General features: G+C 67.3%; 45 protein-coding genes (1 of these 45 running past the window's edge). 22 read left to right on the forward strand and 23 right to left on the reverse strand.

Features of this window, described 5'->3' with window-relative positions:
* Nucleotides 1-46: 46 nt before the first annotated feature.
* From BM436_RS05235 to BM436_RS05245, 3 genes are all read right to left on the reverse strand, one after another.
* Nucleotides 47-1,504, reverse strand: a complete 1,458-nt coding sequence (locus BM436_RS05235) for an oligosaccharide flippase family protein (RefSeq protein ID WP_093554232.1) — start codon at nt 1,502-1,504, stop codon at nt 47-49.
* Between the two features lie 36 nt (nt 1,505-1,540).
* The gene (locus BM436_RS05240; protein WP_143132974.1) at nt 1,541-2,458 is read right to left on the reverse strand and encodes a glycosyltransferase family protein; all 918 of its coding nucleotides are present in this window, start codon (nt 2,456-2,458) and stop codon (nt 1,541-1,543) included.
* 190 nt (nt 2,459-2,648) lie between these two features.
* Nucleotides 2,649-5,501 carry a DUF4214 domain-containing protein gene (locus BM436_RS05245; RefSeq protein ID WP_143132975.1) on the reverse strand — a complete coding sequence of 951 codons (2,853 nt, stop codon included), beginning with the start codon at nt 5,499-5,501 and terminating at the stop codon, nt 2,649-2,651.
* A 254-nt stretch (nt 5,502-5,755) separates the two neighbouring features.
* On the opposite strand from BM436_RS05245, the gene BM436_RS05250 reads away from it, so the two are divergent.
* The 5 genes from BM436_RS05250 to BM436_RS05270 all read left to right on the forward strand — a co-directional run bounded on the left by BM436_RS05250 (nt 5,756) and on the right by BM436_RS05270 (nt 13,940).
* On the forward strand, nt 5,756-7,765 hold the full coding sequence (locus tag BM436_RS05250) for an acyltransferase family protein (protein ID WP_093554238.1): 2,010 nt from the start codon (nt 5,756-5,758) through the stop codon (nt 7,763-7,765).
* 160 nt (nt 7,766-7,925) lie between these two features.
* Nucleotides 7,926-8,936: a polysaccharide deacetylase family protein gene (locus tag BM436_RS05255; RefSeq protein WP_093554240.1), complete on the forward strand. Its 1,011-nt coding sequence runs from the start codon at nt 7,926-7,928 to the stop codon at nt 8,934-8,936.
* A 106-nt stretch (nt 8,937-9,042) separates the two neighbouring features.
* Nucleotides 9,043-11,091: an XrtA/PEP-CTERM system histidine kinase PrsK gene (gene prsK, locus BM436_RS05260; RefSeq protein ID WP_093554242.1), complete on the forward strand. Its 2,049-nt coding sequence runs from the start codon at nt 9,043-9,045 to the stop codon at nt 11,089-11,091.
* A gap of 39 nt (nt 11,092-11,130) precedes the next feature.
* Nucleotides 11,131-12,489, forward strand: coding sequence for a PEP-CTERM-box response regulator transcription factor (gene prsR / locus BM436_RS05265; protein WP_093554244.1), 1,359 nt, complete (start codon nt 11,131-11,133; stop codon nt 12,487-12,489).
* Nucleotides 12,489-13,940 carry a right-handed parallel beta-helix repeat-containing protein gene (locus BM436_RS05270; RefSeq protein WP_093554246.1) on the forward strand — a complete coding sequence of 484 codons (1,452 nt, stop codon included), beginning with the start codon at nt 12,489-12,491 and terminating at the stop codon, nt 13,938-13,940. Before prsR ends, BM436_RS05270 begins: the two co-directional genes overlap by 1 nt.
* A 111-nt stretch (nt 13,941-14,051) precedes the next feature.
* On the opposite strand, the gene BM436_RS05275 is transcribed toward BM436_RS05270, so the two are convergent.
* The 4 genes from BM436_RS05275 to BM436_RS05290 are packed head-to-tail and all read right to left on the reverse strand — an operon-like array spanning nt 14,052 to nt 18,891.
* On the reverse strand, nt 14,052-15,275 hold the full coding sequence (locus tag BM436_RS05275) for a DegT/DnrJ/EryC1/StrS family aminotransferase (protein WP_093554248.1): 1,224 nt from the start codon (nt 15,273-15,275) through the stop codon (nt 14,052-14,054).
* A gap of 1 nt (nt 15,276) precedes the next feature.
* The gene (locus BM436_RS05280) at nt 15,277-16,566 is read right to left on the reverse strand and encodes a putative O-glycosylation ligase, exosortase A system-associated (protein WP_093554250.1); all 1,290 of its coding nucleotides are present in this window, start codon (nt 16,564-16,566) and stop codon (nt 15,277-15,279) included.
* Nucleotides 16,559-17,716 (reverse strand): glycosyltransferase family 4 protein, encoded by a 1,158-nt coding sequence (locus BM436_RS05285; RefSeq protein ID WP_093554252.1) that lies wholly within the window; start codon nt 17,714-17,716, stop codon nt 16,559-16,561. Before BM436_RS05285 ends, BM436_RS05280 begins: the two co-directional genes overlap by 8 nt.
* Nucleotides 17,713-18,891 carry a glycosyltransferase family 4 protein gene (locus BM436_RS05290; RefSeq protein WP_093554254.1) on the reverse strand — a complete coding sequence of 393 codons (1,179 nt, stop codon included), beginning with the start codon at nt 18,889-18,891 and terminating at the stop codon, nt 17,713-17,715. Before BM436_RS05290 ends, BM436_RS05285 begins: the two co-directional genes overlap by 4 nt.
* A gap of 309 nt (nt 18,892-19,200) precedes the next feature.
* Between BM436_RS05290 and BM436_RS05295 the strand changes: the two genes are divergently transcribed.
* The 5 genes from BM436_RS05295 to BM436_RS05315 all read left to right on the forward strand — a co-directional run bounded on the left by BM436_RS05295 (nt 19,201) and on the right by BM436_RS05315 (nt 25,437).
* On the forward strand, nt 19,201-20,568 hold the full coding sequence (locus tag BM436_RS05295) for a UDP-glucose dehydrogenase family protein (RefSeq protein WP_093554256.1): 1,368 nt from the start codon (nt 19,201-19,203) through the stop codon (nt 20,566-20,568).
* Nucleotides 20,565-21,560 (forward strand): NAD-dependent epimerase/dehydratase family protein, encoded by a 996-nt coding sequence (locus BM436_RS05300; RefSeq protein WP_093554258.1) that lies wholly within the window; start codon nt 20,565-20,567, stop codon nt 21,558-21,560. Before BM436_RS05295 ends, BM436_RS05300 begins: the two co-directional genes overlap by 4 nt.
* An 18-nt stretch (nt 21,561-21,578) precedes the next feature.
* Nucleotides 21,579-22,463 carry a hypothetical protein gene (locus BM436_RS05305; RefSeq protein ID WP_093554260.1) on the forward strand — a complete coding sequence of 295 codons (885 nt, stop codon included), beginning with the start codon at nt 21,579-21,581 and terminating at the stop codon, nt 22,461-22,463.
* Nucleotides 22,464-22,520: 57 nt separating this feature from the next.
* Nucleotides 22,521-24,002: a UbiA family prenyltransferase gene (locus BM436_RS05310; protein ID WP_093554262.1), complete on the forward strand. Its 1,482-nt coding sequence runs from the start codon at nt 22,521-22,523 to the stop codon at nt 24,000-24,002.
* A gap of 70 nt (nt 24,003-24,072) precedes the next feature.
* The gene (locus BM436_RS05315; RefSeq protein ID WP_093554264.1) at nt 24,073-25,437 is read left to right on the forward strand and encodes a DUF6080 domain-containing protein; all 1,365 of its coding nucleotides are present in this window, start codon (nt 24,073-24,075) and stop codon (nt 25,435-25,437) included.
* A gap of 78 nt (nt 25,438-25,515) precedes the next feature.
* On the opposite strand, the gene BM436_RS05320 is transcribed toward BM436_RS05315, so the two are convergent.
* The 11 genes from BM436_RS05320 to BM436_RS05370 are packed head-to-tail and all read right to left on the reverse strand — an operon-like array spanning nt 25,516 to nt 39,604.
* Nucleotides 25,516-26,577, reverse strand: coding sequence for an acyltransferase family protein (locus BM436_RS05320; protein WP_093554266.1), 1,062 nt, complete (start codon nt 26,575-26,577; stop codon nt 25,516-25,518).
* 42 nt (nt 26,578-26,619) lie between these two features.
* Nucleotides 26,620-28,515, reverse strand: coding sequence for an XrtA/PEP-CTERM system amidotransferase (locus tag BM436_RS05325; protein WP_093554268.1), 1,896 nt, complete (start codon nt 28,513-28,515; stop codon nt 26,620-26,622).
* Nucleotides 28,516-28,541: 26 nt separating this feature from the next.
* Nucleotides 28,542-29,714 (reverse strand): TIGR03088 family PEP-CTERM/XrtA system glycosyltransferase, encoded by a 1,173-nt coding sequence (locus BM436_RS05330; RefSeq protein WP_093554270.1) that lies wholly within the window; start codon nt 29,712-29,714, stop codon nt 28,542-28,544.
* 11 nt (nt 29,715-29,725) lie between these two features.
* Complete coding sequence (xrtA, locus tag BM436_RS05335) at nt 29,726-31,324, reverse strand: exosortase A (protein WP_093554272.1); 1,599 nt, start codon at nt 31,322-31,324, stop codon at nt 29,726-29,728.
* Complete coding sequence (locus tag BM436_RS05340) at nt 31,315-32,514, reverse strand: TIGR03087 family PEP-CTERM/XrtA system glycosyltransferase (RefSeq protein ID WP_229489091.1); 1,200 nt, start codon at nt 32,512-32,514, stop codon at nt 31,315-31,317. The genes xrtA and BM436_RS05340 overlap by 10 nt, the downstream gene beginning before the upstream one ends.
* Nucleotides 32,515-32,529: 15 nt before the next feature.
* Nucleotides 32,530-33,627 carry a FemAB family XrtA/PEP-CTERM system-associated protein gene (locus tag BM436_RS05345; RefSeq protein WP_093554276.1) on the reverse strand — a complete coding sequence of 366 codons (1,098 nt, stop codon included), beginning with the start codon at nt 33,625-33,627 and terminating at the stop codon, nt 32,530-32,532.
* Complete coding sequence (locus tag BM436_RS05350; protein WP_093554278.1) at nt 33,624-34,466, reverse strand: XrtA system polysaccharide deacetylase; 843 nt, start codon at nt 34,464-34,466, stop codon at nt 33,624-33,626. The genes BM436_RS05345 and BM436_RS05350 overlap by 4 nt, the downstream gene beginning before the upstream one ends.
* A gap of 23 nt (nt 34,467-34,489) precedes the next feature.
* The gene (locus tag BM436_RS05355; RefSeq protein ID WP_093554280.1) at nt 34,490-35,503 is read right to left on the reverse strand and encodes an XrtA/PEP-CTERM system-associated ATPase; all 1,014 of its coding nucleotides are present in this window, start codon (nt 35,501-35,503) and stop codon (nt 34,490-34,492) included.
* A gap of 10 nt (nt 35,504-35,513) precedes the next feature.
* Nucleotides 35,514-37,112, reverse strand: coding sequence for a TIGR03016 family PEP-CTERM system-associated outer membrane protein (locus tag BM436_RS05360; protein ID WP_093554282.1), 1,599 nt, complete (start codon nt 37,110-37,112; stop codon nt 35,514-35,516).
* Nucleotides 37,093-38,049: an XrtA-associated tyrosine autokinase gene (locus BM436_RS05365; protein ID WP_093554284.1), complete on the reverse strand. Its 957-nt coding sequence runs from the start codon at nt 38,047-38,049 to the stop codon at nt 37,093-37,095. Before BM436_RS05365 ends, BM436_RS05360 begins: the two co-directional genes overlap by 20 nt.
* A 19-nt stretch (nt 38,050-38,068) precedes the next feature.
* Entirely contained in the window at nt 38,069-39,604 is a 1,536-nt protein-coding gene (locus tag BM436_RS05370; RefSeq protein ID WP_093554286.1) for an XrtA system polysaccharide chain length determinant, read from the reverse strand.
* Nucleotides 39,605-39,913: 309 nt separating this feature from the next.
* On the opposite strand from BM436_RS05370, the gene BM436_RS05375 reads away from it, so the two are divergent.
* The 9 genes from BM436_RS05375 to BM436_RS37500 all read left to right on the forward strand — a co-directional run bounded on the left by BM436_RS05375 (nt 39,914) and on the right by BM436_RS37500 (nt 48,047).
* The gene (locus tag BM436_RS05375) at nt 39,914-40,681 is read left to right on the forward strand and encodes a S1 family peptidase (RefSeq protein ID WP_093554288.1); all 768 of its coding nucleotides are present in this window, start codon (nt 39,914-39,916) and stop codon (nt 40,679-40,681) included.
* A 106-nt stretch (nt 40,682-40,787) separates the two neighbouring features.
* Nucleotides 40,788-41,378: an XrtA/PEP-CTERM system exopolysaccharide export protein gene (locus BM436_RS05380; protein WP_371859622.1), complete on the forward strand. Its 591-nt coding sequence runs from the start codon at nt 40,788-40,790 to the stop codon at nt 41,376-41,378.
* Between the two features lie 243 nt (nt 41,379-41,621).
* Nucleotides 41,622-42,236: a hypothetical protein gene (locus BM436_RS35955; RefSeq protein WP_143132976.1), complete on the forward strand. Its 615-nt coding sequence runs from the start codon at nt 41,622-41,624 to the stop codon at nt 42,234-42,236.
* Nucleotides 42,237-42,251: 15 nt separating this feature from the next.
* Entirely contained in the window at nt 42,252-42,518 is a 267-nt protein-coding gene (locus BM436_RS05385) for an HPr-rel-A system PqqD family peptide chaperone (RefSeq protein ID WP_093554292.1), read from the forward strand.
* A complete protein-coding gene (locus BM436_RS05390; protein WP_093554294.1) occupies nt 42,512-43,426 on the forward strand; it encodes an HprK-related kinase A in 915 nt (304 codons plus the stop codon). Before BM436_RS05385 ends, BM436_RS05390 begins: the two co-directional genes overlap by 7 nt.
* The gene (locus BM436_RS05395) at nt 43,423-44,541 is read left to right on the forward strand and encodes a nucleotidyltransferase domain-containing protein (RefSeq protein ID WP_093554296.1); all 1,119 of its coding nucleotides are present in this window, start codon (nt 43,423-43,425) and stop codon (nt 44,539-44,541) included. The genes BM436_RS05390 and BM436_RS05395 overlap by 4 nt, the downstream gene beginning before the upstream one ends.
* Nucleotides 44,542-44,593: 52 nt before the next feature.
* Nucleotides 44,594-45,493 (forward strand): lytic transglycosylase domain-containing protein, encoded by a 900-nt coding sequence (locus tag BM436_RS05400; RefSeq protein WP_093554298.1) that lies wholly within the window; start codon nt 44,594-44,596, stop codon nt 45,491-45,493.
* Nucleotides 45,490-47,103 carry an FAD-binding oxidoreductase gene (locus BM436_RS05405; protein ID WP_093554300.1) on the forward strand — a complete coding sequence of 538 codons (1,614 nt, stop codon included), beginning with the start codon at nt 45,490-45,492 and terminating at the stop codon, nt 47,101-47,103. Before BM436_RS05400 ends, BM436_RS05405 begins: the two co-directional genes overlap by 4 nt.
* 182 nt (nt 47,104-47,285) lie before the next feature.
* Nucleotides 47,286-48,047 carry a PEP-CTERM sorting domain-containing protein gene (locus BM436_RS37500; RefSeq protein ID WP_229489103.1) on the forward strand — a complete coding sequence of 254 codons (762 nt, stop codon included), beginning with the start codon at nt 47,286-47,288 and terminating at the stop codon, nt 48,045-48,047.
* 95 nt (nt 48,048-48,142) lie between these two features.
* Here the strand turns inward: BM436_RS37500 and BM436_RS05415 are convergent, their stop codons facing one another.
* The 5 genes from BM436_RS05415 to BM436_RS05435 form a co-directional block, all read right to left on the reverse strand.
* Nucleotides 48,143-48,757 carry an N-acyl amino acid synthase FeeM domain-containing protein gene (locus BM436_RS05415; protein WP_229489106.1) on the reverse strand — a complete coding sequence of 205 codons (615 nt, stop codon included), beginning with the start codon at nt 48,755-48,757 and terminating at the stop codon, nt 48,143-48,145.
* 136 nt (nt 48,758-48,893) lie between these two features.
* On the reverse strand, nt 48,894-49,658 hold the full coding sequence (locus tag BM436_RS05420; RefSeq protein WP_229489108.1) for an N-acyl amino acid synthase FeeM domain-containing protein: 765 nt from the start codon (nt 49,656-49,658) through the stop codon (nt 48,894-48,896).
* Between the two features lie 107 nt (nt 49,659-49,765).
* Nucleotides 49,766-52,537 (reverse strand): XrtA/PEP-CTERM system TPR-repeat protein PrsT, encoded by a 2,772-nt coding sequence (prsT, locus tag BM436_RS05425; RefSeq protein ID WP_093554302.1) that lies wholly within the window; start codon nt 52,535-52,537, stop codon nt 49,766-49,768.
* A 120-nt stretch (nt 52,538-52,657) separates the two neighbouring features.
* Nucleotides 52,658-53,920: a pyridoxal-dependent decarboxylase, exosortase A system-associated gene (locus tag BM436_RS05430; protein ID WP_093554304.1), complete on the reverse strand. Its 1,263-nt coding sequence runs from the start codon at nt 53,918-53,920 to the stop codon at nt 52,658-52,660.
* Nucleotides 53,917-55,503, reverse strand: coding sequence for an acyl-CoA ligase (AMP-forming), exosortase A system-associated (locus BM436_RS05435; protein WP_093554306.1), 1,587 nt, complete (start codon nt 55,501-55,503; stop codon nt 53,917-53,919). Before BM436_RS05435 ends, BM436_RS05430 begins: the two co-directional genes overlap by 4 nt.
* 112 nt (nt 55,504-55,615) lie before the next feature.
* Between BM436_RS05435 and BM436_RS05440 the strand changes: the two genes are divergently transcribed.
* The 3 genes in view from BM436_RS05440 to BM436_RS05450 are tightly spaced (at most 2 nt apart) and all read left to right on the forward strand, a layout consistent with a single transcriptional unit that may run on beyond the window.
* Complete coding sequence (locus BM436_RS05440) at nt 55,616-56,629, forward strand: GNAT family N-acetyltransferase (protein WP_093554308.1); 1,014 nt, start codon at nt 55,616-55,618, stop codon at nt 56,627-56,629.
* A gap of 2 nt (nt 56,630-56,631) precedes the next feature.
* Nucleotides 56,632-56,880, forward strand: a complete 249-nt coding sequence (locus tag BM436_RS05445) for an acyl carrier protein (protein WP_093554310.1) — start codon at nt 56,632-56,634, stop codon at nt 56,878-56,880.
* Nucleotides 56,877-57,671, forward strand: partial view of a hydrolase 2, exosortase A system-associated gene (locus BM436_RS05450; protein ID WP_093554312.1) — the 5' portion only. 81 nt of this gene lie beyond the right edge of the window; the window shows 795 of its 876 coding nt (coding positions 1-795); it begins with the start codon at nt 56,877-56,879; the stop codon falls past the right edge of the window. The genes BM436_RS05445 and BM436_RS05450 overlap by 4 nt, the downstream gene beginning before the upstream one ends.

Here is a 57,671-nt window from a genome sequence, read left to right on the forward strand (position 1 = left end):
GAACCCGTGCCTGGCCTGACCGGCACGCGTACTTGGCGCAAGGCGACTACTTATGCGTTTTTTTTTGCAACCTGGCTTGGATTGCATATCCCAGTCGATGCACCTCGGGCAGGATGGGGTGGGTAGTCAGGCGCAACGCGGCATACCATACGAGCATAATTGGCAAAGCCATGATGCATAGTTGCGCCGCAGCGGGCACGCTGTCTGGCAATACCAGTATGGCCACTTCAGCCGTCGCGACGCAGGCCAGAGTGACGATGGCGCTTGGTGAGACCGCCCGCGCCAGGGCGGCGGTTTCGAGCTTGAAATGGCGCGATTGCTGAACTGCCATCATGGGGGCCGTCGCCATGGTCGCCAGACAGATCGTCCAGGCAAACGTGTCCAGTCGACCGTCGAACAATAGCGCACCAAAGGCGATTCTTGAGAGTAAGGTAATCATCACGGGTACCGCACCGAGATATGGCCGGCCGATCGCTGTCAGCGCCATCGGCGTAAAGTGAAACAGCATACCGATCATCCCGGCAAGAGCTAATGGGAGGATGGCTGGCACTGAGTCAAGCCAGGCGTGGCCGTATAGTGCGAGTGTGATTTCGCGGCCTAGCGCAGCTGTGAGTGCCAACGCCGGCCAACCTATCCCGGTAAGCAGCGAGATTGCGTGACTCAGCATCGGTGCCAAAGGTTCGCCCCGGTGATGAGCTTGGGAAAGATAAGAGACGGAGCCGTAGCTGACGGTGCCGCCGGCGACATATGCGAAGATCGCCACGGTTGAATTCGCGCGGCTAAGTAGTCCCACGGCATGGGCACTGCCTAGTTTGCCCAGCAAAAGGTCCGGCACTGCATTGTTCAGGGCAATAGTGCAGTTGGATACCAGACTCCCGAGCCCGAACCGTGCCACGCCACTCCAGTGCTGGAACGCGGGCAGCCACGGTAAGCCCTTGGGCCGCAGCGGAATGTACATCAACGCGCATGCGACAATGTTGATCAGATTCGCCCAAGCCAAGCTCATGCTGCCCAGGCCCAGTTTAGCGAGCCCCACGCAGCTGATACAAAAACTGACGGTGCCCACTGTGTTGATGAGCGCTTGTTTGTCCGCAGCCAACTCCCGTGTCAGGAGCGCATTGCCGATCGCGCCAAACGGGATCAGCAGGAAACCGGCGGCGAAAACGTGCATCACTGGCGCCATTTGAGGTTCGCTGAACCATCGGCTAATGTAACCGCTTGCCCCAAACAGCAGGGCTGCAAGCAGCCACGACGTAGCCAATGCGACGCCGAAGGCAGACCTGATTTTATCGGGAGTTAGATCCGGTTCGCGCTGAATATAGGAACCAACCCCGAAATCGCGAAAGATGTGCGCAATGTTGACCAGCACGACCGTCATCGAAAACACGCCGATTTCGCTTGGGCTAAGGATGCGAGCCACTAAAACGCTTGTGATGAATTTGAGCAGCGCGGCGCCGGATGAGGAACAAAAAGTAATGAACAGCGAACGCCGCAAACTAGCCATGGTGACGCACCTTGGGCGCGGCCGATTGCGGCCGCATCAGGTCGGTCTCAACTGGTCGATCGCGTGCGCGGTCACCGTCGCGTACTTGCTGTTGGTGAAGCGCATCGAGCCGATGAAGTGATAGAAGGCCGTAATGTCGCTTGCCTTGTCCGGGGTGCCGAATTTTGGAAACGGCAACGCCGCGGTGCCACGCGCGTTGGCCGCCAAGTAATTCGACGTCACTTGCTCGGTACCCCAGCGTGTCCAATCCTTTCCCAGCTTGCTTGTCATGCGGCGCGAAAAATCGAGCATATTTTCCCTGAGGGTGGCGGTCGGCGGAAAGCCCGTGAAGCCCGAGCAGCCACGCACATAGCGGGTATTTTCGGGTAGGCCGACATTGATCATTTCGGTTTCCGACATGCTCTGGATATGAGCGTTCGGCCCCAACCAAGGCAATGCGCGGGCACGTGTCTCGCCCAAAGAGCTCAGGGGCGTGCTAACGGCTTCCCCCAGGACAAAGCCCGCAAGCCGATGCACCGCCTCGCGCACTTCGGGAATCGGCTGGATGGTGACCGTGTCCGCGTCTAACTGAATCACATAGTCGTCCTGAGCGTAACCGGTTATGGCAAACAGTCTTTCCCAGGTTCCTCCGCGAGGGATATCCGGGTGCGTGAATTCGTCCGCGCGCCGCAATTCCAAGTGCGGCACATGCCGCATCAAAATTGCACGGTCCTGCTCATCGATTGACGGATCGCACACCACCACTATGCGGGCGGGATTCAAAAAGTGGGTAAAGGACTTGACCGCAACTAGATATGACATCACGTCGCGCTTTTGCACCATGGAAAGCAGGATAAATGGTTCGACGCCTTTTTCCATAGGGCGCGTGGTCAGGATTCGTGCTGCGCCACGCATGTAGTGCCAGCGAAAATAGTCCCGCTTTAAACGTTGAATGGCGGAATGAATTAGTGACATCGAGATAGCTCCCTTTCTGGCTTGACCACGCGTCGCGCAGATCGCGCGACGGGTGATGTGAACCAGTATTATAAGTTGACAGCTCGCACAAATATTGCAATTTGGGCAGAATTATTGCGGGCCGCCCGGAGCGGTGACTTCGACCAGTGCGGCGCCCCCATCCCGTCGCGGCGCTGGTCATGCTAGCATCCTATCGGGGAAGGATCGCGAATTGGGGCCCGGTGCTATAGTCCGGTTTGACTGATCGGTTGGCGAAAATCGTCCATGCCGCACGCGCATTTGGAATGCCGCTCGACGCGGCAACCGCGAGCGCAGGTTGCATGTTGGACGGGTAGCCAAGGTTTGACCCGGCATAGCCCAGCATCTGGCCTTTGGCCCAAGTGCGTTTGCCTGCGGCCGTGCGCCAATCAGCTTGGGCCTGACTGCCGCAGGGCTGAGTCAAGTAAGGCAGGCCCAACGGATGGGTAACAACGTTGCCATCGTCGTCCTTGATGGCGCCTTCCTTGAAGGTGGCCGCGTATGCTTCCGCGAACGTGGCGAAGATTTGTCGGCTAGTGGTGTTGCGCACATACATATAGTAAGGCGCGCCTTCTACCCAGCAATAACCAAGTGCCGTCATCCTGCCAACGGGGAACTTGGCTTTCCAGCGCAAGATGGGCTCGGCTTTGGCGTAACCCAATTCGGCCAGATAGCCGAAGCTCCAAGTAAAGAAGTCATCTTGCCATGGTGCGGATTGTTCTGAAGCGAATGCCCCTGGACCGGAACCATCATAGACCCCGAGCGCATTCGGATTGCCCGTTACATAGGTCGTGTGGTAGAACTCAAGATTATCGCTCAGCTGGTTGTTGAAATAGGCCTTCATATAATGCGTGTCCGGCGTGATGTAGGCCGCATGTCCCAAAGTGCGCAATGACCAGGCCTGACCGCGCAATTGTTGCCAGCGCACCAGGCCCTTGCCGGCATGTGCGCCCGGATCTGTGCCGGTTGGGTTCCAGGCCGCCCAGAATTGCAGTTCTTCTAGGTAAAAGTGGTCGCCCGTCACCAGGTAAGGCAGGAAGGCCATCGACGGCTGGTGCGCGGTGTCCGGCGTGTACGGCGTGCTGCACATCGACCAGTCGTTGTTGGCGCAGCGCGGCACCGGCAGCGGGCCGCGGTGGTTCAGGTTGCCGTGCGTGGAGATCATCTTGTTGACCGCGTTGTCCAGGCGGATCGGATGGCCGGTGGCGTCGTCGCGGTAGTGGATCGACCAGGTGCCGGAGCCGTCCGCCACTTCCATCATGGATTGCTTGGCGCGCGCGTCCATCGTCAGCAGGTACATGACGGACCAGCTGGGCAGGGGGCCGATGTCGGGCCGGCCGCCGCTGGTGGGCATGTATTCCTTGAGCGCGCCGATCTTCATCGGGCCGATCTTGGCCGCCGTCAGCGCGGTGCTGGCCAGCGTGGTCAGCGCGGCCTCCTTGGTGACGATGCCCTGGTCGTAATTGGGCACCGCCTTGGACGCGATCAGGTAGGCGGTGTTGTGCCGCAGGTGCACGGCCGGCCCGCCGGCGGGATTCCACCACAGGTATTTGTGCCAGCGGGAATGGTGGTAATGCGTCATCCCGGTCTGGCTGTAGGCCGCGCGGCCGTCGATCTGCACGTTGACGTCGTAGCTGTAGTTCCGCGGGGCGGCGGTGAAGGTCTTGTTGTTCTCGACGATGACCTCGATGCGCGCCGTCTTGGACAGGCCGTTGTACCAGCGCACGCCGAAACGCGCGGTCAGGTGCGGGTGCACCGCGCCGGCGGCGGTTTTCAGCGGCGCGCCGGCGATCCACTCGTTGACCACGGGGCCGGACAGCCAGCGCACCGGCGACGCCGTCAGCAGCGCGTCGCGCAGGGCGGCGCTGTACTGCACGCCGTTCACCGTCAGCGCCACGCTGCCGGTCAGGCCGGCGCTCAGCAGGGCTTGCGGGGTGACGGTCGACGGGGTGGTGGCCGGGCCGGACTTGGCCAGCGTCAGCACCTGGGTCTGGCCGGCGGCCAGCTTGGGCACCACGCCGGACACGATGGCGTGGCGCACCGAGCCGTCGTCATGGGTGGCCTTGACGTCCATTTGCAGCGCGACCGCGCTGCCGTCGGCCAGCTTGCCGGCCAGGCCCTCCTTCGGCAGCAACTGGCCCTTGACGAAGATCTGGCCGAACGTCACCGGCACGCTGGTCTGGGCGGCGCCGGTGTTCTGCACCTTGATGTCGGTCAGCACCTTGCCGGTGGCGACCAGGGTCTCGTAGCCCGCCGGGGCCAGCGTGGTCACGGTGGCGGCCACCGCCGGCTGGAAATCGACCACCGTGGTGACGGCGTTGACCATGCCCAGCATGGTGCGCGCGCTGGCGTTGGCGTCGTTGCCGTTGTACGAGGCGTTGAGCCTGGCCTCGCTGATGGCGGCCGTGAAACTGTTGGCCACCTCGATCTTGTTGTTGACGACGTCGATGTCCTCCGCCTGCGCGCCGGCCATGATGGCCAGCGCCGCGAAGGTGCGTGTGATGGCGGCCGATTCAACCAGGCCGCGCCAGTAGTTTTTACCCGCCATGTCAGGCTCCTTCCCGAAAATATTACGGTAGATCGCGGTGATGAACTCGTCGTTGTCGCCGGAATACAGGTCCTTGGACTCCTGGCTGGCGCCGAAGGAGTCGACCAGGCCGCGCACCGTCGCGCTGCCGGCGTAGGCGGCGGTCAATCCGGGCAGCGTGGCCGGCACGGCGGCCCGGCGGAACTGGCCCGCCCAATAGGCGAGGCCGGCCGGATCGGCGGGCCGGCCGAAGTATGCGATGTAAATACGCTGCACGACTTCATGATAGGCCTCATCGGTGGAGGCGGCCTGCACCGTTGGCGCGACGCCGCCCTGCACCGCGCCGCCCATCAGGCGGGCGGCGGCGGGCGCCGGCGCCACGGCGGCGTCGTTGCCGCCGCCGCAGGCGGCCAGCAGGGCGCCGGCCAGCGCGGCGGCCGTCAGCCGGCCCGGCGCGCGCGCCAGGCCCAGCGTAAGGTGTTGTAAGTAAGCAAACATTTGCATGACAATATAGGGGACAATGTGGAGCGGGCCGAACCGCGCGGATCGCGCCGGCCGGTGGCGACGGGTTGTGCGAAGTTTTCTCGGGCCAATTTTACCCCGGCAAGTCTATGCCCGCAGGAATTATTGCGTTGTGGAAGGCCAAGTGCCATACAGAAACAACAGTTAATTGTCATTAAAATCCGCTAACTTGGGACGAATGCATGGCAATTTGTCAGGACAGTTGAGTTTTTGGAAAGTGGAGTGACGCAATGTCAACCGAGATGAATCGCGCCGAGTTCCGTCAGGACATCAACGGCTTGCGCGCGTGGGCCGTGACGGCCGTCATGCTGTACCACTTCGGCGTGCCGGGCGCCGCCGGCGGCTTCGTCGGGGTCGACGTGTTTTTCGTCATTTCCGGCTTCCTGATGACGGGCATCGTGGTCGCCGCGCTGGAGGGCGACCGCTTTTCCGCGCCGGCCTTCTACTGGGCCAGGGCCAAGCGCATCCTGCCCGCCCTGATGGCCCTGTGCGCCACGCTGCTGTGCCTGGGATGGCTGCTGCTGTTGCCGCTCGACTACAAGACCCTGTCCGCCCACGCGCTGTACAGCCTGGCGTTCCTGTCGAACGTGGCCTACCTGCGCGAGGCCGGCTATTTCGACCTGGCCTCGCACGACAAATGGCTGCTGCACACCTGGTCGCTGTCGGTGGAATGGCAGTTCTACCTGGCGCTGCCGCTGCTGCTGTGGGCGGTGTGGCGGCTGCGCCCGGGCCGCGCGGCGCTGGGCCGGGTGCTGGCGCTGGCGCTGGCCGTGTCGCTGGCGGTCTCGGTGTTCGCCACGGCCGCCAACCCCTCCGCCGCGTTCTTCCTGCTGTCCACGCGCGCCTGGGAAATGCTGGCCGGCGGCCTGGTGTTCCTGTGGGGCGGACGGGTTGCCGGCCTCGGCGCCGGACGGCGGCGGGCGCTGGCCTGGACCGGCCTGGGGCTGATCGTCCTGTCGGTGTGCTGGCTGGACCACAGTGTCCCCTGGCCGGGGGCCCTGGCCCTGCTGCCGGTGGGCGCCGCGGCCATGGTGCTGCTGGCGAACAGCGACCTGCCGGCCACCGCCCACCCGCTGGCGCAGTGGCTGGGCAGCCGCTCGTACTCGCTGTACCTGTGGCACTGGCCGGTGTACGTGGGCCTGGCCTACGGCGGGCTGGAGGACGACGGCGCCGCGCTGGCGGCGGGCCTGGCGCTGACGCTGCTGCTGGGCGACCGCTCCTACCACTGGCTGGAGAATCCGGCGCGCAAGGCGCTCGGGCGCAGCGGCGCGCCGCGGGGCGTGGCGCTGGTCGTCGCGGGCGTCGCGCTGGTCACCGTGCCGGGCGGCGCGCTGTGGCTGCTCGACGGCGTGCCCCAGCGCTTCGCCGAGCCGGTGCGCAAGGCGGCCAACGAGGCCAACAACTTCAATCCGCGCCGCAAGGAGTGCCACCAGAGCAAGGGCGCGACCTCGCCGTCCTGCGTGCACGGCGGCCCCGAGCGGCGCGTCGTGCTGCTGGGCGACAGCCACGCGGCCGCGCTGGTGTCGGGCTTGGCGGGGGCGCGGCCGGACCCCCGCGCCGGCGTGCTGCAATGGACCTACGACGCCTGCGTCTACCTGCCGGGCATGCGCAAGCTCAACCCGCACCAGTTCAACAAGCAGGCCGATTGCGCCGGTTTCAACCAGTGGGTGACGGCGCAACTGCGCACCGTCCCGCCGCAGGTGCCGGTGGTGCTGATCGGGCGCTACGCGCGCTACGCCTTCGGCGCGCTGGAGGAGCGCCGCGCGCCGCGGCCGGAGGTGTATTTCGGAACCGGGACCGGCCCCGGTCCCGCCGCCCGCCGCGGCCAGCCGGCGGGCGCGGCCTTTCTGCGAGAGTTCGGCGCCCAGGTCACGCGCGCGGCCTGCGAACTGGCCGCCACCCGCCCCGTCTACATGGTGCGGCCGATCCCGGAAATGCCGGTCAACGTGCCGCAATACGTGTCGCGCCGCATGGCCTGGGGCCTGGCCAGCGAGCTGTCGGTGCCGATCGAGCAGTACCGCGAACGCAACGGCTGGCTGTGGGCGGCCCAGGACGCCGCGCGCGCCCAGTGCGGCGTGCGCATCCTCGATCCGCTGCCCTATCTGTGCCGCGACGGCCGCTGTTTCGCCAGCCGCGACCGGCGGCCGCTGTACTACGACCACGGCCATCTGAGCGAGTACGGCAACGCCGTGCTGCGGCCCATGTTCGCCGAGATCTACCGCCAGCGCGCGCAGCCGTAGCGCGCTTGACGCGGCGCATATCCAAGCGTCAATCAGTGTGATACGATCGGCAACCCCCGCGATCGCGAGGCCAACCGTTTACAGTCAGAGGCGAAGAATTGTCGGTACCCAGCGTCATTCGCAATGCAAGCCGCCGCGCCGCGTCTCCGGCGCCCGCGCCATGCTAGCGCCCGGAGCCCCGCCGGCCCGCCTGCCCGCCGGCCATCCGCCGGTGCTGCTGGTGATCGTCGACACGGAGGAGGAGTTCCCCTGGGACCAGCCCTTCAACCGCGACAACATCGGCACGCGCACCGTCGCCAGCCAGCCCATGCTGCACGAGCGCGTGTTCGACCGGCTCGGCATCGTGCCGACCTATATGGTCGACTGGCCGGTGGCCACGGCGCCGGGCGCGGTGGCCACCCTGCGCGGCCTGCTGGACGCGGGGCGCTGCGAAATCGGCGCCCAGCTGCATCCCTGGGTCTCGCCGCCGTACGAGGAGGCGGTGTCCGACTTCAACTCCTTCGCCGGCAACCTGCCGCGCCAGCTCGAATACGACAAGCTGCGCCTGCTGACCGAGGCCATCGCCGGCGCCTTCGGCCAGGCGCCGCTGGCGTTCAAGTCCGGCCGCTACGGGCTGGGCCCGCACACCGCCGAGACCATCGCCGCGCTGGGCTACCAGATCGACACCAGCGTCGTGCCCTACACCTCCTTCGCGGCCGAGGGCGGGCCGGACTTTTCCGCCTTCGACGAGCACCCCTACTGGTTCGACGCGGGCGGGCGCGCGCTGCTGGAACTGCCGGTGACGGCCGGCTACTGCGGCTGGCTGCGCGGGGCCGGCCCGGCCGTCTACGCGCTGGCGCAGCGTCCGCTCGCGCGGCTGGCGCGCATGGGCGGCCTGCTGGCCCGCTCGCGCAGCCTGGAGCGCATCCGGCTCACGCCCGAGGGCGCCGGCGCCAGCGACATGATGCGCCTGACGCGCCAGTTGCGGCGCTCCGGCTGCCAGGTCTATTCGCTGACCTACCACAGCCCGTCGCTGGTGCCCGGCCACACGCCCTACGTGCGCACGCCGGACGACCTGCGGCGCTTCATCGGCGACATCGACGCGTATTGCCGCTTCTTCCGCGAGGAGCTGGGCGGCGTGTTCATGAGCCTGTCGCAACTGCACGGCGCGCTGCGCGCGCAACGCGGCTGACGCGCCGATTGCCTGGAGGCGCCGCCGCGCGGTAATATACGATAAGCAACAATTCACCCCGGCGCGGCCCGGGGCGTTCCCCCACCACCCCCTAGGAAGGTTGACGTTGATCAACATCGCATTCATCAGCTATGGCGCGGCGGCCGTCGCGTTCTTCCTTCTGCTCACCGCTTTGCTCACCGTCTGGCGCGGCCGCGTGCGCGGCTCGGCCCTGACGCTGGCCTCCTTCCTCTCGTGCCTGTGGAGCGCCGCCATGATGTACCAGGGCACGCAATCCGCGCCCACCCACTTCATCGACGCGCTGGAAACGCTGCGCAACGGCGCCTGGTCGGTCTTCCTGCTGATCCTGCTGGGGCATTTCCGCGATCCGGGCAGCCGCCTGCCGATGCGCCTCAAGCCCTCGGTGCTGGCCGGGCTGGCCGTCTACGCGGTGTGGCTGGTGGCCACCCTGTTCGGCCGCTTCGAGGTCAACCTGCTGCCGTCGGCCGGGCTGCCGGTGGCGCTGGTGCACCTGTGCATGGCGCTGGTGGGCCTGCTGCTGGTCGAGCAGGTCTACCGCAACAAGCCGGTGCAGGAGCGCTGGGCCATCAAATACGTCTGCCTCGGCGTCGGCGCCATGTTCGCCTACGACTTCTACCTGTACAGCGACGCCATCCTGTTCCGCTCGGTCGACGAGCAGATCTGGGCCGCGCGCGGCGTCATCAACGGCCTGATCACGCCGCTGGTGGCGATCTCGGTGTCGCGCAGCGCCACCTGGAGCTCGTCGATCGCGGTGTCGCGCCGGGTGGTGTTCCACACCGCCGCCCTGTTCGGCACCGCCATCTACCTGTTGGCCATGGGCTCGGCCGGCTACTACCTGCGCCTGTTCGGCGGCACCTGGGGCACGCTGATGGAGGTCGCGTTCCTGTTCGCCGCCGCCATCCTGCTGGTGGGCATCCTGTTCTCCGGCACCTTCCGGGCCTGGCTCAAGGTCTTCATCAGCAAGCATTTCTACAGCTACAACTACGACTACCGCGAGGAGTGGCTGCGCTTCACGCGCACCCTCAGCGCCCAGGGGCCGGGCTTGCCGGAGCGCACCATCCAGGCCGTCGCCGAACTGGTCGAGAGCACCGGCGGCGCGCTGTGGATCGCGCGCGAGAGCGGCCTGTGCGAACCGGTGGCCGGCTGGCACATGGCGCCGCCGACCGAGCCGGTGGCGCTGGACACCCCGTTCTGCCAATACCTGAATGGCAAGCAGTGGGTCATCGACCTGCGCGAGTACGCGGAAAACCCGGCGCTGTACGACGGCGTGGCGATCCCGGCCTGGCTGTCGCGCTACGAGCGGGGCTGGCTGGTGGTGCCGCTGATCCTGCAGGGCAAGCTGTTCGGCTTCGTGCTGCTGCAGGAGCCGCGCAGCGAGATCAAGCTGAACTGGGAGGTGATCGACCTGCTGAAGGTGGCCGGCACCCAGGCCTCCAGCTACCTGGCGCAGCAGGAGGTCGGCAACGCGCTGACGGTGGCGCGCCAGTTCGAGTCCTTCAACCGCATGTCGACCTTCATCGTGCACGACCTGAAGAACCTGGTGTCGCAGTTGTCCTTGCTGATGACCAACGCCGAGAAGCACCGCCACAACCCGGAATTCCAGCGCGACATGATAGAGACGGTCGAGTATTCGGTGCAGAAGATGACTTTGCTGCTGCACAAGCTCAGCCGCAGCGCCACGCCCGAACTGCCCGCGCCGCTGGCGCTGGACGCGCTGCTGGCGCAGGCGGTGGCGCTCAAGTCCGGCTTCGAGCCGCGCCCCGCGCTGAAGGTGCGCGACGCCGCCCTGCACGTGCTGGCCGACCACGAGCGGCTGGAGCGGGTGGTCGGCCACCTGATCCAGAACGCCATCGAGGCGACCGGGCGCGACGGCCAGGTCGACGTCAGCCTGCGGCGCGAAGAGCAGCGCGCGGTGATCGCGATCAGCGATAATGGCAAGGGGATGAGCGAGGACTTCATCCGCGAACGCCTGTTCAAGCCCTTCGAGTCGACCAAGTCGGCCGGCATGGGCATCGGCGTGTTCGAGAGCCGCGAGTATGTGTGCGAGCTGGGCGGGCAGCTGGAGGTGAGCAGCCAGCCCGGCCGCGGCACCACATTCACGATCATGTTGCCAATCTACAAGCGGGCAGCGTAAGCTGGGCGTTATTGCCGCGTCGCGGCGCGAAGGAATGTTGTGACACAAGACCGACAGAAATTGCTGATCATCGAGGACGACCTGGGCCTGCAAAAGCAGCTCAAATGGAGCCTGGACGCCTACGACGTGGTGGTGGCCGGCGACCGCGAGAGCGCGCTGGCGCAGATCCGCCGCCACGAGCCGGCCGTGGTGACCATGGACCTGGGCCTGCCGCCCGACCCGGACGGCTCCACCGAGGGCCTGGCCACGCTGCAGCAGATCCTGGCGCTGGCGCCGGACACGCGCGTGATCGTGCTCACCGGCAACCAGGACCACGCCAACGCGGTCAAGGCCATCGGCCTGGGCGCCTACGACTTCCACCAGAAGCCCTGCGACCACGCGGTGCTGCAGCTGGTGATACAGCGCGCCTTCTTCCTGGCCCGGCTGCAGGACGAGAACCGGCGCATGCTGCAGGTGCAGGCGGACTCGCCGCTGAACGGCATCATCAGCCGCGACCCGGCCATGCTCAAGCTGTGCCGCAGCCTGGAGAAGGTGGCGCCGACCTCGGCCTCGGCGATGCTGCTGGGCGAGAGCGGCACCGGCAAGGAGGTGCTGGCGCGCGCGCTGCACCAGCTCAGCCCGCGGGCCAAGGAGCGCTTCATGGCCATCAACTGCGCCGCGATCCCCGAGAACCTGCTGGAGTCCGAGCTGTTCGGCTACGAGAAGGGCGCGTTCACCGGCGCGGCCAAGCAGACCAAGGGCAAGGTCGAACTGGCGCACGGCGGCACCTTCTTCCTCGACGAGGTGGGCGACCTGCCGATGGCGCTGCAGGCCAAGCTGCTGCGCTTCCTGCAGGAGCGCGTGATCGAGCGCATCGGCGGGCACGAGGAGATCGCGGTCGACGTGCGCATCGTCTGCGCCACGCACCAGAAACTGAAGGACCTGACCGCCACCGGCCGCTTCCGCGAGGACTTGTACTACCGCCTGTCCGAGATCGTCGTCACCATCCCGCCGCTGCGCGACCGGGTCGGCGACGCGGCGTTGCTGGCGCACCACTTCAAGAACAAGTTCTGCGCCCAGGACGCGCGCCCGTCGCTGCATTTCAGCGCCGAGGCGGTGGCCACCATCGAGGCCCACCCCTGGCCGGGCAATGTGCGCGAGATGGAGAACTGCATCAAGCGCGCCGTCATCATGGCCGACGGGCCGCAGATCCTGGCCGAGGACCTGGGCCTGTCGTCGGTGGCCGTCGAGGAGCCGATCAACCTGCGCCAGGTGCGCGACGAGGCCGAGTGCAAGGCCATCGTCAAGGCGCTGGCGCGCATGGACGGCAACATCGTCAAGGCCGCCGAGCTGCTGGGCATTTCCCGTCCCACGCTGTATGACCTGATGAGCCGGCACGGCATCAGGCAGGGCGCGTGATGGGCGCGCGGCGTTGGCTGGTGTCGGGGGCGGTGGTGGCGGCGGCGCTGGGCGCGGCCGGCCTGGGCGGGGCCGCCTATGTGCTGCAGAGCGAGGGCATCGCGCCGCGCACGCTGGCGCCCTACCTGGAGCACCGCGCGGCCGGCCACAACGGCGTGATCGTCGGCGCGGCGGCCTGGGGCGGGGCGAAACTGATGGAGATGGACCGCGGGCCGGCGCTGCCGCGCGCCGCGCTGGCCACGGTGGCCGGCGCCGGCGCGCGCGCCGTCCCGGCGCGGCCGGGCGGGCAGGAGACCCTGGTCGCCGGCGCCGAACAGCTGCGCGCCGCCGTCGCCGCGGCGCAGCCGGGCGCGGTGCTGACCCTGCTGCCGGGCACCTACCGCATCAGCGGGCGGCCCCTCAAGACCGGCCGCGGCGGCACCGCCGCCGCGCCCATCACGCTGCGCGCGGCCAGCCCCGGCACCGTGCGGCTGGAATCGGACACGGTGGAGGCCTTCCAGATCTCCGAGCCGCACTGGCGCCTGGAGAACCTGACGATACGGGGCGTGTGCCAGCGCGACGACGACTGCGAGCACGCGCTGCACGTGATCGGCGGCGCCAGCCATTTCGTGGCGCGCAACAACACCATCAGCGATTTCAACGCCCACATCAAGATCAACGGCCACGGCGGCCGCTTCCCCGACCACGGGCTGCTGGAGAACAACACGCTGACCAACGCGCGCGAGCGCAACACCGGCAAGCCGGTCACGCCGGTCGACCTGGTGGCGGCCAGCCACTGGATCCTGCGCGGCAACCTGATCACCGACTTCATCAAGGCCGGCGGCGACCGCGTCAGCTACGGCGCGTTCGCCAAGGGCGGCGGCGCGCACAATGTGTTCGAGCGCAACATCGTCATCTGCGAGCACCTGCTGCAGCGCCGGCCCGGCCAGCGCGTCGGCCTGTCGCTGGGCGGCGGCGGCACCGGCAAGATGTTTTGCCGCGACCAGCGCTGCGTGGCCGAGCAGGAGCAGGGCGTGATCCGCGACAACCTGATCGCCTCCTGTTCGGACGAGGGCCTGTACCTGAACAGCGCGGCGGCCAGCAAGATCAGCCACAACACCCTGCTCGACACCAGCGGCGTGCTGGTGCGCTTCCCCGCCAGCAGCGCCGACCTGGACGGCAACCTGGTGGACGGCGCCATCCGCGGCCGCAACGGCGGCGACGCGCGCCTGCACGACAACCTGGCCGGCGGCGTGCTGTCGCAATACCTGGGGCGCCATCCGCTGCGCCAGCTGTACCGCGAGCCGGCGGCGCTGGACTTCGGCTGGCGCGAGGCCGCGCCGCGCCGCGCCGGGGCCGAGACCGGCGAGGCGCGGCCCGACCTGTGCGGCGCCGCGCGCCCGGCCCAGCCCCGCTACGGCGCCTTCGAGGACTTCGCGGCCTGCCTGGCGCCGGCGGCGGCCAGCTTGTAGTTTTATCGGATCAGATGCGCAGGCCCGCACGCATCCGGCGGAATAAGCTGCGCTTACTCCGCCCTACGGGGTCACGATGGACCTTAATTTAACGTATTGGCGCCCGGGGGCTTATTGCGCCGCGGCCAGCGCAGCGCGCAGCGCGGCGCACAGCCGCGCCAGTTCGGCCGCGTTCAAATCCTGGTGGCAGGGCAGGGCCAGCACGTGGTGGCCCAGCGCCACCGCCTGCGGGCAGATGGCGGCGTCCACCCCCGGCCACAGCGTGTGGCCGAAGCGCACCAGCGGCACCTCCGCCGCCCGCAGCGCGGCGAACACGGCGTCCGGCCGCGCCACCCACAATGGAAACAGCCACGGGCAGGCGCCCTCCGGCAACGCCGCGTGCAGCGGCCGGCAGCCGGGCAGGTCCCGCACGGCCGCCTCCAGCGCCAGGTAGTGGCGGCGCCGCAGCGCCGTGACGCGGCCGGCGTCCGCGCGCCGCAACACCCAGCGCGAGAACCAGGCCGAGCGCTTGTCCAGCCAGCGCGGGTCGAAATCGTAGCTGCTGTCGGACGAGGCCGGCGCCAGCGCCAGTTCCGCCGCCACGGCGCCGTCCGGCAGGGCGGCGCCGCGGCGCGCCTTCAGCGCCGCCCACAGCTTGTCCTTGCACCACAGCGGCAGGCGCAGCAGCGCGCGCAGCGCGCCCAGGCGGCCGTGCGCGAAGCTGTGCTCCAGCACCGCCAGCGCGGCCTTGGCCTCGAAGCCGCGGCCGGCCGAGCGCAAGGCCACGCCGTCCAGCGGGCGGCGCGCCGACACCAGGCAGCCGCCCTCGAAAATCGGGTAGAACTTCATGCCGCTGCCGATCGCGTAGTCGCCGTGGGAGCCGACCGGCAGGCCGCCGTGGCGGCCGAAGAAGCTGTGCGCGCAATCCTCCAGCAGCGCCACGCCGTGGCGGTCGCACCAGGCGCGGATAGTCCCCATGTCCTGCGGGAAGCCGAAGTAGTGGGTCACCATCACGGCCTTGACGGTGCCGTCCAGCCTGGCGTCCAGGTCGGCCAGGTCGACCGCGGCGGCGGCGTCGACGCGGTAGAACACGGGACGGGCGCCGCGCCACAGCACGGGCGGCACCATGGAGGGGCTGTGGTAGGCCGGCACCAGCACGCTGTCGCCCGGGCCCACGCCCAGTTCGCGCAGCGCCAGCGCGATGGCGACGCGGCCGCTGGTGACCAGGCGCACGGCGCCGGCGTCCAGCAGCGAGGGCAGCGCGGGCGGCGCGCCGGCGCGCGCGCGGCGGAACGCCGCCAGCGACAGCACCGGCAGGCGGGGGATGGCGGCGGACGACGGACGGGGCGCGGCCATGTCAGGGGCGCGGCAGGCCGGGCTGGGCCGGCGCGCCGGCCGGCAGGGCGTCGGCCGGCTGCGGGTGCCGTATCAGGACCTTGTCGAGCAGGGCCATCAGGGCGTAGATGTAGTAGGGCAGGTCGTAATAGGCCAGCGTCAGGAAGGCGCCGCACACCATGTAGCCTATCATGCTGACCTGGCACATCGACGCCAGCGCGCGCGCCCAGGCCAGATCGGGCTTGTCCTGGCAAAACCGTATCACCTTGCTGCCCGTGCGCCACGCTCCGAACAGCATCCCCAGGAACAGCAGCAGCCCCAGAAAGCCGTGTTCGCCCAGCACTTGGAAGTAAATGCTGTGCGCCACGTGGTAGTGGTCGGGGTCCGGCGCGTAGGTGCTGAACATATTGCGGGAAAAGACACCAAAGCCGCCACCCAGTGGATTGGCAGTGGCGACATTGATGGCGAACTGCCAGGCATTGATACGCCCCATCGCGGACGTGTCTTCTTGATAATTGTCAATGGTTTCCATTCGTCCCAACCATTTTTCCGGGATTGCCATGAAGATCAGCGGCGCCAGGAGCGCGAGCACGATCACGGCGCGGAATTTATTGCCCGACTTTAGCCACAGGAAGAACACCATGGCGGCTCCGCCCAGCAGCGCGCCCCGCGAATAGGTGCCGATTACGGCGGCGAAGGTCAGCACCACAGCGCCAAGGCAGGCGCGCTTGATCCATTTGTTCTTTGCGGTCAGCATCATGAACCACAGGATGGGCAGCACGGTGACTTGGCTGAGCGCGATGGTGTTGTTGTCTGAAATATAGCTGCCGGCCGGGCCAAGCACGTGGCTGGAACCGCCCGACAGGATAGTGAACACGCCGCCCTTGATGCCCCAGAAGCCGACCGACAGGCCGACCGTCCAGGCCAGCGCCCTGACTTCCGCGCCGGTGCGGATGGCGCATATCGTGATCAGCACCATCAGATAGGTCTTTACCACACGGTTCCATTCGGTCCAGGCCGCGTCCTGCTCCTTCGCCAGGAGGCAGGTCAACGTCATGAAGGAGAACAGGATGATCATCATCACCGGCACTGGCGAGCCAGGCAGCTTCTTGGCCTCTTTGGAGGCAATTAGGCTGAGTAGTGTGGTGACGCAGATCAGCAACGCGAACGGAAACAGATAGGCCGCGCCGTAGGCCAGCCGATGCGGATTCATCAGGCTGACGCAGGCGTACACCATCACCCCCACCGCCGGCCGCTTGAAGATGAACGGGATGGAGCCGAAGATCAGGATGAAGATGACGGCGTCACGCACGGCGCATCAGCCCTTCGAACAGGCGCACCACGCGGCGCGCGTTGGCCTGCCAGGTGAGCTGCTGCTCGCCGATGGCGGCGCGCGCGTTGCGCGCCACCTTGCCGCGCAGCTCGGCGTCCAGGCACAGGCGCTCGACGGCGCGCGCCAGGCCGTCCGGCTGGCCCGGGTCGAACAGCACCGCGTTGTGGTCCTCCTTGAGGATTTCGCGGATGTTGGGCTGGTCCGGGCCGACGATGGCCTTGCCCAGCGCCAGGTATTCGAACAGCTTGAGCGGCGAGGCGTAGGCCACCACGGCCGGCTGCAGCGCGATGTCGAACGCGGCCACGTAGCGCGCCACCTCGTCGCGCCCGATGACGCCGGTGAAGCGCACCCGCTGCTCGATGCCCAGCTCGCGCGCCTGCTGCTCCAGCGCGGCGCGCACCGGGCCGTCGCCCACCACCAGCAGGTGGCGGCGCGACTCGGGCGGGTCGGCGGCGATCATCGCGATCACCTTGTCCAGGCCGTGCCAGTCGCGCACGAAGCCGGTGAAGCCCAGCACCAGGTAGTTCTCCAGCCCCAGCGCGCGCTTGGCGGCCGCCGTGTCCAGGTCGCCGTCGAAGCGCTCCAGGTTGATGCCGTTCGGGATCACCTCGATGCGCTTGGCGTCCACGCCGTAGGCCGACACCATGTCGCCCAGCACCCGCGTCACCGGCAGCACCACGTCGGCGTTGCGCCAGGCGTAGGCCTGCGACCAGCGCGCCAGCCGGGTCAGCGACAGGCCGTCGTAGCGGGCCCGCTCCTCCATGATCGGGGCGTTGATCTCCAGTAGCATCGGCAACTTGTACTTGCGCGCCAGCCAGATGCCGGCCGGCAGGAACAGGTTGTAGCGCTCGTACAGGCAGTCGGGCTTGTGCCGCTTGACGGCCGCCACCAGGCGGCGGTAGGCCACCAGCGAGTAGCCCAGCTCCATCAGTTCGTAGAACCAGCCCGGCAGGTGGCGCTTCAGCTTGGCGACCAGGCCGGCGTCGGAGCCGAAGTCCTCGGTTTCCGCGCTGGGCGGCGCCACGATGACGACCTCGTGGCCTTGCGCGCGCAGCGCGTTGATCATTTCCTCGATGTGGACGTATTGGCCGTCCTTCGAGCGGGTGCGGTGGTGGTAGAGGATTTTCACGCGGCGTGGCCCAACTTTATTTTCTGAAACAGGTCGATTTGTCCCTGGGTGGTGGCGTCCCAGCTGAAGCGTTCGGCGTAGCGGCGGGTGGCGCCGTGGTCCGGATAGCTGGCGCGCAGCAGGCGCACGGCGTCGGCCAGCGCGGCCGGTGTGCGTTCGCGCATCAGCACGCCCGCCTCGGGCGCGGCCACCACTTCCGGCGTGCCCCAGACGTTGCTGGCCACCACCGGCGTGCCGCAGGCCATCGATTCGAGCAGCACATTGGCCCAGCCCTCGCGGCTCGAGGCCAGCACCAGCATGTCGGCCGCGTTGTAATAGCCGGCCAGTTCGGTCTGCGGCACCGAGCCCAGGAAGCGCACGCGCGGCGCCACGCCCACTTCCCGGGCCAGGTCCTCCAGGCGCTTGCGCTCCGGGCCGGTGCCGGCGATCAACAGGCGCGCGTCGGGCAGCTCGGCCAGCGCGCGGATCACCAGGTCGTGCCCCTTGCGCGGGTCCAGCAGGCCGACCGACAGCAGCGTGAAGCCGGTCAGGCCCAGCCTGGCGCGCGCGGCGCCGCGGTCGGCCGGCGCGAAGCGCTGCAGGTCGACGCCGTTGCGCAGCGGCGTGATGGCGTCGGCCGCCACGCCCAGCTGCACCATCTCGTCCTTGAGCGCGTTGCACACGGTGATCAAGCCCTTGGCGTTGCGCGCCGCCCACAAAATCATCCGGCGCGGCAGGCGGAAGCGCGGGATCAGGTTGATGTCGGTGCCGCGGGCGGTGATGGTCACCGGCTTGTTGAAGTATTTGCCCAGCATCACGGCGGCCACGCCGTCCGGGTAGAAATAATGGGCGTCGATGACGTCGAAGTCGTAGCCCTGGTCCAGGATGCGGCCGATCGCGGACTTGGCCGCCTGCGCCATCAGCATGGGCGCGCCCGTCATACCGACCTTCGGGATCAGCATATACCGCGGGTGGACCACGCTGATACCGTGGCGGGTTTCGGCCTTGGGCACCCGGGCGTAGCCGGCGTAGGCGCCGAAGCGCGGATGGGTGGACGGGAACCAGGGCACGGGGGCCACCACGCGCGATTCGACCTGGCCGCTGGCGATCAGGTAGCGCAGCCGGGTTTCGACGAATATGCCGTGGTTCTGTTGTTCCGCGTTCGGATACAGGGTGCTGAACGTGAGTAGCTTCATCTTCATGGGGGGAGCGGGCCGGCGGCAACGTGGCCGAAAAGGCGGTTAAAACGCTGGGATTGGCGATTTACCGATGATAAAATTATAAGTGGAAGAATTTTACCTTAGCCCAATGCTAGCCGAAGGGAAATCATACAACTTTTTGGCGAAAAACTTGCAATCTAATATGCGATGTTGCTTGTCAAAATCGCCCAACTATCTTAACCTTTCCTCAATAAATAATGCGCGGATGAAAGCAATTGTCTATATGAAATGCCAGCGCCTCGTTCGCCGCGCTCCCGCCGTTTCCACCAGAAAGAAAACTCCGCTATGAAAATCACCATCATCGGCACAGGCTATGTGGGCCTGGTCTCCGGTGCCTGCTTCGCCGACGTCGGCAACACCGTGCTGTGCCTGGACGTCCACGCCGGCAAAATCGAGATGTTGAACAAGGGCATCATCCCCATCCACGAACCCGGCCTGGACGGCCTGGTCACCAGCAACGCCGCCGCCGGCCGCCTGCTGTTCTCGACCAGCTACGACGACGCCGTCGAGCACGCCGAGGTGATCTTCCTGGCGGTCGGCACTCCGCCCGACGAGGACGGCAGCGCCGACCTGACCCACATCCTGTCCGCCGCCCGCAGCATCGGCCAGCGCATCGCGCGCCCGGTGGTGGTGGTCGACAAGTCGACCGTGCCGGTGGGCACCGCCGACAAGGTGCGCGCCGCCATCGCCGGGGAACTGGCCAAGCGCGGCGCGGACATCGAGTTCGCCGTCGTCAGCAACCCGGAATTCCTGAAGGAGGGCGCCGCCATCGGCGACTTCATGCGCCCGGACCGCATCGTGGTCGGCAGCGACGACCCGGCCGCCACCAAGCTGATGCGCCAGCTGTACGCGCCGTTCAGCCGCAACCATGAAAAGCTGGTGGAGATGGACGTGCGCAGCGCCGAGCTGACCAAGTACGCCGCCAACTCCATGCTGGCCACCCGCATCAGCTTCATGAACGAGCTGGCCAACCTGGCCGAACTGCTGGGCGCGGACATCGAATCGGTGCGCCTGGGCATGGGCCTGGACCCGCGCATCGGCTCGCAGTTCCTGTACGCCGGCATGGGCTACGGCGGCTCCTGCTTCCCCAAGGACGTCAAGGCGCTGATCAAGACCGCCTCCGGCCTGGACCAGCAGCTGCACATCCTGACGGCCACCGAGGCGGTCAACGAGGCGCAGAAGAACGTGCTGTTCAACAAGCTGGTGCGCTACTTCGGCGGCGCCGGGCAGCTGGCCGGCAAGACCATCGCGCTGTGGGGCCTGTCGTTCAAGCCCAACACCGACGACATGCGCGAATCGCCCAGCCTGGTGCTGATCCGCTCGCTGTTCGAGGCCGGCGCCAAGGTGCGCGCCTACGACCCGGTGGCCAGCAAGGAGGCGCTGCGCATCCTGGAGGCCGAGCACGGCGCCGAGCGCTGCGCCCAGTCGCTGACCATGGTCGGCCAGGGCATGGACGCGGTGGCCGATGCGGACGTGCTGGTGCTGGTCACCGAATGGAAGGAGTTCCGCGCGCCCGATTTCGCCGCGCTGGCCGGCATCCTGCGCCACAAGGCCATCTTCGACGGCCGCAACATCTATGATCCGGAGGCGGTCACCGAGGCCGGCCTGCGCTACGAGGGCATCGGCCGCACCAGCAAAGACCTGCGCTTATGATCACTGGCCAGCACACCGTCCTGGTGACGGGGGCGGCCGGCTTCGTCGGCAGCTTCGTCGCCGCCCGCCTGGCCGGCATGGGCCACCGCGTGGTCGGCTGCGACAATTTCAACGACTACTACGACCCGCGCCTGAAGACCGACCGGATGCGCGCGCTGCTGGACCCGGCCGGCGTGCCCTGCGAGACGGTGGAGCTGGCGGACCCGGCCCAGGTGGCCGCGCTGTTCGAGCGCGTGCAACCGACCCTGGTGGTGCACCTGGCCGCCCAGGCCGGCGTGCGCTATTCGCTGCAGAACCCGGCCGCCTACATCCAGTCCAACCTGGTTGGCTTCGGCAACATGCTGGAGGCCTGCCGCCGGCACCGGATTCAGCATTTGCTGTACGCCAGCAGCAGCAGCGTGTACGGCAACAACGCCAAGGTGCCGTTCAGCGAGGACGACGTGACGGACGGCCCGGTGTCGCTGTACGCGGCCACCAAGAAGTCCAACGAGCTGATGGCGTACTCCTACAGCCACCTGTTCCAGCTGCCGGCCACCGGCCTGCGCTTCTTCACGGTCTACGGCCCGTGGGGCCGGCCCGACATGGCCTACTTCAGCTTCACCGACAAGATGCTGCGCGGCGAGACCATCCCGGTGTTCGCCGAGGGCCTGCTGACGCGCGACTTCACCTATGTCGACGACATCGTCGAGGGCGTGACGCGGCTGCTGTTCAAGCCCACCCCCGCCACCGCCGCGGCGCCGGCGCACACGGTGTTCAACATCGGCAACCACAGCCCGGTGCGGGTGCTGGACTTCATCCAGACCATCGAGCGCGTCACCGGCATCGCGGCGCGCATGGATTTCCAGCCCATGCAGCCGGGCGACGTGCCGGCCACCCACGCCTCCATCGACAAGCTGAAGGCCTGGGTCGGCTTCGCGCCCACCACGCCGCTGGAAACCGGCATCGGCCGCTTCTATGAATGGTACCGGGCCTGGCCCGGCCGGCGCGCCTGACCAGTGGGGGAAGCGAGCATGAGCGGCGCGCCGCAAATCCTGCTGTTCTACGCGACCGATCCGGCCAACGTCAAGAAGCGCCTGCTGCGCTTCCGCGAGGCCTTCCTGCGCCTGGGCCCGGACCGCGCGTTCGCGATCGCCTCCTACGACGCCGGGGCCCGCACCGGCGTGCGCCGCGTGACGCTGGACGGGATCGAGATCGAGCACCACGTGTTCGGCCCGGACGCGATCGACACGCTGGGCTATCCGCACAAGGGCGCGGCGCGCCCCTTCAAGCTCATTCCGGGCAATTGCGACCTGGTGCCGGTGCTGTTCCGCAAGGCCGTGCCGCATTATGGCGAATACTGGATGATGGAGGACGACGTCGAGTATTCCGGCGACGCGCACGCGCTGTTCGCGGGCCTGGACGGCCGCGGGGGCGACCTGCTGGCGGCCCACCTGGCGCACGGCTACGACGCCTGGACCTACTCGTCCATGCTGCGCGCGCCCGGCGCCGGCGTGGCGCCGGCCGACAGCTGGCTGGTGTTCCTGACCTTTTTCCGCGTCAGCGGCGCGGCGCTCGACACCATCGACCGCTATTACCGCGAGGGCTGGTCCGGGCACAGCGAGAACATGTGGGCCACCATCCTGAAGCACGCCGGCATGCGCGTGGTGGACATCGGCGGCGACGGCGAGTACGTGGCCGACGAGGACCGCAACCGGCGCTACTACGGCCTGCCCAACGACGGCTTCCAGAAAAACGGCAGTTTCGGCACGATGAACATCCGCCTGCGCGCCGGCCGCCGCAAGGACGTGCTGTGGCATCCGATCAAGCCGTTCAAGGCCTGGCTGCGGCAGACCCGCAAACGCCTGCTTTCGATTGTTAAATGGCAATTGTCGAAGTTGCAAAATGGGAGGCGCTGAGCGGCTGACGCCGCGCCGCCCGCTCCCGCCACCCCATATTTTTTAAAGCCGGAAACTATGAATATCGCGCATGACACTTCAAGCGCCAACGTGCCGCGTCCCGCTGCGCGCAGACCTCCCCTGGTCATCGACTTGGACGGGACGCTAACGTATACAGATACCCTGGTCGAGTCGGTGGTGCGTCTGCTGAAAGGCACACCCTGGCGGATTTTCACCTTGTTGCTGGCCCTGTTCGGCGGACGGGCGGGCTTCAAGCGCCACGTCGCCGGACAGATGTGCATCGCGCCGGATACGCTGCCCTACAACGAGGAACTGCTGGACTATGCGCGCGCCGAGCGCGACGCCGGCCGCCGGGTGATTTTGGCGACCGCTGCCCACAGCAGCATCGCCGATCCGGTGGCCGCGCATCTAGGCCTGTTTGAGCAAGTGATAGCCACCGGGCAGGACGGCAATCTGAAGGGCGCGGCCAAGCTGGCGCGTATCCGCGCGATGGTGGGGGACGATTTCGTCTACGCCGGGGACAGTCCGGCGGACCTTGCCATCTGGCGCGGGGCCCGCGCCGCCATCCTGGTGGGAGTGTCGCCGGGGTTGGAACGGCAAGCCCGGGCGGTGTGCGAGGTGGAGCGCGTCTTCCCGGCGCGCCGCGCCGGGCCCATGACTTGGCTGCGCGCGATCCGCGTCCACCAGTGGCTCAAGAATTTGTTGATCTTCGTTCCGCTGCTCACCGCCTTCACCTTCCTGGAGATGGATAAGCTGGTGTCGGCGGGCATGGCGTTCTTCGCTTTCTCGTTCGCCGCCTCCGCCACCTACTTGTGGAACGACCTGGTCGATCTGGAGAGCGACCGGCGGCATCCCCGCAAACGCCACAGGCCGATGGCCAGCGGCGAGATCGCGATTCCCAAGGCCTTGCTCGCGGCGCTGCTGCTGATGGCCGCCGGCCTGCTGCTGGGGGCGCTGGTGTCCGGCGCCTTCCTCGCCTCCCTGGTGGCCTATATCGTGCTGACCACCGCGTACAGTCTCGTGCTCAAGCGCTACGTGCTGATCGACGTGCTGATGCTGGCCGTGCTGTACACCTTGCGGATCTTCACCGGCTCGATCGCCGTCCATGTCGAGATCAGCGCCTGGCTGCTGGCCTTTTCCCTGTTGATCTTCTACAGCCTGGCGATCCTGAAGCGCTGCGCGGAGTTGGTGTCGCTACGCGACGCCTCCAGACAGGCCGCCTCCGGGCGAGACTATCTGGTCAGCGACCTGATAGTGCTGTGGCCGCTTGGCGTGGGCGCGGCCCTTGCGTCGATCGTCGTGTTTTGCCTGTATGTCCAGGCTCCGGACACCCAGGTGCGCTATCTGACGCCGGCCCTGCTGTGGGGCGTGTTCCTGTGTTTGCTGTACTGGCTGTCGCGCTTGTGGGTCAAGACCGCGCGCGCCGAAATGCACGACGATCCACTGGTGTATGCGATCAAGGACCGCGGCTGCAGGCTGACCATCGGCGCCATGGTCGCGTTCACGATAGCGGCGCGCTTCATCGCCGTGCCACATTAATCATTCGGATCAAGTGCACACGGCGTCCAGCGCTTACTTAAGCCATAACAATACTGAACGCCCGCAGACCATGAATACCAACAATTCCTCGATCAAATCCGTGCGCCCGATCATCAGCGCGGGCCGGCTCTCCGTCCCCGGCGTGGTGGCCCTGCTTTCATTTGTGTGGATTTTCCACCTGTCGGGCAAGCTGCCCCCGGGCCTGTTCCACATCGGCCTCGACAACGTCTGGTTCGACGCCGACATTCCGCGCTACATCTGCCAGATGGTGGACCGGGTGGCCAATGACCATTGGCGCAACAAAGTGCATCCGCTGTTTTCGCTGCTGAGCTATCCGGGTCCTAAGCTGCTGACGCTGTTCCAGATCGATATCGTGACCGCCATGCGGATGCAGATCGCGCTGGCCGCTTCGATCGGTATGGGTTTCCTGTTCGCCGCGCTCAAGCGCGTGGGCCTGGGCGCCGTCGACGCCGCGCTGCTCACGGCGCTTGCGTTGACCAGTTCCACCGCGCTGGTCTGGTTCAGCGTGGCGGAAAGCTATGCGTACACGTTCACGGCCTTCGCCATTGTGCTGTACTTGTCGGCCCGCGACACCGCCAGGGATGACGGCTCGCGCGCGCCGTGGGTCGCCGCGGCGGCGTTCGCGTTCTCGATCACCGTCACCAACCTGGCGGTCGCGCTGCTGGGTGCTGTGCAGGCGCGGGGTGTCAAGCGCGCCATACGCCTGGCCATTATGGCGGTGGCCGTGGTTGGCGTGCTGGCCGTCCTGCAGCGACTGGTGTTTCCCAAGTCCGGCCTGTTCTTCCTGCCGGCGGCCGTGCAGGAAGAAACGAGTTTTTTTGTGCGCCTCTCGGTTGACCGGGTGCGCCAAGTGCTGGCGTTGTTTTACTTCGGCAGCGTGGTGTTCCCCGACGTCGCGCGCAACGCGATGAGCAATGGTGAAACGGTGTTGACGGTGCAGCACGCGAGTTGGCGCCAAGGCGGCTGGCCCGCCTATACCGGTTTGCTGCTCATCGCGTTGATGATGGCCCCTGGCGTGGCAAGCGTTGTCGCTTCCTGCAAGCGCCAGCTGGACCGTTTGCGTGGCGGTGTCGCGATTGCAACGCCGCGCTGGCAGGATGGCTTGCGCGTCACTGTCGCGGGTTCGCTGGCCTTCCTCACCACGCTGCACCTTGTATACGGTAAGGAAACCTTCGTCTATGCGGGCAGCGTGCTGCCCATGCTGATCATGCTGCTGGCGTTCGGCGCGCTGACGCTGTCCCGCCACAGCCGTGCCGCGACGACGGCGATGCTGGCCTGCCTGCTCGCGGCCAGCGCCACGCACAACATCGCCCGCTGGGAGGCGGCCAGCGCCGATCTGCGCGCCCGGAACGGCCCGATCAGCGCCAAGGCATTGGGCCGCAGCACTTGTTCCTTCGTCAAACAGCAGCCCTAGCGGGACGCCGGCGTTAGAGCCCAGCCGGAGGTAATGTGCGTTCCTTAGGCTACGCCCCCAGCGCAGGAAGCTGGCCGCTTAGCAAATCTGCGCGAGCTCAGCGCGTTTGCGCCGTCCGACGTTCTCCAACGGGGATGCTGCAATTCCCAGGGCGATGGTGAGCATCACCGCAGCGACTAAGCGCACTCCGTGCGGCCAGCCATATGTGCCGCCCGCCATCGTAACAAGCGTGTAACTCACCCCCTGCCACATATAGATCGAGTAGCCATAGCGCCTGAATGGCTTCAGCCACCACGCCTCATACAGACGATCGATCAGATGCGATGGCACTTTGGGCGACGCGATGATAAATACTGCCATCCACGCCGATGAGAACAAGAAAAAAAATGCGTTCGGAGGCAGCTTATTCTTCTGCATATCGATCACAGGTTGGCCGAGCAGTCCCGCGAACACCAGTAAACCAAGCGATGTCGTCAGCAGCAGCAAGGCCACTCGTTGGGGTATGCGATATCCCGAGCCCATCGCGTAGCCGAGCGCGGACCATGCGGCGTAAAACATCATGGTTTTGACGAACGTCATATCGATGTTCAACAGACGCTGCAGCAAAGTGAGGCCGACCGTGGCAAACAGCAGCCCAACCCATGAGAACTCAATTTTTATCGCGCCCAGTATGCGGTGTGCATGTTGGAAGACCGGGAACAAGATGGCGATGCAAAGGAAGGGCGCAACAAACCATAGGTGATAGTTGAGCATCGATACGGAATGATTCTTACCGTAGCTGAAGGGATTGAGCCAGGCCAGTGCGTACGCCGCGACGACATCGGATGTCGTCGATCCCGGGACGGACATCAACGCGATCACGAGGCAGACCGCCGCATAGGCCCAATATGGCGGCAGCAGGCGCGCCGCCTTCGAGCGGCAGTAGACCAGGTATTGCATCGACAGCAAGGAAACCGGAGACGCTGGCGCGGTCAATGAGTAGGTGAAGCCCGCCAGAAAGAATATCGCCGGCATTTCAAACAAGCCCCACGAACGAAGCGGAGACGAGCCGATGTTGAGCCAATAGGCGGCGTGCACCATCGTCACGATGTACAGAATCAGTAGGGCCCGGGCCACGTCCACGCTTTTGTTTCGACTCATTTCAGATCTGCAATTCGTTGACGGCCTTGTTGGCTCGATTTGTCACGCGTTCACGCTGACGCGCAGGAAGGTCTCGAACATCAGCACCGACCACAAAGGCGCGCTGTAATCCTTGTTGCCTGCAATGTGCTGTTCGACCATCTCGCGCAGGAAGGCTTCGTTGAAAATCCCGGTTTCCAGCAACATGGGCGACAGCGCCGCAGAGCGCACTTTCTCGCGCAACGGGCCGCGCAGCCAGGTCGCCAGGGGAATCGAAAACCCCTTTTTGGCGCGGTATAGCACCTCGTGCGACAAAAACGGTTCCAGCGACTTCTTGAAAATATACTTGCCTTCGCCGCCGCGCAGCTTGATGTCCGGCGGCAGGCCCGAGGCCCACTCCACGAAGGTGTGGTCCAGCAGCGGCACGCGCACCTCGAGCGAATGGGCCATGCTGGCGCGGTCCACCTTGGTGAGAATGTCACCCGGTAGCCAGGTCTTGAAGTCGAGGTACTGGATCAGCGAGAGGGGATCGTCGGTCGGCGAGTTGGCCGCGTGCCGGCTGAACACCTCGATCGCGCTGTAGCCTTGCAGTTCGCTCTTGAAGCGGTCCGAGAACAGTTGGGCGCGCACGCGGTCCGGCATGATCGACACGCCATGGAAATATCCCTCCACCGTGTCGCGCGCCAGCGCCTCGAAGGTGGTCTTGGCGCGAAACATGCGCGGCGCCCAGTCCGCCTTGGGGTACAGCCTGCCGAGCGCGCCGAACACCGGCTTGCGCAATCCCAGCGGTAGCTTGTCGCGTACGCGTTGCTCGGCCGTCGCGTAGCGGTAGCGGCGGTAGCCGGCGAAACTCTCGTCGCCGCCGTCGCCGGACAGCGCCACGGTCACCCGTCGGCGCGCCAACTGGCACACGCGGTAGGTTGGGATCGCCGAGCTGTCGGCGAACGGCTCGTCGTACAGGTGCGCCAGTGTATCAATCAGGCCATAGTCGTCCTTGTCGACCACCTGGGCATGGTGGGTGGTATGGTAGTGTTGCGCCACCTCGTTGGCGTATTTCGACTCGTCGAACTCGGGATCGTCAAAGCCGATCGAGCAGGTGACGACCGCTTCCTTGTCCTGCTGGGCCATCATGGCCACCACGGCGCTCGAGTCGACACCCCCGGAAAGAAAGGCGCCGAGCGGCACGTCGGACACCATCTGGCTCTGCACGCACTCCCCCAGGCGAGAGATCAGCTCTTCCTCGATGTCGCGCTGCGCGCGCGCGGGGGCCAGTTTGAACGGCACGTCCCAATACTTTTCCGGCGCCACTGCGGTATCGCCGATCCTGAGCGTGACGCGATGTCCGGGCGGCAGCTTGAAGGCGTTGTGGAAGATGGTGTGCGGTTCCGGCACGTAACCAAAGGCGAAGTACTCCTCGACCGCGCGCGGGTTCAGTTTGCGCGACAGTTCCGGAAAGGTCATGATCGATTTCAGCTCGGAGCCGAACACGAAATAGCCGGTCGGCAGCAGCGAATAGAACATGGGCTTGACGCCCACGTGGTCGCGCGCCAGGAACATGGTCTGTTGATTGCGGTCCCAGATGCCGAAGGCGAACATGCCCTGCAGGCGGCGCACGCAGTCCGGGCCCCAGGCCAGCCAGGCCTGCAGCACCACCTCGGTGTCGGACTTGGTCTGGAACACGTGGCCCATGGCCTTGAGTTCGGCCATCAGCTCGCGGTAGTTGTACACCTCGCCGTTGTAGACGATCACCACGCTGCGGTCGGCGCTGAACAGCGGCTGCTGGCCGGTGGCCAGGTCGATCACCGACAGGCGGCGGTGGCCCATGCCCAGCGCCTTCTCCGTGTACAGTTCGCCCTCGTCCGGGCCGCGGTGAAACTGGCTCTCGTTCATGCGGTGCAGCGCCGCGCGGTCGATCTCGCGCTGGCCCGTGGTATCAAATATGCCGACTATTCCACACATGTTGCTTCCTTCCTGATTGCGATCGCCTACACGGCGTGGGCCGCGCGGCGCCCTGTTTTCTGTTCGCGCAGCGCGTCGTACAGCGCGACGTAGGCGTCCAGCATGGCGGCCATGCTGTAGTGCTGGATGACGCGCAGGCGGCCGGCCGCGCCGTGCTCGCGCGCCAGCGCCGGCTGCGTGGCGTAGAGCGCCATCGCGGCCGCCAGCGCCGCGGTGTCGTCCGGCGGCACCAGCGTACCGTGCACGCCCTCGGTCACCACCTCGGGGATGCCGCCCACGCGCGAGGCCACCACCGGCAGCGCGCAGGACATGGCCTCCAGCAGCGACACCGGCGTGCCCTCGGCGAAGGAGGGCAGCGCGAACAGCGAGAAGCCGTGCAGCAGCGCGGCGATGTCGGCGCGCGCGCCGGGCAGCCAGACCAGATCCTCCAGGCCGGCCTGCGCCACCTGCAGGCGCAGCGCCGGCAGCAGCGGGCCGTCGCCGACGATGCTCAGGCGCAGGCGCGCGGCCCGGGCCGGGTCGGTCTCGCCCAGCCGCTCGCGCAGCGCGGCGAAGGCGCGCACCAGGCCGGCGTGGTTCTTGATGTCCTGGATGCGCGCCACCGTGCCGATCACGAAGTGCTGCGCGCTCCACGGCGAAGGGCCGGCCTCGAACGGCGCGGCGCAGTACTTCTCGGTGTCGACGCCGTTCTTGATCAACTGCGACTTGGCGCCCGGGATGCGCACCACCTGGTCCAGCCAGCGCTGCAGGTCGTCCGAGACCGGGATGTAGCGGTCGACGAAGGGCCGCATCAGGCGGCGCAGCAGGTTGTGCTTGGGGTTCAGGCCCTGCGGGTCGCTGGCGTCGCGGCCATGCTCGGCGTGGATGCGCACCGGCGTGCCCGCCAGCGCGGCCGGCAGCGCGTATTCCAGCGTGGCCAGGTTGTAGGTGTGCAGCACGGCGGGGCGCAGCCGGCGCAGCAGCCGCCACAGTTTCCAGTGGATGGCCGGGGCCAGCCCGGGCGGCTTGTTCAGCGCGTGCAGCGTCACGCCGGGCTGGGTGATCTTGGCGGCGAAATCGGTGTAGCGGGTCAGGCACACCACCGCGTGCCGGTATTTGTGCGCCGGCATGCGGTTGATGCAGTCGACCAGCAGCGTCTCCAGGCCGCCCACGTCCAGCGCGTACACCAGGTGCACCACCAGCGGGCGCTTGTCGGTCATGGCGCCGTCCCTCACCGCGCGCGCGCCTGGTCGAGCGCGGCGTCCAGCGCCGGCAGCTGCGCCCGCAGGAAGGCGCGCAAGGTGGCGCGCGCCGCGTCCGGACTGTCGGTCAGCGGCGTGGCCAGCAGCACGGCGGCGCCGTCGTCGCCGCGCCCGGCCAGCTTGGACCAGGCCTGCCACAGCTTGCCCGTGTAGTTGTTGGTGGTGTCGTGCTCCCCGACCCGCATCCAGTGCCACACCAGCAGCTCGCCGTCCGGTCCCTTGACGCGCGCCTCGCGCACCGCGAAGGCGCCGCCGCCGGCCTGCTCGGCGCGCTGGCCGCTGGACACCACGTGGTAGCCGGCGTCGTCGTCGTTGCTGGTGAGGCGGTTGGTGGAGCTGATCAGCGATTTGCCGTTGCGCTGGTTGCGGTAGTACAGCAAGTGCACGGCCACCGGCGCGCCGTCCTGCAAGTGGGTCTGGCGCACGGTGGCGTCGGCCGCCATGTAGGCCGGCAGCCAGCGCGTGAACGGCGCGGCCGCGGGCGCGGCCAGCGCGGGCGCCAGCCGCGGCGGGTTCGGGTTGAAATTGACGCGGTCGTAGTACGCGGCCGCAGCCGGCCACAGGCCCGCCACGGCGACGACGGCCGCGGCCATCGCGGCCATCGCGCCGGCGCGCACGGGGAGCGCCGTCCGCGCCTCGGCCGCCGCCTGTTCGGCGCGCGCGCCGGCCGGCGGCTCGTCCTCGCGCCAGCGGCCGCCGACCCAGAACATCAGCAGCATCACGAGGCCGAAGAACAGCCAGCCGTAGATCAGGTGGTCGACGCCCACCGCCAGAGTCATGCCGCTGTGGTGGCCCAGCATGACGATCATGTAGGCGCGCAGGCCGTTGGCGATGATGGGCACCACCACCGACAGCGCGATGAAGGCCAGCCGGCGCCGCGTGCTGTAATAGGTCAGGTAGGCGTACAGGCAGCCCAGCGTGATGGACGACACCAGGTAGCGCAGGCCGCTGCAGGCCTCGACCACCGACCAGTTGCCGGACGGGATTTCAAACTGGTTGCCGCTGCGCAGCACCGGGATGCCGGTGGCCTGCAGCGCCCACACCGTGAAATCGGCGGTGAAGTTGATCAGCGCGTCCATGAACACCTCGCCGAAGGGCACGGCGAACAGCAGGAACAGCAGCGGGAAGGTCAGCGCGCGCGCCAGCGTCGCGCCGAACAGGGCCAGCGCCGCCAGCGGCAGCATGGCGACGAAGGCGTATTGCATGACCACCTGCACCTCGCCCATGCGCGCCAGCAGCCAGCCGGCGCCGGCCAGGGCCAGCAGCGCCAGCGCGGGCCAGCAGGGGCGCGGCGGATGCAGCGCGAACACGGCGCGGCGGCGCCACACCAGCCACAGGCTGATCGGCAGGATCACGTAGCCGTGGGTGAAGGTCTCGGAACTGTTCCAGATCGCCACCAGCGAGGCGGCGGTGCCGTGGTACAGCGCGCCCAGCGCCAGCAGCGCCAGCGCGGCGATGGCCAGCGCGCGCGCCACGGCGGGCGGCAGCGGCCGGACCGGGGGCGCGTGGTGTGGAACGGCTTGCGCCCCGTCGGCGGCCGGCGCGAGGCCGGGCGTGGTCAGTTGCATAGTTGCGCCTCGATGCTGGCCAGGTTGGTTTGCCAGCTGTAGCGGGCGAGCACGCGCGCGCGCGCGGCGGCGCCGATGGCGGGATCGCCCGCCCGCAGCTGGGAGATGACTGTGTCGGCGAAGGCCGCGGCGCCGTCGGCCAGCAGCAGTTCGCTGCCCGGCGCGGCGTCGATGCCCTCCAGCGCCTGCGGCGACACCACGCAGGCCTTGGCCATGGCCATCGCCTCCAGCACCTTGTTCTGGATGCCGCGCGCCACGCGCAGCGGCGCCACCGACAGCTCGGCGTGCGCCAGGTAGGGCCGCACGTCCGGCACGGTGCCGGTGACGATCACGCTGTCCGGCCGCGCCAGCGCCTGCACCGCCGCCGAGGGCCGCGCGCCGACGATGTAGAAGCGGACGCCCGGGCAGGCTTGTTGCACCCGGGGCAGCGCCTCGGCCGTGAACCACCGCGCCGCGTCCACGTTGGGCCAGTAGTCCATGGCGCCGGTGAACACGATGGCGCGCTCGCCGGCCGCGTACGGCGAGGCGTGCGCGTGTTCGGGCGAGAAGTAGGCGGTGTCGACGCCGTTGTTGAAGTAGCCGATGCGGGCCGCGCTTTCCGGCGCCAGGCCGGCGAACAGCGCCGCCTCGGGCGCCGACACGAACAGCGAGGCGGCGCTGCTGGCCGCCACGTGGCGCTCGTAGCGCAGCAGCTGTTTCGCCTCGTGGCGGTACAGCAGGCTGGCCGGCCACGGCTTGTTCTCGGCGTATTCGCGCCACTTCTCCGAGTCCACGTCGACGAAGTCCACCACGCGGTGCGCCCGCGGGTAGTCGTCGGCGTATTGCGCCATCGCGGACGAGAACACCAGGATGCGGCCGATGCCGTGCTCGCGCATGGCGGCGGCGACCCAGTCGCGCAGGCCGCCGTCGCGGTAGTAGTCCAGCGACAGCGAGCGGTTGGCCAGCAGCGCGCCCAGGCTGCGCACGCGCGCCAGCTTGGGGTTCAGCCTGGCGAAATGGCTGCTGGCGCACAGTTTTTCCACCAGCGGCACGTGCTGCCAGTCGTCGGCGTCGTCGACGAAGGTGGCCAGGTGCACGCGGTGGCTCCGCGCCAGGTGCTTGAGGATGTGGTAGGAGCGTATCTTGTCGCCCTTGTTGGGCGGATACGGGATGCGGTGCACCAGCAGCAGGATGTCTTCTTTATTGTCCAAGTTCGCGGCCATCGCTTATCCCAGGCTGCGCACGATGTAGGGACCGAGGAAGTTGGCCAGCGGCAGCGGCAGCTTTTTCCACATCTTGATGAACAGCTGGTACTTCGGGTTCAGCGGATTGTTGTCCGGCAGTTCCGTCGACGCGATCAGCTTGTACTCGTAGGCCAGCGGCGTGGGCGAGAAGCCCCAGTTCTTCTTGAAGTCGAAGGCGCCCGTGCCCAGCTTGCTGCGGCCGAAGTCGAACACGCGCGCGCCGCGCGCGGCGGCGAACTGCATCAGGTTCCAGTACATGAAGTCGTTGCCGGCGCACTCGCGCGCGGCCGGCAGCGAGCCGCCGTAGTACGGCAGCACCTCGTCGCGCCAGTAGAAGCTCATCACGCCGGCGATCAGCTCGTCTTCGCCCTCGGGCCCGCGCAGGATCACGCGGATCTCGCACTCGTCGCCGAACACCTCCTTGATGACGCTGAAGTATTTTTTCGGGAACACCGGCGTGCCCAGCCGGTGCACGCTGGTGGCGTAGGCGGTGAAGAAGCGCTCGACGTCCCGGTCGATCACGCCGCGCAGCTCGCACTTGATGCCCTTGCGCACCATCGCGCGCTGCTTGCGCGGGATGGCGTTCATGTTCTCCTCGTCGTCGGCGCTGATCTCCTTGCGGAACGTCACGTACAGCTCCTTCTGGTACCACGACGGGTCGCCGGCGTGGGCCGGCAGCAGGTTGCGGTATTCCAGGTGGCCCACGCCCAGCTCGCGCGCCAGCTTCTCGGCGGCCGCGTCCAGCAGCGGGCGGGCCGCGTCGTCGGTGGCGGCGACGCCGCCCAGCACGCAGAAGGGCAGCGAGCCCAGCGAGTGGCCGAACAGGCGGCTCTTGATCTCGGCCAGGCACAGCACGCCGACGATCTGGCCGTCGCGCTCGGCGTAGTAGAACCAGGTCTGGTGCCCGTACACGCGGGCGATGATGGTCTGCCAGCCGGCGCGGTGGAAGAAGGTCGCCTCGGGGCAGGCCGCCACGAAGGCGTCCCAGCGCGCCATGTCGGCCGGCTGCATCAGCTTGAGCGCCAGCGGCGCGGCGGCCGCGGCGGCCGGGGGGGCGTGTTCCGCCAGTCGAGTGTTCATGATTGCTTGAGGAAGATGTTGTCCATGCGGTCCCAGGCGAAGTCGCGCGTCAGGGCCTCGATGCGGCGCTCCATCCGGTCCAGGTTGACGTAGTGGCGGAAGCGCGTCTTCAGGTTGACGCCGTCCGGCCGCGGCTGGCCGGGATCGATTTCCCACGGGTGGAAATAGAAGATGGCGGACTGGCCGTCCCGCTGGTTGACCTGCCGCATCAGCCAGCGCGACAGCGCGTACGGGAACAGGCGGAAATAGCCGCCGCCGCCGGCCGGCAGGTTGCGCTGGCCCATGCGCACGGTGGTGATCGGCACCTCCAGCAGGCCGGCGTCGCCGTTCGGGCGCCAAGCGAAGCGGGGCGCGTCCGGCATGCCGTAATGGTCGTGCTTGACCGGGTAGATGCTGGAGCTGTAGCGGTAGCCGGCCTGGTGCAGCGCCTCCAGCGCCCACAGGTTGGCCGGGCCGATCGAGAAGCTGGGCGCGCGGTAGCCCAGCACGGCCTGGCCGCCCAGGTCCTCCAGGATCGCCTTGCTGCTGGAGATGTCCTCCATGAACTGGGCGCGGTCCTGGTCCGAGGCGCGCAGGTGGCCGTAGCCGTGGCTGGCCAGCTCGTGGCCGCCGGCGACGATGCGCTTGACCATGGCCGGGTAGCGCTCGGCGATCCAGCCCAGCGTGAAGAAGGTGGCGCGCACGCCGCCGGCCTCGAGGATGGCGAGGATGCGGTCGATATTGCGCTCGACGCGGCATTCGCGCGCGGGCCAGCTGTCGCGCTCGATGTACGGCGCGAAGGCGGAGACCTGGAAGTAGTCTTCCACGTCGATGGTCATGGCGTTGCGGATCGGGGTCATTGGTGGTTCCGTTGTGCGGCGCGTCAGTCGTTGTTGTCCGGCGCGGCGGCGTTGCTGGCCGGGCTGGCCACGATTTTCTTCAGGATGTTGAGCACCGACACGACCGATTTCTCCAGCCGCATCATGCGCTCGTCCATGCCGTCCGGGTAGGCGGCGGCGAGCGCGGCCAGCTCGGCCGCGTCCGACGCCGGCCGGGCCGCCGTCTCGGCCGCCTCCGGCGGCGGCTGGAACTCGGCCTGGATGTCGCGGATCACGTCGTCCACGTGGGTGTCGGTGAACTGGTGCAGCTCCTCCAGGAAGCCCATCAGCATCAGGCGGTCGCACAGGTGGTTGGTCATGCGCGGGATGCCGCCCGAGTACTCGTAGATGGCGGCGTGCGCGGCCGGCGTGAAGGCCGGGTCGTTGTTCCAGCCCACCGTGTGCAGGCGGTGCTCGATGTAGGCCTGGGTCTCCAGCGCGTCCATCGGCCCCAGGTGGTAGGTGGCGATCACCCGCTGGCGCAGCTGCTGCATGTCCGGGCTGTGCAGGGTGGCGCGGAATTCCGGCTGGCCCAGCAGGAAAGTCTGCAGCAGCGACTTGTCGTTGGTCTGGAAGTTCGACAGCATGCGCAATTCCTCGACCGTGCGCGGCGACAGGTTCTGCGCCTCGTCGACCACCAGCAGCGCGCGCTTGCCCTGGGCGTCGCAGCTGCGCAGGAAGGTCTCGAGCCGGTTCAGCAGCGCGCTCTTGGTGGTGTCCTCGGCCGGCAGGCCGAAGGCCGACACCACCATGCGCAGGGTGTCCTCGGCGTTCAGGTGGGTGTTGACCAGGTGGGCGGCGACGATCTTCTGCGCCTCCAGCGTGCCCAGCATGTTGCGCACCAGCGTGGTCTTGCCCGCGCCCACCTCGCCGGTGATGACGATGAAGCCCTCGCCCTGCGACAGGCCGTACTCGAGGTAGGCCATGGCGCGCTTGTGGCCCTTGCTGCCGTAGAAGAAATGGGGGTCTGGGCGCAGGCGGAACGGCTTGTCGCTGAGCCCGTAGTAGCTTTCGTACATCCGTGGCTTCCTAGAACTGTTTGTTGAGGGACGCCGACACGGCGTTCTCCGTGTAGGGGACGCGCGCCGAGGTGCTGCCTTCCACATGGCGCAGCTCGAACTGGCCGCGCAGTTTGGGCCGCAGCTCGCGCGTTAGATTCAACCGCAAGCTGCGGTTGATGTCGGTGCGCTCGACTGTCAAGGATTCGACGTGCATATAGTCAGCCGTAAAATTGATACCCGTACGCGACGACAATCGCCAATTCACGATTATGCTGGCGCCACTCTGGCGCGTGTTGTCGTTCAATGCGGAATTGGTGACGCCCAGCAAGCCACTGTCCACGACGGACGAGGATAGCCCGTCCCTGCGTGCGCTTTGCAACGACAGGATAGTGGAGGTGCGGGGTGTGTTGAACGCAGCCGAGGCCTGCAGCTGCTTTTGCAGCATATACCGGTTGCTGAAGTAATTGATGCTGTTGGCGAGAGACGGCGGCAGACCCGTGCTCAGTATATAGGCATCGACCGCTTGGCGCCGTGCTGCGGCGTCGGGAATCGCGGCGGCAAACAGCCGGTCCAGCATGGCGGCGGTGTCGATCGCCGACGGTAGCAGGAACTGCTGGCGCGTGGTGGTTACTGCGTCGTTGTAGCTGATAATCCAGACTGATGCACGGCTGCGATGCTGGGCATTCAGACTGTAGCTGTTACCGTAATAGCGTTTCCCCGCTGTTGCCTGTATGCTGGTGCGCGGGCTTGGCAGCCAGGTGACGCCAGCGGACCAGGACTTGCCTTGGGTAACACCACCTAGTGCATCGTAGTCATATTTGTCATAGCCCGCGCTGGCGGTCAGCGTCAGCGTGGGTGAGTACAGGTAGCGCAGCGACGTGTTAAGGTTGTCGGTTGTGTTGCTGGTTCCCTGGGGGCCGGGCGACGCCCCCCCCAAGCTGCGGGTTGATTGCGTGTCCAGCTGTTGGCGCTGATAGTTCAGCGCCCAGCCCAGTTGGCGAAACGCGGTGCCGCTGGTGGCATTGAGCATCACGTTATTGCTGTCGCTTCTGCCGAATCCCATGTTGTCCGTTTCCACGCGATCGCGCGTATAGCGGAGCTCCGCATTGGCTATGCTGCCGAAGCGATGCTTCAGGTAAGGCGCGATACGCAGCGTTTTGACTTCATTTGCGTTAGCGCTGGCGAAACTGGTGATGGTGTTACTCAGCAATGGGCCGAACGCGGAAGCCGAGTGCTGTTGGGTCGTGGCATCTGTGTCCAAGAACAGCAGGTCGTTGACCAGATTGGCATGTAAGTGCGCATTCAGTTGCTGGTCCGAATCCCGCGCACCGCCGACATTAGCGTCCTTGAACTTGTACAGATGTTTGTTGTAGCCAATCTTGGCCTGAACCCGTGGTCCGTCGGTCTCCAGCGTAAAACCCGGCGCAAAGGAGGTTACCCACTGGGCTTGAGCCAACTCCCTGGTCGATGCCGCGACGTTGTCGGTATAGCTTTCGCGGACTTCCAGTTGTGGCGTGAATTTCCAAGCGGCATGGCTGGCTGGCGCCAGGGGCAGCACGGCGACTGCCACCGCAGCGGCCAGCGGCCGCGCGGCGGGAAGGCGGGGTTTAACCGTAGTGGTAGTCATAGGTTTCCGTGCCGGGGAACTCACGGGTCTTGTTGTAGATCAGGTTGACGTTGGGGAGGCCCTCCAGCTGGGTCAGCGACTCCTTGACCGCGTGCTGGGTGGTGCGCTCGGCCTCGACCACCACCACGATCTGGCCCATGTGGCTGGCCAGCACGTGCGCCTCGCTGGTCAGCAGCAGCGGAGGCGAATCGAAGATGACGATGCGGTCCGGGTAGCGGTGCGCGATCTCGTGCACGAAGGAGGACATCGCCTGGCTGGCCAACAGTTCGGTGGCGCGCGGATTGCTGGTGCCGGCCGGCAGGATGCTCAGCGTGGGGACGTTGGTGCGCAGCATCACGTCCGACATGTCGAGCTTGTCGTCCAGCAGGATGTCCATCAGGCCGCGCTCGGCCGGCAGGCCCAGGGTGCGCAGCACCGACGGGCGCGCCACGTCGGCGTCCACCAGCAGCACCGTGTGGTCCAGCTCCATGGCGATGCTCATGGCCAGGTTGATCGAGCAGAAGGTCTTGCCCTCGCCCGGCAGGGAACTGGTCATCATGATCAGGTTGCCCGGCTTGTCGCCCGGCGGGCGCGGCGCGAAGGCGCGCTTGATCAGCGGGCGCTTGATGATGCGGAAGTCCTCGACCAGCATGGTGCGGCCGCCGGCGGCCGTGACCAGGCCGATCTCGTGCATGTGCTTGAGGTCCAGTTCCACCCGGCGCTGGCCGCCCGGGCGCGCCGCCGCAGGCGCGCCCGGCTCCCCTGCGGCCGGAACCTCCGGGGCCGCCGTGGCTTCCGGGACCGCGGGGGCCGGGGGGACCGCCGGCGCGGCGGCGGCGGCGGCCGGGGCGGCCGTGCCCACCACGGTCGGCGCGGCCTGCGCCTCGGTCGCGCCGGCCGGCACCGGCGCTTCGGTCTTGTGCTCTAGGCGGCTGGCCGCCCGTTCAATGATGCTCATCTCGTTCCCCGTGGAAGGACTAGGACTGTTTCAACAGCAGGATCGCCATCACGCCGCCATAGGCCGAGAACAGCAGCGCGACCGAGACGCTGAAGGCGTACAGGCGGCGGCGGCGGCGGATCTTCTGCTCGTCGGTCCAGTTCATGCTGATGGTGCCCAGGATGGGCAGGCCGGTGGCCGTGCGCAGCGCCGCCTGGCTGACGAAGGTGGGCCGGATCTGGCTCATCAGCAGCGCCACGCCCAGGCCGGCGAACAGCGCGCCGCCGAACACCAGCGACATCAGGCGCGGCCGGTGCGGGCCGGTCGGCTTGGTCGGCGCGGTGGGCGGATCGATCACGCGGAAGCTCATCATGTCGGTGGCCGAGGTCAGGTCGCCGGACAGGCGGGCCGCCTCGCGGCGCTCGACCAGCTTGGTGTAGTTGTCCTTGTTCACCTCGTAGTCGCGGTTCAGCTGCGCCAGTTGCGCCTCGACCTCGGGCGCGGCGTTGCTCTGGCTGCGCAGGTTGGCCAGGCGCGACGCGTACTCGTTGACGCGCGCCCTCAGCGACGCCACGCGCGCCTCCTCGACCGACAGCGCCACGTTCATCTGCTGCAGCATCGGGCTGTAGTTGGCGCCCGGATCGTTGGTGCGCACCCGTTTCTTGGCCTCTTCCTTCTTACGCGCCTGCAATTGCGCCAGCAGGCGCTTGTTCGACACGATGTCCGGGTGCTCCTCGGTGAACTGCATGCGCAGCTGGTCCAGGTTTTTATCGATGGCCGAGATACGGGCCTCCAGCTCGGGATTGCCCGAGTCCTGCTCGGCCGCGGTGGCCGTCACCGGCGCCGGCTCCTCGCCGGCGATCTGGCGCTTGAGCGCGTTGCGCGCCTGCTCGGCCTCGGTGTACTCCAGCCTGGCCTGGCTGAGCTTGTCGTTCAGGTCGCCGATCGCCGAGCCGTAGTCGCTGCCCTGGCGCGGCAGCAGGCCCATGTGCTTGATCTTGAATTCCTTCAGCGCGTTCTCGCCGGCCGCCAGTTTTTCCTCGTAGCTCTTGATCTGTTCGTCGATGAACTGCACCGCCTTGTCCGACTCCTGCTTCTTGCCGCCGAAACTGCCCTCGACGAAGATGGTCAGCAGCGACTGCACGATCTCCTTGCCCAGCTTGGGATTGGAGTTGCTGTAGGAAATGGTGTAGATGTCGTCGCGCTCGGTGCCGGTGATCTTGATCTCCTTGCTCAGCTCGTCGACCATCTGCTCGTGCTCCTGCACGCTCTTGTTCTTGATGTCGAGGTCGACCATGCGCATCACGCGCTCGACGTTGGGGCGGCTGATCAGCGTGCGGCGCATGAACTGCACCTGCTGCTCGACGTTGGGCACGGTGGTCATGCCGGCCAGCAGCGGTTTCAGGATACTCTGGGTGTCGACGAACACGCGCGCCGAGGCCTGGTAGGAATCGGGCAACTGGTAAACCACGCCCCAGCCGATCACGGCCACGGTCCAAGTGATGGCCACGGCATACCAGCGGTACTTGCCGATCGCCTTCAAGAAGGTCAGGAGTAGGGCCTGCAATTCTGCCATATCGTCAATCTCGCCTAAAGTATGTGCGACGCCGGCAAGCCGCCGCGGGGCTTGCCGCCCGTCTCGCGTACTTGCTTAAATTACATCAAAATCTTCTCTATGATACAGGAGAATTCGTTGCTTGTTGCTATTAAATGCTGCGGTGCCATGGGCGGATGTCGCATGCCGAAGACACCGTGGTTTGTTTGACAGTTTGAAATAGATATTCCCCGTGAACAAGCGGCGGGGCCTTGATTCTGACAGGAAAAGGCGGCGCGCGGGGACAACTCTGGTATCGTGTGGCGCAAACGTTTTTCCAGACCCGAACCCATGCCACGTCGCCTGTTTTTGCTGTCGCTTTGCCTGGCCGCCGCCGCGCGCGTCGCCGCCGCCGACCTGTCGGCCACCATCGCCGCCGTCAAGCCCTCCGTGGTGGGCGTCGGCACCTTCCAGCGCACGCGCAGTCCCGGCACCGTGTTCACGGGCACCGGCTGGGTGGTGGGCGACGGCCTGAGCGTCATCACCAACGCGCACGTGGTGCCGGAGAAACTGGACGCGGAACAGAAGGAGGCCCTGGGCGTGGTCGTCGCCGGCGCCGGCACGGCCTTCAGTTTCCGCCCCGCGACCCTGGCCGGCCTGGACCGGGAGCACGACTTGGCGCATCTGCGCCTGAGCGGGGAGCCGCTGCCGGCGCTCAGGCTGGGCGATTCGGACACGCTGCGGGAAGGGCGCGACCTGGCGTTCACCGGTTTTCCGCTGGGCATGGTGTTGGGCCTGCACCACGTCACGCACCGCGCCATGCTGTCGGCCATCACCCCCGTCATCATCCCGTCCTATTCGGCGCGCCAGCTCGACGCGCGCGCCGTGGCCCAGCTGCAGCGCGCCCCGTTCGAGATCCTGCAGCTCGACGGCACGGCCTATCCCGGCAACAGCGGCAGTCCCGTCTACGACCCGGCCGACGGCACCGTGTACGGCGTGATCAACATGGTGTTCGTCAAGGGCCTGAAGGAGGCGGCGATCAGCCACCCCAGCGGCATCACCTACGCGATCCCGGCGCGCCACGTGCGTGCACTGTTGCAAAGAGCTTCCACCCAGTAACTTATTCCTGATAGCATGGCGTAATGCTAATCTTGCTGAAGCCTTGCTTAAAAACCCCGCAAAGAGGAAACGCGTGAACACACTCAAACTGCACTGGACCAAATGGCTGGCATGTGGCGCGCTGGCGCTGTTCGCGCTGGCGCTGGGCGGCTGCGCCACCCCGCCCGCGCTGCCGCAGACCGCGGCGCCCGCCACGGATTACCTGATCGGCGCCGGCGACACCGTCAACATCGTCGTGTGGCGCAATCCGGAGGTGTCGCAAGCGGTGCCGGTGCGGCCCGACGGCAAGATCACCACGCCGCTGGTGGAGGACCTGCAGGCCAGCGGCAAGACCTCGACCGAACTGGCGCGCGACATCGAAAAGGCGCTGGCCAAGTTCATCCAGCAGCCGGTGGTGACGGTGATCGTCACCGGTTTCACCGGCACCTACGGCGAGCAGATCCGCGTGATCGGCCAGGCCGCCAAGCCGCAGGCGCTGGCCTACCGGGTCGACATGTCGCTGATGGACGTGCTGATCGCGGTCGGCGGCGTCACCGAGTTCGCCGCCGGCAACCGCGCCAGCATCATCCGCCATGTGGATGGCAAGCAACAAAAATTCAATGTGCGCCTGAACGACCTGATCAAGGACGGCGACATCTCGGCCAACGTGCCGATGCGTCCGGGCGACGTGCTGGTGATACCGGAAAGTTTCTTTTAGTGAGATGGCACTCCTGAATGTGAAAGGGGGGGGGGGCGATCCGTCGCAGGTCTTCGCTGTCGGGAATTTTTACAGCTTTTGCGTTAAACTCAGCACGGCAGCACGAAGCGAGTATTTAAGCTGGGCTAAGTCCTTGATATTTATCAATGCAGCCCGCTCTTGTCGCTTGTGGAATGAATATTGCTTAATTCCAAGAGACATGATTTAAGGGCCGCACAGCTGCCCACTATTGAGGATATACACGTGGCTAACCAAGAACAGCAACACGGGGCTTCCGGCACCCCGCATGATACCGCGCAACCGCCGGTGTTTGCCGGTGCCGCGCGCCGCCGTTTCGCGAAAGGCGGCGCGGCGGCCGTGGGTGCTGCGTTGACCCTGAAGAGCACGCCGGGCATGGCCACCGGCTTTTTGCCCTGCCTGTCGCCGTCCGGCGCCGTGTCCGGTAACATCAGCCGTGCGGTGACTTGCACCACTTCGGGTTACTCGCCCGGCTATTACCGGAACAGACCCTCTCGCTGGCCGAGTCAGACCGCCTCCTCCAAATGTGCGCCAACCACCATGTTCTCCGCTGTCTTCCTATGCGGCGGCCAGTTTTCCCAGTTCACACTGAACACACTTTGCAGCCCGCAGTCTTGCGACACCAATAATGTGGCGAGGCATTGTGTAGCGGCCTACCTGAATGCAAAGCGGGGATTAACTCCATATTTGCCCGCCAGCAAAGTTGTAGAGATCTGGAATGAGTACTGGCTGAATGGTGGTCCCGGTCGGGGCTATTATATGCCGGTCAAGGGCGGCACCACCCGCTGGAATGGCGCTAAGATCGTCGAGTATTTGCTAAGCACGTTCCATCAATCGTAACGATGCCGATCACGTATGTGGCAACTGATGCCTGGCCAGTCCCTGCGTTATCACACCTGGGATAACGAAGTATATGTGCTGTACAACGACATGTCGGGCGACACCCACATGTTGGACGCAGCCGCGATCGAGGTGCTGACCGCGTTGGCCAGCGGCCCTCGCGATGCGACGCAGTTGGCCCAGTCGCTACAACTTGATGCCGGTCTCGACAGCGCACGGCAACTGGCGGAGCTGCTCAGTGAGTTGCTGCGCTTGGCATTGATCCATACCACTGCATGCTGACGATCGAAACGCTGACGCGCGCCGAGCTAGGCGCCGGTATGGCTGCGGACGGGATTGTGCTGCAGACGGGCGTTTTCGCGGTGCAACTGCAAAGCGCCATCCCTAGCGTCGTGAACGGCATTCACCAACTGTACGGTAATTACCCCCTTCTGCCATCCCATGCCTTCGCTGATTTTCACTTACGTTTGGTGCAATCGGGAGGATTACGGCGCTGGCTGCGGCCGCAGGTCGATCTGTTGTACGACGGTGTCACAGTCTTCAAGCCGTTGCCGCTGGCGCAAGCCTTTCCCATGTTCGAATGGGGCTTGAACTGGTGCGTGGCGAACCGGGCGCATAGCTACCTGATTGTCCATGCCGCCGTGCTGGAGCGCGATGGCCGTGCCGTCATCCTACCTGCGCCGCCCGGCTCAGGCAAGAGCACCCTGTGCGCGGCGCTGGCGCATCGGGGCTGGCGCTTGTTATCGGACGAGCTGACCTTGATACGGCTCGCCGACGGCTTGGTGCAGCCGCTGCCTCGCCCGGTGAGCCTGAAGAACGCGTCGATCGACATCATGCGCGCCTACCTTGGGAAGGCGGAACTGAGCCCGCCGGTGGCCGGTACCGGCAAGGGCACGGTGGCGCACTTGCTGGCGCCGCCAGCCAGCGTTGCACGCGGCGCCGAGTGCGCCCGTCCCGGGTGGGTCGTGTTCCCGCGCTACCAGGCTGGCGCCTCTTCGACGTTAGAGGCGTTGACCAAAGGGCAGGCGTTCATGCAGGTGGCAAGTAATTCCTTCAATTATAGTGTGCTGGGGGCGCGCGGCTTCGACGCGCTGGCCGGGGTGATCGGTGCGGCCGATTGCTACCGCTACACCTACAGCATGCTGGACGAGGCGGTCGCGGCCTTCGACCAACTGGCGGCGCGGTCATGAGCGGGGCGCCGCTCGCCGTGCTGGCCTTCCGCAACCCCGGCCGCTTGGCCGGACTCGGCATGCCGGAGTGGGACCTGTTGCTGCGCCAGAGCGCGGCCGCCAACTTGCAGGCCCGCTTGTATTACCTGCTGGAGCAGCGCGGCGACTTGGCGCGTATCCCGCCTCAGGCGCGCGAACACTTGCTGTGGTCGCGCGCCTTGGCCGAGCGCCACCGCCAAGCGGTGCACTGGGAAGTGGCGACGATACGCCGCGCACTGGTAGACATCGAAGCGCCGCTGATCCTGCTGAAGGGGGCGGCGTACGCCTTGGCCGGCCTGCCACCCGCAGCAGGCCGCCTGTTTTCGGACATCGACATCTTGCTGCCGCGCGAGTGCCTGGGCGAGGCCGAGGCGGCGCTGATGCTGAACGGCTGGGCCTCCAGCCACCAGGACGCCTACGACCAGCGTTATTACCGGGAGTGGATGCACGAGCTGCCGCCGATGGAGCATATCCAGCGCCAGACCACGATCGACGTCCACCACGCGATCCTGCCGCGCACGGCCCCGGTTCATCCTGACCCGGAGCGGCTGCGCGCCGCCGCGCGCGCCATCCCCGGCCTGCCGGACGTGTGGGTGCTGGCGCCGGCGGACATGGTGCTGCACAGCGCCACCCATCTGTTCTTCGACGGCGAGTTCGACAACGGCCTGCGCGACCTGGTGGACATCGACGGCCTGCTCCGCCATTTCGGCGGCCAGCCCGGCTTCTGGCCCGAGCTGGCCGCGCGCGCGCGCGCGCTGCAGCTGACGCGGCCCCTGTTCTACGCCCTGCGCTACACGGCGCTGCTGCTGCACACGCCGCTGCCGCTCGAGGTGGACGAGGCGCGCGCGGGCGGTGCCCCGGGCCCGGCGCTGCTGCGCCTGATGGATGCGCTGTTCAGCCGGGCGCTGCTGCCCAAGCACGCCAGCTGCGACGACCGCTGGACCGGCACCGCCCGCTTCCTGCTGTACCTGAGAGCCAACTGGCTGCGCATGCCGCCGCTGCTGCTGGCGCGCCATTTGTTTCACAAGGCCTTCCTGTCGCCCAGGGACAAGAAGGAGGCCACGCCCGTGCCGGAGCCGGACGACGGGCAGAATTGATAAAAATTCCGTGCGTAAATTGCTACAATGGTTGGGCGGGAGGGGCGATGCCATGCGACGAGCCAGCGGTTTACCGGTCACCTTGCTGTGCGCCGCCGCCGCGGGTGTCGTCTGCGCCTTGGCCGCCTCGGCGGCGCCCGGCGCCGGCCCGCCGGACGCCGCCGCGCTCACCGCCGAGGCCGCCCGTCTGGAGCACGGCGAGGGCGTGCCGCGCGACCCGGCCGCCGCCCGCGTGCTGTATTGCCAGGCCGCCCGCGCCGGCCACGCGCCGGCCCAGCACGCGCTGGGCTGGATGCTGGCCAACGGCCGCGGCGGCGCGCGCGACGACGGCGCCGCCAGCCTGCTGTTCGCGCTGGCCGCCGCCCAGGGCCACGCCCAGGCGCAGGCCATGTTGCGGCTGACCCCGCCCGACCCGGCGGCGCCGCTGCCGGCCTGCATGCTGCCGGACCTGCCGTCCACCGCGCCCGCGCCGGAGGCCCTGCTGCGCTACCGGGACGGCCCGGGGCAGCGGGTGGGCCTGCTGGTCGACCGGCTGGCGCCGCAGTTCAACATCGACCCCGAGCTGGCGATGGCCATCATCGCGGTCGAGTCGGCCTACAACGCCCGCGCGCTGTCGCCCAAAAACGCGCAGGGCCTGATGCAGCTGATCCCGGAGACGGCGCAGCGCTTCAGCGTGCGCGACGCCTTCGACGCAGAACAGAACATCCGCGGCGGCCTGGCCTACCTGCGCTGGCTGCTGGCCTATTTCAAGGGCGATGTGTGGCTGGTGGCGGCCGCCTACAACGCCGGCGAACAGGCGGTCGAGCGCCACGGCGGCGTGCCGCCCTACGCGGAGACGCGCGACTACGTGAAGAAGATCGCCAAGCTGTACAAGAAAACCACCCATCCCTACCAACGCGATCTGCTGCCGGCGACGTCGCAGATCCCCCACCTGGAAAAACCGCGACAATGACCCCGTCCCCACTTGAACTGGCCATCAGCGAATGGCGCGCCGTGCCCGGCGTCGCCGAGATCCTCGACGGCGAACAGGCCCAGCTGGCCTACGGCTTCGACACCAGCGGCTGCGCGCGCGCGATTCCCGCCGCGCTGCGCATCGCCGGCAACGACAAGGACGACGACTGCGTGTCCGCCGTGATGCGCATCGCCCAGCGCCATGGCGTGGCGGTGCACCCGATCAGCACGGGGCGCAACTGGGGCTACGGCACCTCCTTGCCTTCCGGCAAGGCCAGCGTCGTCCTCGACCTGTCCGGCCTGCGCGAGTTCACGCTGGACGAGGAACTGGGCGTGGTGACCTTGCAGCCGGGCGTGACGCAGGGCATGCTGGCCGACTTCCTCGACAGCAAGAACCTGCCCTTCCTGGTGCCGGTCACCGGCGCCGGCCCCAGTTGCAGCCTGCTGAGCAACGCGCTGGAGCGCGGCTACGGCGTCACGCCGCACACCGACCACTTCGCCGCCGTCACCGACCTGGACGCGGTGCTGGCCGACGGCAGCTTGTACCGCACCACGCTGCGCGAGGCCGGCACCGAGGAACTGGCGCGGCTGTTCAAATGGGGGCTGGGGCCCCACTCGGCGCCGCTGTTCACGCAAAGCGGCTTCGGCATCGTCACCCGCATGAGCATCGTGCTGGCGCGGCGCCCCGCGTGCATCAAGGTCTGCCTGTTCAACCTGAAGGACGACGCGCTGCTGGAAACGGCGGTCGAGCGCGTGCGCGACATCCTGCGCCTGCTGCCCGGCACCGTGGGCGGCATCAACCTGATGAACCGCCACCGCGTGCTGGCGATGAACGCGCCCTATCCGGACGGACCGCCGGACCAGCACGGCCAGATCCCGGCCGAGGTGATCGAGAAAATGGGCGGCCAGTACCAGATCGCGCCGTGGACCGGTTTCTGCACCCTGTACGGCAGCAAGGGCATGGTGGCGGCCGCGCAAAAGGAAATCCGGCGCGCGCTGAACGGCGTCGGCACCCGCATGCTGTTCCTCAGTCCGGGCAACGCGCGCACCCTGGCGCAATTGGCGCGCTGGCTGCCGGGCGGCCTGGGCGAGCGCCTGGGCAGCACCGCCGCCACGCTGGCCAAGTCGCTGGACCTGGTGGCGGGGCGGCCCAACGAGACCGCGCTGCCGCTGGCCTACTGGCGCAACCCGGGGCCGCAGCCGCTGGACGGCCGCGATCCCGGCCGCGACGGCTGCGGCCTGATGTGGTACGCGCCGCTGGTGCCGATGCGCCCGTCCTACGCGCGCGCCTACGTCAACATGGTGACGCGGGTGGCGCGCAAGCACGGCATGGAACCGCTGCTGACCTTCACCTCCGTCAACGAGCGCCTGTTCGACAGCACCGTGCCGTTGCTGTTCGACCGCGCCCGGCCGGATGCGGTGGCGCGCGCCAAGGCCTGTTACGCGGAGTTGCTGGAGGAGGGCAGGGCCATCGGCGTGTTCCCCTACCGCGTGGGCGTGGACACGATGGCGCGCATCGTCGGCGCGCAGAAGCACTCGCACGCCTTCCACGAACGGCTGCGCGTGGCGCTCGATCCGCACGACCTGCTGGCCCCGGGACGCTACCGCTAGGCAATGTCTTGTCGAAAAACTTTACAGTGCCCCGCCGCCGGTCCGGATGTCTACTTTCTATCAATTGGGAAGTTTGATACAAATCAAGGACTTGGCGGCGGGTGGCGATCGCTGGCACGGTACATGCTTTATGTTCGGTGTGGGGAAGCAAACCAAACACCGAACTAACAAGGAGAAATTCCATGAAATTGATTAAAAAACTGATGCTGGGCGCCGTGGCCGCTCTGTCGATGACCGCAGCCCAGGCCGCCACTATCAACATGGGCGGCGTATTCTGGGATCCGGACGTCAATGACTTCAAAGCGGCGTCGCTGGCCATCCGTCAGACCATCCTTCAGCCATCGGGCGAACTGACCGGCTGGGGCTATATCAATCAGCTGAATAACAAAGGGCCGAGCGTTTTCTGCCCAGCCTGCGAACTGACTTTCCAGTTCAGCGGATTCATGCCGGTAACGTCGGGCTTCCTGCCGACCACTGCTGGCACTGCCATTGGTTACACTGGTGGTACCATTAATGTGTACGTGCATACCCTACCCACTTCGATTGACATCTTTGATCCGGCGACCATGACCAGCGCCAACACCGGCGCAGGGTCGGGCACCAGCCTGTGGCTGCAATTGAAAGGTCACAACTTCGGTGGCACAACCTTCTCGGGCGACATTGTTACCGACAATATGGGTAATGTTACTCTGCTGAAGGGTGGTGGCCAGTTGGACGCAAGTGGCGGTATGGCGAAAAACCAGTTTGATACCAATACCAAATCCGACTTCTCCGATATGGTGTTCAGCGTAAGCTTCACGGACATGGTTGTTCCCAACAATCCTCTGGATGCGTTTGGCACGGGTAACTTCAACGGCGACACCAAAGTGCCTGAACCAGGTTCGCTGGGTCTGATCGGCCTGGGCCTGCTGGGCGCCGCGATGGTACGCCGCCGCAAAGCTTGAGTCACTCCGCGGCGCCCCGCAGGGCGCGCGCAATAAAAAAGAGACCTCCGGGTCTCTTTTTTTCGCCTTCCGCGCCGATCGGCGCCCATTCTCGTTTATTCGATGGCGATCAGGCGCTGCATGATGCCGTTAGCCTCGTGCGGCGAGAAGAAATACGGGTAAAGCGAGCGTTCCTGGTTGCCGTGCGCGGCGGTGCCGGCCAGGCGGTCGATGCGGCGGGCGATCTGGTCCAGGCTGGTCCACAGCAGGTAGCTGGGCGCGTGCACGCGCGGGTTGTCGCGCACCCCGGCCAGCTGCTCGAAGCCCAGCATGGTCTCGTAGTAGCGCCGGTGGCGGGGATTGACCTCGATGAACACGTCGGTGCAGCGGTGCAGGTGGCGCGCGTACATGAACAGCACATGGAACAGCGCCGCCAGCGTTTTCTTGGAGTTGCCGCTGCTGCCCATGGCCAGCTTGGTGATCTCGCAGACGTTGCCGCCCCGCATGCGGAACACGTCCACCACGTCCTGGTAGACGTCGTCGGCCAGCAACCCGGACGGGCCGTCCAGGCCCAGGGTCACGGTGCCCACCGTATCGCCGTGGTCGGACGCCGACAGCGTGATGCGCTGCGGGTGGTCATCGACGCGATGGTTGCCCCGGTAGCCGCGCCAGGTGTACATGCGATTGATCAGCACGCTAGCCGATTGGCGCCCCTCCTCGGTGTCTGCCAAGCGGATGCCTAAATTGTGGTCAGTTGTAATCACCGCAGAAATATAGCAGAGCTAGAAAACGAGGCGCACACGGCTGAAACGGAAAAACCGGCGGGATGGCGCAAGGAGGCGGGAGGCGGAGTGCCCTCCCGGGAAATCAATCCAATTTTAACAGACGGTTGGCCAGGCCGATTTCCTCGCGGCGGGAAAGAAAATACGGATACAGCGAACGCTCGCTGCCGGGGTGGGTGCTGGTGCCGCCCAGGCGGGCGATTTCAGCGTTCACATGCTCCATGCCGACCCACAGCAGGTAGGCCGGCGCGTCCACCCGCGGATTGCTGCGCAGCTCGCCGATGCGCCGGAAGCCCAGCATGGCCTCGTAATAGCGGCGGTGGCGCGGGTTGACCTCGATGAACACGTCGGTGCAGTGGTGCCGGTAGTGGGCGTAGATGAACAGCACGTGGAACAGCGAGGCCAGCGCCATCTTCGAACGCAGCGCCGGATCGAAGGCCAGCTTGGTGATCTCGCACACCTTGCCGCCGGCGGCGCGCACGCCCTGGATGTGGTCGTGGAAGATCTCGTCGGCCAGGATGCCGGCCTCGGAGTCGATGCCCAGCGTGACGGTGCCGATCACCATGCCCTTGTCGGTGGCCGACAGCGTGATGCGGTTGGGATTGGCCTCCACCTTGTGCTTGTCGCCATAGCCGCGCCAAGCGTACATCTTGTTGATCAGCATGCTGGCCGAGCTGCGGCCGGTTTCGGTGTCGGCCACGCGGATGGCGAAATGGTCTTGCTGCATGACCACCTCGCTGCCGGCGTGCCGCTCGCCGAGCTCCGGCTCCATGCACACCACGTGGCTGCGCGGCGGCGCCGGGCGCGGCGCGGACGCCTCGTCCAGCGGGGCGGGGGGGGACTGGTCCATGGGGTTTTCTCCTCGACGGTATGGGACGCGATACAGCGGGCTGATCAATATGCTAGCACCAGCCCAGCCGTCCCGCCAGCGGCGAAAGTGTTTCCCGCGCCACGAGCTTATTGCAATTGCTTCAGCAGCGAGCGGGCGTCGTCGGCTTGGGCGAAGCTCCGGCCGCCGGCCAGCGCCTGCTCCAGTTCGCGCCGCGCGCCGATCTTGTCGCCCGACTTGTACAAGCCCATCGCCAAGTGGTAGCGGATGTCGCCCGCCTGCGGCGCCTTGGTGCTGGCCTGCTGCAGCAGCGACAGGCCGCGCTTGGCGTCGCCCTGCTCGACCAGGATCCAGCCCAGCGTGTCCATGATGGCCGGCTCGCCGCTGGCCAGTTTGTAGGCCTGCTCCGCCGTCGCCAGCGCGCGCTTGTCGGTGCTCTGCTGGTAGGCGTAGGCCAGGTTGTTCAGCACGGCCGCATCATTGGGCCGCAGCTTGAGCACGGCCTCCAGCTGCTCGGCGGCCTGCTTGAACTGCTTGTCGTTGATGGATTGCTCGGCGCGGTACATCTGCAGCCGGGCGTCCTGCGGCTGGGCGGCGATCGCCTGCGCCAGGCGCTTGTCGCCATCGGCGCCCTTGCCGCTGGCGCGCAGCGCCGCCACAGTCTTTAGAAGCACCTCGTTGGACTTGAGCAGGGCATAGGCCTTCTCGTACTTGGGCAGCGCCAGCGCCGCCTTGTCCTGCGACATCTGCACGTCGCCTTCCAGCACGTAGCCGCCGGCCGCTTCCGGGTATTTGGTCTGCAACTGGCGGGCGATGGCGACGGCCTGGTCCGGCTGCTTCTTGCGCACCAGCAGCTCGGCGTGCGCCGTCTGGGCCGCCGGGAAGTCCGGCTGCAGCGCCAGCGCCTTTTTCAGATCGTCCTCCGCCGCGCCCTGGTTGCCGAGCATCATGTGCACGCCGGCCAGCTGCAGCTGGGCCTGGGCCGACTTGGGCCGCGCGGCGGCCAGCTTGCTGTAGCTTTCCAGCGCGCCGCTCTTGTCGTCGGTGGCCAGCTGGCTCTTGCCCAGCAGGTCCAGCAGTTCGGGGCTGTTCGGACTGGCCAGCTGCATCTTGCGCGCCAGCGCCAGGGCCTTGTCCTGCTGCCTGGTCAGCAGGTACTGGTTGCCCAAGCGCAGCGCGGGCGCCAGCATCTCCGGGTTCTCGTTGTGCGCCTGCTCCATCCAGCCGGTCGCCTCGGGAATGTTGCGCTCCATCGCCGCCAGCGCGGCCAGCGACGTCATCGCCTCCACGTTCTTCTTGTTCTTCTCCAGGAAGGCTGTCAGGTGCTTCTTGGCGTCGGCCGGCTTCTTCTCCAACACGTCGAGCTGTGCCAGGTCGGCCACGGCCGGGAAGAACGAGGGCTGCAGCGCGAGCGCCTTCTCGAAGCTGGCGCGGGCCAGCGGCAGTTCCTTCCTGGCCACGTGCACCATGCCCTTCAGGTCGTGCGCGACGGCGTTGTCCGGATGGGCCTGCAGCACGTCGTTCACGGCCGCGTAGGCCTTGTCGAAGTTCTTCAAGCCCATCTGGGCGCGCACCAGGGCGATGCCGGCCTGGGCCGACTTGGCGTCCAGCTTGACGGCCGCCTCCAGTTCGCTGATGCCCTGGGCCTGGTTGCCCTGTTCCATCTTGCTCATGCCCAGCGAGGTGCGCAGCGTGGCGGCCTGCGGCGCCAGCGCGCTGGCCTTCTCGAAGAACTCGCTGGCCTTGCCGAAGTCGCGCGCCTGCATATAGGACTCGCCGGCCAGGGCCAGCAGTTGCACGTCGGTGTTGGGGCCCTTCAGCGCCGGCGTCAGCACGGTCAGCGCGTCCGGCGCCTGGCCGCTGCGCAGCAGCGTGGTGGCGAGCATCTTGCGCGCGTACATATTGCCCGGGTACTGCGCCAGGTATTTCTTCAAGTGCTGCTCGGCCTGCTCGGTGGCGCCCAGGTTCAGGTCCACGGCGCCGGCCAGCAGGATGGTCGGCATGTGCTCGGGCGCGGCGCGCAGCACTTTCTGCACGCCTTCCTGCGCCGCCGCGTTCTTGCCCTGCGCGAAGTCGAGCAGCGCCTGGGTGTAGATCACGATCAGGCTGTTGGGCGTGATCTTCTTGGCCGCTTCCAGGTCGGCCTGGGCCGCCTCGAACTTGCCGCTCGACAGCAGCAGATAGGCTTTTTCGATGTGGGCGGAGCGGTGCGACGGGTGGGCCGCCAGCACCTGGCCGTAGGCGGCGATGGCCGGCTCGATCTGGCGCTGGGCGCGCAGCAGGTCGGCCTTGAACATCATCGTGGCGGCGTCCTTGGGCGCGGCCGCCAGCGCCTGCTCGGCGTAGCGGGTGGCGCCGTCCGAGTCGCCGCCGAGGAAGGCCAGCCGGCCCTTGACGATCAGCGCGGCCGTGTACGCCGGTTGCGCCTGCAGCACGCGGTCGATCTCGGTGGCGGCCTGGTCGCGCTTGTTGAGCGCCAGGTAGGCCTCGGCGCGCGCCGTCAGCAGTTCCGGCCCGCCCTTCTTGGCCTCCTCCTCGGTCTCGTCGAGCGCCTTCTGGAACAGGTTTTGCGCGTTCAGCGACTTGGCCAGCAGGGGCATGGCCTGGTCCTTCGCGTAGTTCAGGGCGATCGCGCGGCGCACTTCCTTTTCGGCCGCCTGGCCGTTGCCGGTGTCGACATAGGCCAGCGCCAGCTGGTAGCGCGCCTCGGCGTCGTCCGGATTGGCCAGCAGGGCGTTTTTCAGCTGGATCATGCTGGCGTTGATGTCGCCTTTTTCCTTGTATTGCTTGGCCTGGGCCACCAGCGCCGCGCTCGATTCCTGTTTCTTGCAGCCGGCCAGGCCGGCGGCCAGCACTGAGACCATGGCGGCGAGCGCCAGCTTGTTTACGCGACGGGACATTGGGGTTTCCTTAAATGTGAAGGCTGCGGCGGATGGTCGGCCGGTCATCCGCAATGGTGGCATGTAACACGGCAGGTAGCAATAGGAATAGCAATCGGGCAACGCGATCGGGATGCCGCGTCAGGACGCCGCGCCGGACCTTCCCGCGCGGGGGCCGACCAGCACCTCGGCCGCCGCCGGATGGCCGAGGAAGCCCCCCGGGCTGGCGCTCAGGCCGTAGGCGCCCGATTGCAGCACCGCCACCAGGTCGCCGGGGCCGGCCAACGCCAGCTCCATCTGGTCGCCCAGCAGGTCCAGCGGCGTGCACAGCGGGCCGACCACGGAGGCCGTTTCGCGCTCGCCGCCGCGCACGCGGTTGCCGATCACCACCGGGTAGTTCTTGCGTATCACCTGGCCGAAGTTGCCGGACGCGGACAGGTGGTGGTGCAGGCCGCCGTCCGTCACCAGGTAGACGCGGCCGCGCGATTCCTTGCGCTCGATGACGCGGCTGACGTAGACGCCGGCCTCGCCCACCAGATAGCGCCCCAGTTCGACGACGACGCGCGCGCCCGGCAGCGCCGCGTGCACGGCCGGCAGCATTTCGGCCAGCCCTGCGCCGACGGCGGCCAAGTCCAGCCGCTCCTCGCCGGGGAAGTAGGGGATGCCGAAACCGCCGCCGATGTTGAGCGTGCGTAGCGGCGCCGGCGCATGCGGCGCCAGCGCCAGCGCCAGCGCGAAGGTCTTCTCGTGCGCCTCGCGCAGCGCGGCGGCTTTCAGGTTTTGCGATCCGCTGAAGATGTGGAAGCCGTGAAAGGCCAGCGGCAGCGCGCCCAGCCGCGCCAGCAGGGCCGGCACCAGCTCGGCGTCCACGCCGAACTGCTTGGGACCACCGCCCATTTTCATGCCGGACGATTTCAGCTCGAAGTCCGGATTGACGCGCACCGCCACTTGCGGCCGCACCCCCAGCCGTGCGCCGATGGCGGCGACCCGCTCCATCTCGGCGGCCGATTCCAGGTTCAGCACGACGCCGGCGGCCACCGCGCTGGCCAGTTCCGCGTCCCCCTTGCCGGGGCCGGCGAAGCTGATGTCGCACGGGGCGACGCCGGTGTCGAGCGCGACCCGCAGTTCGCCGCCGGAGGCGACGTCGATGCCGTCGACCAGGCCCGCCATGTGTTGCACCACGGCCGGCATCGGATTGGCCTTCATCGCGTAGTGCAGGGCGATGGCGGGCGGCAGGTGGCGCCGCAGCTCGGCCACGCGCGCGCTCAGCGCGCCGCGGTCGTAGGCGTAGAACGGGGTCTGGCCGACCCGCGCGGCCAGGCGCGCCAGCGGCACGCCGCCGATCTGCAGGCTGTCGTCGACGACCGGGAACTGGACAAGCGGCGCGTGCTGGGGGCGGGTCATGGCTGGGGCTCCGTGAAAACAGTGGCGTACAACAGGCCGAGCAGCTTGCGGTCGATCTTGCCGTTCGGATTGCGCGGCAGGCTGTCTTCCACCAGCACCACCCTCTGCGGCAGCATATAGGCCGGCAGGTGCGGCTTGCAGGCGGCCAGCAGTTCGGCCGCCGTCAGCGCCAGGCCCGGCCGGGCCTGGGCGATCACGACGATGGCCTGGCCCAGCGCCGGGTGGCCGACGCCGATCGCGGCCGCCTCGGCCACCCGGCCGCGCGCGTACACCACTTCCTCCACCTCGCTGGGGCTGACCCGGTAGCCGGAGGTCTTGATCATCTCGTCGTTGCGGCTGATGAAATACAGATAGCCCTCGTCGTCGCGGCGCACGGTGTCGCCCGACCACACCGCCATCTCCGTCGGCGCCAGGCCGGGCGCGGCCGGGTAGGGCTTGAAGCGCTCGGCGGTCTTGGCCGGATCGTTCCAATAGCCCAGCGACACCAGCGCGCCGCGGTGCACCAGTTCGCCCGGCTCGCCGGCGTCGCACTCGCTGCCGTCGGGCCGCAGCACCAGCACCTCGGCGTTCGGGATGGCCTTGCCCATGGAGTCGGGCCGCCGGTCCAGCTGGTCGGGCGGCAGATAGGTCGAGCGGAACGCCTCCGTCAGGCCGTACATCAGGTAGGGGCGGGCGTTCGGCAGCGCGCGGCGCAGCGCGTCCAGCGTGGGGCGTTGCATGGCGCCGCCCGAATTGGTCAGGTAGCGCAGGGTGCAGTCGGCCGGCCAGTCCAGCGGCGCCACCTGCAGCCACAGCGGCGGCACGGCGGCCAGGCCGGTGATGCGCTCGGCCACCACGGCCTTGAGCACGTCGCGCGCCAGCAGATGGTTCAGCAGCACGGCGGTGGCGCCCACGTGGAAGGCGGTGGTCAGCTGGCTCAGGCCGTAGTCGAAACTGAGCGGCAGCACCGCCAGGATGCGGTCGTCCGCCGTGTTTTCCAGGTAGCCGGCCACGCTGACGGCGCCGGCCACCAGGTTGCGGTGCGACAGCACCACGCCCTTGGGCTTGCCGGTGCTGCCGGAGGTGTACAGGATGGCGGCCATGTCGCCGTCGATCACGCGGTGCGGCGCGACGCCGGGCGGCGCGGCCAGCGCGCTGTCCCAGCCCAGCACGGAGACGCCGGGCACCTCGGGCAGGGCGGCGCCCGCGCCGCCCACCGCGATCACCATCGCCAGGCCCGGGCACGGCGCCAGGCCGGGCGCCAGCAGGCGCAGGCGGTCGGCGCTGGTCACCAGCACGCGCACGTCGCAGTCGGCCAGGATGTACGCCACCTGTTCCGGCTTGAGCAGCGGGTTGATCGGCACGAACACGCCGCCGGCGGCCGCCGCGCCGAACATGGCGGCCACGTTTTCCACGTTCTTTTCCATGTAGACGGCGACCCGCTCGCCGCGCGCCAGGCCGGCCGCCAGCAGGGCGTCGGCGGCGCCGCGCACGGCTTGCGCCAGCGCCGCGTAGTCCAGGCGGCGCTGGCCGTGGACCAGCGCCTCGGCCGCCGGCGCGCGGCGGGCGGAGGCAAAGATGAATTCGTGGATCAGGTCGCTCATGGGGTAGGAATGGTACGCGCGTGCGGGAATCCTGTCCATGGAAGCGCCGCCGCGTCGGGACCGCTATGCTAAAGTAACAACACATGCAGTATCCCACAACGCCGACCTCCCGATGACCTGGACCCTGACCCCGGCCGGCAACTACGCCAGCCATATCCCCCGTTGGAACGAATTGAACGCCGCCAGCGTCGCCTCGCCGCTGCTGGACGCGGCCTTCGTCGCGCCCCTGCTCGACCATTTCGGCACCGGCCGCGAGCTGCTCGCCATCTGCGAACGCGGCGGCCGCACGGTGGCCATGGCGCTGCTGGCGCCGCGCGGCAAGGGCGTGTGGGCCAGCTTCCAGCCGGCGCAGCAGCCGCTGTGCATGTGGCTGAGCGTCCCGGACGAGCCGCTGGCGCCGCTGCTGGACGGCCTGCTGCGCGCCTTGCCCGGCCTGCCCCTGCTGCTGGGCCTGACGCAGTGCGATCCCCAGCTGGCGCCCCGTCCGTCCGCCGGGGCGCGGCAGCGCACGCTGGACTATATCGACACCGCCCGCATCACGCTGGGCGGCGGCTACGACGCCTACTGGGAGGCGCGCGGCAAGAATCTGCGCGCTAACCTGAAGAAACAGCGCAACCGGCTGGAGCGGGAGGGCGTGGCCACGCGCTTGCAGCTGAGCGGCGCGCCGGAGGAGATGGCCGCCGCCGTGGCCGACTACGGCCGGCTCGAAAGCGCCGGCTGGAAGGGCGGGGAGGGCACGGCCGTCCACGCCGACAACGCCCAGGGCCGGTTTTACCGGGCCATGCTGGAGGCGTTCTGCCGGCGCGGGGCCGGCTGCGTGGCGCGCTACTGGTTCGGCGACCGGCTGGTGGCCATGGACCTGTGCGTCGAGGGGCCGGACAGCGTCGTCGTGCTGAAAACCGCCTACGACGAGAGCGTGGACAAGCACTTTTCGCCCGCGCTGCTGATGCGCGAGGAGAGCTTCCGGCTGCTGTTCGAGCGAGGACTGCAGAGCCTGGAGTTTTATGGCAAGGTGATGCCCTGGCATCTGCAATGGACTGACGAGGTGCGGACCATGTACCATATCAATTATTACCGCTGGCCATTACTGCGGCAACTGCATGCCAAGCGTTCATCCACGGAGTAGAAATGTATTTGCAAGAAGTAAAAACCATCCTCGCCGATATTCTGGGCCTGGGGGCCGCCGCCGACGCGCTGACGGCCGACTCGGCCCTGATGGGCAGCATTCCCGAACTCGATTCCATGGCCGTTGTGCAACTGCTGGCCGCGTTGGAGGAACAGTTCGGCTTCAGCATCGACGACGACGAGATCGACGCCGGCACCTTCGCCACGGTCGGCACGCTGGCCGCCTTCGTACAGCACAAACTCACGGCATGATCTTGCCGGGTTCCCACTCGCCAGCCACGCCTTCGAAGATTCCCTTCTTCCTGCGGGCTGCGGAGGGAACGCGTTTTTGCCTGTTCCACCCGCCGGCCGGCCTTTGCCGGGGCGCCCTGGTCTATCTCCATCCCTTCGCGGAGGAAATGAACAAGACACGCCGCATGGCCGCGCTGCAATCCCGCGCGTTGGCGGCACAGGGTGTGGGCGTGCTGCAGATCGATCTGCTCGGTTGCGGCGACAGCAGCGGCGATTTCGGCGACGCGCGCTGGGAGCTGTGGCGCGACGACGTGGCGCTGGCCATGCGCTGGCTGCGCGAACGGCTGGGCCGCGAGGTTGGCCTGTGGGGCTTGCGGTTGGGGGCGCTGCTGGCGGCCGATTGCGCCCGTTCGGACGCCGAGGGCGGCGCCATGCCCGCCGCCGACCGTTTGCTAATGTGGCATCCGGTGCACACCGGGGGCGCCTGTCTGACCCAGTTTCTGCGCATGCGGTTGGCGGCGGACATGCTGGACAAGCAGCACGCCGCCCGCAACTCCACCGCCGCTCTGCGCGCCGCCCTGCGCGCGGGCGCCGCGCAGGAAGTGGCTGGCTACGAGCTGACCCCCGCGCTCGCTGACGCCCTCGACGGCTTGGAGCTGGCTGTGCTCAGGCCGTCCTGCCCGGTGCACTGGCTGGACGTGGCGGTGTCCGCCGATCGCCCAATGTCTCCAGCCAGCAACAAAATCGTGGGCGCGTGGCGCGAGCAGGGCGTGCTGGTCGACGCTCAAGTGGTGGCGGGGCCGGCCTTCTGG

Origin of the sequence: Pseudoduganella namucuonensis (genome assembly GCF_900116645.1) — a bacterium.
In the GTDB taxonomy this organism is placed as follows: Bacteria; Pseudomonadota; Gammaproteobacteria; order Burkholderiales; family Burkholderiaceae_D; genus Rugamonas; species Rugamonas namucuonensis.

What these genes read in the sequence shown, in the direction of transcription:
- BM436_RS05300 (WP_093554258.1), top strand. Translation starts at nt 20,565, where the DNA reads ATGATCACTGGCCAGCACACCGTCCTGGTGACGGGGGCGGCCGGCTTC.
- BM436_RS05370 (WP_093554286.1), bottom strand. Translation starts at nt 39,604, where the DNA reads ATGGCAGAATTGCAGGCCCTACTCCTGACCTTCTTGAAGGCGATCGGC.
- prsT (WP_093554302.1), bottom strand. Translation starts at nt 52,537, where the DNA reads ATGTCCCGTCGCGTAAACAAGCTGGCGCTCGCCGCCATGGTCTCAGTG.
- BM436_RS05245 (WP_143132975.1), bottom strand. Translation starts at nt 5,501, where the DNA reads ATGTTTGCTTACTTACAACACCTTACGCTGGGCCTGGCGCGCGCGCCG.
- BM436_RS05440 (WP_093554308.1), top strand. Translation starts at nt 55,616, where the DNA reads ATGACCTGGACCCTGACCCCGGCCGGCAACTACGCCAGCCATATCCCC.
- BM436_RS05355 (WP_093554280.1), bottom strand. Translation starts at nt 35,503, where the DNA reads ATGTACGAAAGCTACTACGGGCTCAGCGACAAGCCGTTCCGCCTGCGC.
- BM436_RS05365 (WP_093554284.1), bottom strand. Translation starts at nt 38,049, where the DNA reads ATGAGCATCATTGAACGGGCGGCCAGCCGCCTAGAGCACAAGACCGAA.
- BM436_RS05360 (WP_093554282.1), bottom strand. Translation starts at nt 37,112, where the DNA reads ATGACTACCACTACGGTTAAACCCCGCCTTCCCGCCGCGCGGCCGCTG.
- BM436_RS05375 (WP_093554288.1), top strand. Translation starts at nt 39,914, where the DNA reads ATGCCACGTCGCCTGTTTTTGCTGTCGCTTTGCCTGGCCGCCGCCGCG.
- BM436_RS05290 (WP_093554254.1), bottom strand. Translation starts at nt 18,891, where the DNA reads ATGAAGCTACTCACGTTCAGCACCCTGTATCCGAACGCGGAACAACAG.
- BM436_RS05235 (WP_093554232.1), bottom strand. Translation starts at nt 1,504, where the DNA reads ATGGCTAGTTTGCGGCGTTCGCTGTTCATTACTTTTTGTTCCTCATCC.
- BM436_RS05315 (WP_093554264.1), top strand. Translation starts at nt 24,073, where the DNA reads ATGAATACCAACAATTCCTCGATCAAATCCGTGCGCCCGATCATCAGC.
- xrtA (WP_093554272.1), bottom strand. Translation starts at nt 31,324, where the DNA reads ATGCAACTGACCACGCCCGGCCTCGCGCCGGCCGCCGACGGGGCGCAA.
- BM436_RS05405 (WP_093554300.1), top strand. Translation starts at nt 45,490, where the DNA reads ATGACCCCGTCCCCACTTGAACTGGCCATCAGCGAATGGCGCGCCGTG.
- BM436_RS05445 (WP_093554310.1), top strand. Translation starts at nt 56,632, where the DNA reads ATGTATTTGCAAGAAGTAAAAACCATCCTCGCCGATATTCTGGGCCTG.
- BM436_RS05275 (WP_093554248.1), bottom strand. Translation starts at nt 15,275, where the DNA reads ATGGCCGCGCCCCGTCCGTCGTCCGCCGCCATCCCCCGCCTGCCGGTG.
- BM436_RS05250 (WP_093554238.1), top strand. Translation starts at nt 5,756, where the DNA reads ATGTCAACCGAGATGAATCGCGCCGAGTTCCGTCAGGACATCAACGGC.
- BM436_RS05435 (WP_093554306.1), bottom strand. Translation starts at nt 55,503, where the DNA reads ATGAGCGACCTGATCCACGAATTCATCTTTGCCTCCGCCCGCCGCGCG.
- BM436_RS05310 (WP_093554262.1), top strand. Translation starts at nt 22,521, where the DNA reads ATGAATATCGCGCATGACACTTCAAGCGCCAACGTGCCGCGTCCCGCT.
- BM436_RS05295 (WP_093554256.1), top strand. Translation starts at nt 19,201, where the DNA reads ATGAAAATCACCATCATCGGCACAGGCTATGTGGGCCTGGTCTCCGGT.
- BM436_RS05385 (WP_093554292.1), top strand. Translation starts at nt 42,252, where the DNA reads ATGTGGCAACTGATGCCTGGCCAGTCCCTGCGTTATCACACCTGGGAT.
- BM436_RS05240 (WP_143132974.1), bottom strand. Translation starts at nt 2,458, where the DNA reads ATGTCACTAATTCATTCCGCCATTCAACGTTTAAAGCGGGACTATTTT.
- BM436_RS05330 (WP_093554270.1), bottom strand. Translation starts at nt 29,714, where the DNA reads ATGACCGACAAGCGCCCGCTGGTGGTGCACCTGGTGTACGCGCTGGAC.
- BM436_RS05420 (WP_229489108.1), bottom strand. Translation starts at nt 49,658, where the DNA reads ATGGACCAGTCCCCCCCCGCCCCGCTGGACGAGGCGTCCGCGCCGCGC.
- BM436_RS05350 (WP_093554278.1), bottom strand. Translation starts at nt 34,466, where the DNA reads ATGACCCCGATCCGCAACGCCATGACCATCGACGTGGAAGACTACTTC.
- BM436_RS05430 (WP_093554304.1), bottom strand. Translation starts at nt 53,920, where the DNA reads ATGACCCGCCCCCAGCACGCGCCGCTTGTCCAGTTCCCGGTCGTCGAC.
- BM436_RS05390 (WP_093554294.1), top strand. Translation starts at nt 42,512, where the DNA reads ATGCTGACGATCGAAACGCTGACGCGCGCCGAGCTAGGCGCCGGTATG.
- BM436_RS05270 (WP_093554246.1), top strand. Translation starts at nt 12,489, where the DNA reads ATGGGCGCGCGGCGTTGGCTGGTGTCGGGGGCGGTGGTGGCGGCGGCG.
- BM436_RS05400 (WP_093554298.1), top strand. Translation starts at nt 44,594, where the DNA reads ATGCGACGAGCCAGCGGTTTACCGGTCACCTTGCTGTGCGCCGCCGCC.
- BM436_RS05395 (WP_093554296.1), top strand. Translation starts at nt 43,423, where the DNA reads ATGAGCGGGGCGCCGCTCGCCGTGCTGGCCTTCCGCAACCCCGGCCGC.
- BM436_RS37500 (WP_229489103.1), top strand. Translation starts at nt 47,286, where the DNA reads ATGAAATTGATTAAAAAACTGATGCTGGGCGCCGTGGCCGCTCTGTCG.
- BM436_RS05325 (WP_093554268.1), bottom strand. Translation starts at nt 28,515, where the DNA reads ATGTGTGGAATAGTCGGCATATTTGATACCACGGGCCAGCGCGAGATC.
- BM436_RS05345 (WP_093554276.1), bottom strand. Translation starts at nt 33,627, where the DNA reads ATGAACACTCGACTGGCGGAACACGCCCCCCCGGCCGCCGCGGCCGCC.
- BM436_RS05255 (WP_093554240.1), top strand. Translation starts at nt 7,926, where the DNA reads ATGCTAGCGCCCGGAGCCCCGCCGGCCCGCCTGCCCGCCGGCCATCCG.
- BM436_RS05305 (WP_093554260.1), top strand. Translation starts at nt 21,579, where the DNA reads ATGAGCGGCGCGCCGCAAATCCTGCTGTTCTACGCGACCGATCCGGCC.
- BM436_RS05320 (WP_093554266.1), bottom strand. Translation starts at nt 26,577, where the DNA reads ATGAGTCGAAACAAAAGCGTGGACGTGGCCCGGGCCCTACTGATTCTG.